The sequence below is a fragment of the Pseudoalteromonas sp. SR44-5 genome (assembly GCF_014163675.1).
Lineage (GTDB): Bacteria > Pseudomonadota > Gammaproteobacteria > Enterobacterales > Alteromonadaceae > Pseudoalteromonas > Pseudoalteromonas rhizosphaerae.
This window is the reverse complement of the sequence record NZ_JACJDT010000032.1, coordinates 1-55,319: the sequence shown is the minus strand read 5'-3', so window position 1 is coordinate 55,319 and position 55,319 is coordinate 1. Positions and strand designations below refer to the sequence as shown.

Below are 55,319 nucleotides of genomic sequence, written 5' to 3'. Positions count from 1 at the left end.
AATAGACTTGTTGTACAATAATCAACCCTGACAAAGTTATAACAAGAGTAAATGGTAGTAACACAACACCAGTTAAATTGTGCAGATCTAAATTAGCTCTGCTGAACTTACGAAATAAACGTAAATAGCAAGTTAGCAAGTTAGCAAGTTAGCAAGTTAATCAATGATAAACATCATCACCCTAATAATTGTTTAATTATTTTCAACCAAACCGATATAAATTTGTGTTGTAGGATCGACTTGCAAGCAAGTGATAAGGTTTTCTTTGATGAGCTCTAGCATAGCAATAAAGCTAACCACTACACCACTGCGGCCTTCGTCAAGAGTGAATAAGTCAGTGAAAGGAAGTTGCGTGCCGACTGTCGATAACTTTTGCAAAATTAAACTCATTCTTTCGCGAGTTGATAAAGCTTCAGCGGTTATTTGATGATGCTCAAAAGTTTTAGCTCGCGCCATCACATCACTGAGCGCAAATAGTAAATCTTTTAAATCAACATCCGGTAACAATTGAGCATGCTCGCTCTGCTCAGGCACTAATGCGTGGGCAATAAAAATATCACGGCCAACACGTGGAATATCATCAAGGTTCTGCGCAGCTAGCTTAAATTGTTCATACTCTTGTAAACGACGAACTAATTCAGCCCGTGGATCTTCTTCTTCCTCAAGCTCTTCATGTTTTGGCAGTAATAGTCGTGATTTTATTTGTGCAAGTAATGCCGCCATCACCAAATATTCACCAGCAAGCTCCAATTGAAACTCGGTCATCATTTCAACATAACGGACGTATTGTTCAGTAATGCTAAAAATCGACAATTCCAGAATATCTAACTTATGTTTTTTTATTAAATATAGTAATAAATCAAGTGGCCCTTCAAAGGTTTCTAAAATTACTTCTAGAGCGTCTGGCGGAATATACAAATCTTCCGGGGTATTCATTACTTCTTTGCCATGCAAAAAAGCCAGCGGCAACTTTTGTTGCGCCGGCTCTCGTATTTGAGCTACATCATCAGTATGTAGTTCGTTCATGGTTTATCGGCGTAGTTATTCAAATGGAGCTGTATCGCCACAGCCTACACGCAGCACCTCAACAGTATCTTCTGACAGGTCGATCACTGTGGTTGCTTGCTCAGCTAAATAGCCGCCATGAATAATTAAATCAACTTGATTACCTATGCGATCACGTATCTCGTCCGGATCAGACTCAGTAAACTGCTCACCGGGTAAAATTAATGAACACGACATCAATGGCTCACCTAACTCGGCTAACAATGCGCAGGTAATTGGATGTTCTATTACACGAATACCAATGGTTTTTTTCTTGTCGTTTAACAAACGTTTTGGTACTTCTTTAGTGCCTTTAAAGATAAACGTATAAGGCCCGGGTGTATTGTTTTTAATTAATCTAAACAGTTGGTTATCTACTCGTGCATAAGTAGAAAGCTCAGATAGATCACGACATACTAAGGTAAAGTTATGGTGTTTTTCAATACCACGGATGCGCTCAATACGCTCTTTTGCTTGTTTGTTACCTAAATTACAGCCTATTGCATAGCCTGAATCGGTTGGGTATACCACCACACCACCTTGTTTGATAATGTCGACCGCTTGATTAATTAAGCGTGGTTGTGGATTATCTGGATGAATATGAAAAAAATCACTCATTTAGTTCTCCTGTTTGCCCTTCCCAAGTTTGCCAAACGCCTTGGCAATCTTTTGGCAAATATAAGTTTTTTCCTAATTCTAGCCAACTAGTAGGAAAATGAAAATCAGATCCTTGCGAACACAGTAAATCGTATTCACGGCTCAATTCGCCTAAAAACTGTCGCTCAGTTGGTGCTTGTTGTGGTTGTGCAACTTCCATTGCATCGCCACCGGCATCTTTAAACTGACTCAATAATTTGCGCAGCCATTTATTTGACATTTGATAACGCCCAGGGTGGGCAATCACAGCAACGCCACCTGCGGCATGAATGGCGGCAATGGCGGTTTGCATATCACACCAATCGCTTGGTACGTAACCCGTTTTAGCGCGGCCAAGGTATTTTTTAAACACCCCAGGAATTGTGGTTGCAACGCCACGAGCAATAAGTGCTCTTGCATAATGTGCACGGGTAATTTGTGCATCTGCGGCAAGCTCTTGCGCTTGTTGATAAATGCCATCAAAGCCATTTTTCTCTAAACGGCGACCAATCTCGACAGCTCTATCAGCACGTTTTTGCTGTTGGATAGTCAATAAGCTGGTCAGTGTTGACTCGTTGATATCTACGTTTAATGCCACGATGTGGATCTCAAAACTTTCCCACTTAGTGGAAATTTCAACCCCTGATATCAAGGTTAATGGTAGAGATTCGCTTTCTATATATGCTTGTGCAGGTTTAACCGCAGCAGTGGTGTCGTGATCAGTGATCGCAAACACATCTATCTTTTTTTCAACTGCACGCAATAATAATTGCTCAACAGTTAATTGCCCGTCAGAATGTGTGGTATGACTGTGTAAATCGTATTTTATCAAAAGAGAAGACTGCTCTTATTAAATGTGCGAAAGTTGTTATTAAGTATAACAAAATTTTTTAATAAATTGTTTTAAATAAATACTTGACACTAACGCCGTTGATACGGTTTACTGTAGTCACTTGAGACACAAATAGAACTACAACAATGATCAATTCAATCCAAAACACTATCTGGTGGTGGCACTCGTAAATTATCGGGTGACGAATTGTCGTGTCTAACACATTCTAAACCCGCTTATTGCGGGTTTTTTTATATTTAAATTTTAGGGTAACAAACATGAATAACGTAGCAACTCTTACACATCATTGGTGGTGGCGCCTGGTATAGCGGGACGGTAATGGTCTATCTGAAACATAGGTATCGTTATTCAAACCCCGCATAGCTTAGCTTGCGGGGTTTTATTTTTTTGAGGGAATGAGGTTTGATTTTTAGTCATATAACAACAACGCCAGGTGAAGTTACTAGCATCACCGAAGTGCGAGAATATATACATAGCCCATTGGCACTATATGGATTGCTTGATAAAGATAATTCATTACTGTTAGAGTCAGCAGAAATTGATTCTAAAGACAGTGTCAAAAGTTTAATTTTGGTAGATTGTGCACTAAAAATAATCTGCACAGGTAAAACAGTCACAGTAACGGCGCAATCTAATAATGGTCAGCAATTACTGTCTTATTTACAAACTAAATTAGAAAACTGCCATACTCAATTAAACAAGCAAACTCTCAGCATCGAATATCAAGGTATCGATCATAATATTGATGAAGCCTCAAAGCTGATTGCCGATAATGCTTTTAGTGCCTTGCGCTGTTGTATAAATAGTATCAGCAGCACCACAAACAATCCATTTTCGTTATTTTTAGGCGGTGTGTTTGCTTACGACATGGTAGCCAACTTTGAACAACTGAGTGATGTACCAGATGGAGAAAATAGCTGTCCTGATTACGTATTTTATTTAGCTGAAACCTTAGTGGTAATTGATCACCAAGCTAAAACCACTGAGCTGATTGGTAACGTTTTTAATGGCCCTGATGTGCATGCAAACTGTTTTGAAGTGGGTAAAAAGCTCGAACGTTTAAATACCTTATGCGACCAAGCCGATAGCTATAGTGCGCAGCAAAGTGCTGGCAGCAGTGACGTCAGTGTTGATATTAGTGACGAGCTCTATTGCCAACAGGTCAATAGTTTGAAAAAACACATTGTCGATGGCGATATTTTTCAAGTTGTGCCATCGCGTACCTTCTCGTTAGCTTGCGCCAACCCACTACATGCCTACAGCCAACTAAAAAAACAAAATCCAAGCCCGTACATGTTTTATATGCGCGACAGTGAATTTGCGTTATTTGGTGCCTCTCCTGAGTCAGCTTTAAAGTTTTGCGCTACATCACAACAAGTTGAAGTATATCCAATTGCAGGAACTCGCCCGCGAGGAAAGTTTGCTAATGGCCAAATTAATCCAGATTTAGACAGTCGTATTGAACTGGAACTGCGCAACGACCAAAAAGAGCGTGCTGAGCATTTAATGTTGGTTGATTTAGCACGAAATGACGTAGCTCGTATCAGTGTCCCGGGAACTCGCCACGCAAAAGAGCTATTAAAGGTCGACCGTTATTCGCAAGTAATGCATTTAGTGTCACGCGTTGTTGGCACATTAAAACCTCAGCTGGATGCCCTACACGCTTACCAAGCCTGTATGAACATGGGCACTTTAGTTGGTGCGCCTAAAGTCAGCGCGGCAGAGTTGGTAAGGCAAACTGAAGGTAAGCGCCGTGGTAGTTACGGTGGTGCGGTAGGTTATTTAACCGGTGACGGCGCCATGGACAGTTGCATTGTTATTCGCTCGGCCTTTGTTAAAAATAATACCGCGTATGTACAAGCCGGTGCCGGAGTTGTGTTTGACTCAGACCCTCAATCTGAAGCCAATGAGACTCGTGCTAAAGCACAAGCGGTTATTACAGCCATTCAATCGACGTACCAAGGACACTAAAATGAGTGAAAACATCAACAACTTAACGGACTTAAAAATCTACTTTTTAGATAATTTTGATTCATTTAGTTATAACTTAGTCGATGAACTTTCTATGTTAGGCAGCGATTTAGTGGTATATCGTAACAACATAGACGCGCAGGTGATTTATGACAAAATGTGTGCGGAAACTAAACCAGTGATTTTAGTACTGTCGCCGGGCCCAGGCACCCCCACTGCGGCGGGCTGTTTAATGGCATTGATTGAACTATGCAAAGGCCGTTTTCCAATGTTGGGGATTTGCCTTGGTCAACAAGCACTAACACAAAGTTATGGCGGTATTATTGGCCATGCTGGAGAAACCGTACATGGTAAATCATCAATCATAGAGCTTGGTGAGCACCCAGTATTTGCAGGTATGGGTGAACGTATGCCTGTGGCACGTTATCATTCACTGATGGCCACGAAAGTACCCGACAGTGTTGCAGTGATAGCCCACTATGAGTCAATACCGATGGCAATTTATCATCGTGACGATAAAGCCCTTGGCTATCAATTTCATCCTGAGTCTATTTTGACGCCCAATGGCGCCGCGCTACTTCAACAAAGTATGCAATTTTTAGCCAGTGCACAGCAGTAGAGGATAGTATGTCAGTAAACCAACAATCAGCCAGTGAGGCGAGCATTGGCTCAATGATTGATGTGTTATTAACGCAAACATCATTAAGCTTTAGTCAAAGCCAACAGTTATTTGATGCCATTATGCAAGGCAAAGTAAATGACATCGAACTGGCAGCCATCTTAGTGGCACTGAAAATAAAAGGTGAAGTAAGCGACGAAATCGCAGGAGCTGCCGCATCAATGCGTGCTAATGCGATACCTTTTATTACTCACTTAACAAACCTTGTCGATAGTTGTGGCACTGGCGGCGATGGCTCAAACACTATTAATATTAGCACCACCGCCGCCATCGTTGCTGCAGCTTGCGGTATAAATATGGTCAAACACGGTAATCGCAGTGTTTCGAGCAACTCCGGCTCCGCTGATTTACTCAAAGCATTGGGCATCAATATAGACATGAAACCAGCACACGCGGCGCAGTGTTTAGAGCAAACCGGCTTTACGTTTTTGTTTGCTCCGCATTATCACAGCGGCGTACGCCATGCTATGGGTGTGCGAACGACCTTAAAAACCCGTACTATTTTTAATATTTTAGGGCCATTGGCAAATCCAGCAGCACCGGATGTGCAATTATTGGGGGTATATGATGAAAGTTTATGCTTAGCGATGGCACACACCTTAAAAACGTTAGGTACACCGCGCGCAATGGTCGTTCATGGCTCGGGTACCGATGAAATAGCCTTGCACGGTGAAACGACCGTCGCAGAGCTTAACAACGGAAAAATCAGCCAGTACACACTTACCCCTGCTGATTTTGGTCTTGCAAACTATTCACTTGAACAACTTGCCGGTGAAGGGCCAGAATATAACGCCAAGGCTAGCATGGCTATTTTAGCTGGTAACGGCACCGACGCGCACAATGCGGCCATTATTGTTAACGTTGCTGCGTTGCTTTATTTAACCAATAAAGCCGACGATTTTAAAAGTGCCGCGATGCAAGTTAAAGAGATTTTACAAAGCGGCCGTGCATTGAATACCTTAAATGCCATTGTCATAAGCAGTAATAAAGAATACGCAAACTCCGAGGTTAGTAATGGCTAATGTATTAGACAAAATAGTTACAGATAAAAAAATAGAGCTCATCGAACGCAAATCCAAGCGCCCTCTTGAGAGCTTTAAGCATCAAGCAATACCCACAAATCGTGATTTTTATAAAGCCCTTTCAGCGCCTGGCACTCAGTTTATTTTGGAATGCAAAAAGGCCTCGCCATCAAAAGGCCTTATTCGAGAGCCGTTTGATTTAGCCGAGATCACCCGTGTTTATAAAAACTACGCTAGCTGCATCAGTGTGTTAACCGATGAAAAATATTTTCAGGGTAGTTTTGATTATCTCGAATTTGTGCGCAGTCAAGTAGAGCAACCATTGATCTGTAAAGATTTCTTTATTGATGAATACCAAATTTATTTGGCCCGTATTTATGGCGGCGATGCTATTTTATTAATGTTGTCAGTACTCGATGATACGCAATATCAATCGCTTGAAAAAGTTGCAAAAAGCCTAAACATGGCAATCCTCACCGAAGTGAGTAACGAAGCTGAAGTACATAGAGCTCTTGCACTCAATGCGCAAATTATTGGTATTAATAACCGTGATTTACGTGATTTGAGCACAAACTTAGCTACCACAGAGGCACTAAGAAAGCTTATTCCTGATAACAAAGTGGTTATTTCAGAATCAGGTATTTACACACACCAAGATGTAAAACGCTTGGCCCCGTTGTGTAATGGCTTTTTAATCGGTAGTTCACTGATGGCTGAGCGTGATTTAGAGCGCGCTTGTCGAAGCGTAATTTTAGGTGAAAACAAAGTTTGTGGCTTAACCCGTAGCCAAGATGCCATTGCCGCTTATGAAAGTGGTGCCGTTTATGGGGGGCTAATTTTTGCACCTAAATCCCCTCGATTTGTTGATTTAGATTGTGCAAAACAAGTTATGCAAAGTGCCCCGCTTGCCTATGTAGGCGTATTTGTAAACGCAACAATCGCAGACGTTGTCAATCATGCTCAGAGCTTAAAGCTTGCAGCAGTGCAATTACATGGCCAAGAAGACGCAGTCTATATAAACGAACTGCGTCCTTTGCTACCAAGTAATTGCCAGATTTGGAAGGCGCAAGCTGTGAAGGATAGCTTGCCAGCACCTGTCAATGGCGTTGATCGCCACTTATACGATACTCACAGCGATACACAAGCTGGCGGTACCGGTAAGACCTTTGATTGGGCAATACTCAAAGAGACTAAGCAGCCATTTATGCTTGCTGGTGGCTTAAACCCAGAAAATATTCAAGGTGCATTATATCAAGGTGCGCATGGACTCGACCTAAATTCAGGGGTTGAGCAAAGCGCCGGTAAAAAATGCCCAAACAAATTAAATGATGCATTTATTAGCATCCGTAAATATTGAGGTCAATATGAATAATCCAGCTTATTTCGGCGAATTTGGCGGCATGTTTGTCCCAGAATTGCTAGTACCAGCACTTAAACAACTCGAAAACGAATTTAATAAATCGCAAACAGATCCGGCTTTTCAAGCTGAACTGGAAAAGTTACTTAATGAATATGCTGGCCGTCCTACGCCGCTGACATTAACGCGTAACTTAATTAAAAACCCAAAAGTAAAATTATACTTAAAGCGTGAAGACTTACTGCACGGTGGCGCGCACAAAACGAATCAGGTGTTAGGCCAAGCACTATTAACTCAACGCATGGGTAAAAAACAAGTTATTGCTGAAACAGGCGCAGGCCAACACGGCGTTGCAACGGCGCTTGCGTGTGCATTACTTGGTTTAAAATGCCGTATTTATATGGGCGCTAAAGACGTGGCACGCCAACAACCAAACGTATTTAGAATGAAACTAATGGGCGCTGAAGTGATCCCGGTTACTGCAGGCTCTGGCACATTAAAAGATGCCGTAAACGAAGCGCTTCGTGATTGGTCAGCAAATTATAAAGAAGCGCATTACTTACTTGGTACTGCTGCAGGTCCTCACCCATTCCCTACCATCGTTCGTGAGTTCCAAAAAGTGATTGGTGAAGAAGCGAAACAACAAGTATTAAAAGCTGAAGGTCGCCTCCCTGATGCGGTGCTTGCTTGTGTAGGCGGTGGCTCTAACGCCATTGGTATGTTTACAGATTTTATTGACGAGCCAAGTGTAAAACTCATTGGCGTAGAGCCCGCTGGCAAAGGGCTTGATACCCACGAGCACGGTGCAACAATCTGTAAAGGAACCAAAGGTATTTTGCACGGTACTTATACCTATATAATGCAAAATGATGATGGCCAGATTGAGGAATCATATTCTGTCTCAGCGGGTCTTGATTACCCAGCTGTTGGCCCACAACATGCGTTTTTACATGAAACTGGCCGTGCGCAATATGTGGGTATTACAGATACCGAAGCATTAGAAGCATTCCAATTACTGGCTAAAAACGAAGGGATTATTCCTGCGCTCGAATCAAGTCATGCACTAGCTTACGCACTGAAGTATGCAGAGCAGCAAACTGAAGAGTCAATTTTAGTAGTGAATCTAAGTGGTCGCGGCGACAAAGACTTATCACACGTTATGGATGTACTTTCTAAAGGGGATCAGTTATGAGCCAGACAGCAATTCAAAAAACAGACCGCTACGGTAAAATGTTCGCCCGTTTAAGCGAGCTAAATCAAGGTGCATTTGTGCCGTTTGTTACAATTGGCGATCCAAATAAAGAACTGAGCGTTGAAATAATCAAAAGCTTAATTGATGGCGGCGCTGATGGCTTAGAGCTGGGTATTCCATTTTCAGACCCAATAGCAGATGGCCCAGTTATTCAAGCTGCCAATATTCGCGCTCTTAAAGTAAATATAAATACCCAAGATTGCTTTGATATCATCAAACAAGTACGCCAGTACAATGCTGATATCCCAATTGGTTTATTGTTGTATTCGAACTTAGTTTTTAAACGCGGTTTAGAGGCTTTTTACCAAGATGCCAAAGCAGTTGGCGTTGACTCAATTCTAGTTGCAGATGTGCCGCTTCATGAATCTAAAATGTTTCGCAAAGCGGCAATGAGTAATGGCATTGACCCCATTTTTATAGCCACGCCTAACGCACCTGATGACACTTTACGCGAATGTGCCTCTTATGGCCGTGGTTATACTTATTTGCTATCTCGTGCGGGTGTAACAGGCACAGAAACTAAAGCACAAATGCCTGCGACATCAATTGTCACTAAACTAAAAGAATACCACAGCGCCCCTGCGTTATTAGGTTTTGGGATTTCAACCCCTGATGATGTAAAAGCAGCACTTAATGCCGGTGCAGCGGGTGCTATATCTGGCTCGGCGGTAGTGAAAATTATTGAAGCGAATCTCGATACCCCTCAAGCTATGCTCAGTGGTTTACAACAGTTCGTAGCGAGCATGAAAGCTGCAACTGCGCTGTAAATTCATACTTCGAAAATAAGAAAAGGGCCTGTTGCGGCCCTTTTCTGGTAATCAAACGCGTTAAAGACTCTCTTTCAACGCTTTTGCTGCTTTAAATACAGGCTTGTTAGCGCCTTCAATGTCTATTGCCTCTCCCGTTTGTGGGTTGCGTCCTGTACGTGCGGGATAATAACTTAACGCAAACGTGCCAAAGCCATTTACTTGCACTTGATCACCTTCTGATAATGATTTAGTGATGGCTGCAAGCATGCTTGATAAAGCCGCTTGAGAATCTTTTTTAGTTAATTCACTGTGTGCAGACATTGCACTAATCAGTTGTGCTTTATTCATAAAATGCTCCTAAAAATACCGCTTACTCAGTCACTGTTCAGCAGATTTTGGTAATGATTGAATACAAAGGCACGCAGGCTAAGGGTTAGTAACTACTAAGTCAACCTTGTAAACAACACAATAAGTTGATACAACCTCTGCAACTATTTTTGGTTTTAAATTTTTGGGCATTCTATGCATGCAATAATTGAGTTTATTCCGCTAATTTTATTTTTTGCGGTATTCAAGTTAGTTGATATTTACTGGGCAACGGCATTATTAATGGGCACCACTTTTCTGCAGGTCGCTTATTCTTATTTTAAAATAGGCAAAGTACCTACACGCCAATGGTTATTTTTTGCCATTGCAGTGATTTTAGGCACTCTTACGCTGGTGTTTCATGATGAACAATTTGTGAAGTGGAAAGCCACTATCATCTACGCTGTGCTCTCATTAAGCTTATTGATCAGTCGCTACTTTCTTGGTAAAAATTTAGTTAAACAAGCACTCAGTGCCATTTTAAATAATGCATCAGACTCTGAGCAAGAAATTACCGTACCTGAGTCGCTTTGGGATAAACTCAACATATTGTGGATAGCGATCACAGCGGGAATATCAGCGTTAAATATCTATATCGCTTATAACTTTTCTCTCGATTTTTGGGTTAACTTTAAAGTGTTTGGCTTAATGGGGATCACATTTGTCAGTCTTTTTGCCACTATCATCATGTTGTATAAATATTTACCCGATGAAGATGAGCCCAAAGTAGACAATAAAAAGCGCTCTTAATGTCATAAATATGTCGTCTTAGCTTGTTAGCCTAGTATACAAAATCACGCTGAGACGACCTTGAACGCCAATCAATACCGCTGGTTTGAATTTACCTTTATATTTGTATGCCTTCCTTTGCTGGGTTTTTACCTTCGTGCCTACCTTGCTAATTGGCTGATCCCCGCGTTAATCGTGTTAATGAGTGTCTGCGGTATGTTGCTGCTAGGCGATCCCCACTTTAAACGCTTTAGACTTACCAGCCTTGGTCAATTTTCCGCAGTGAAACGCCGACTGTTTAGTTTCTTTTTTATCGGCGCACTGTTTTCAGGGGTTTTTTACGGGATCATTAATCAAGGTAATTGGTTTATGCTGCCTCGAAACTCATTTAATGACTGGTTAATGTTACTCGCGTTCTATCCATTATTGTCAGTCATGCCGCAAGAGTTGATATTTCGAACTTATTTTTTTCATCGTTATAAACGCATCATGCCAAAAAAAACGGTGCGCATAATTGTTAGCGCCACAGTATTTGCTTTAGCGCATATTGTTTATGCTAATTGGGTGGCAGTACTACTGGCATTTATAGGCGGGTTATTATTTGCATTTACCTATGCTCAAAGCCGCTCCACGTTTGTCTGCGTTATCGAACACAGCTTATGGGGACTGTGGATGTTTACATTAGGAATAGGTCAGTACTTAGATTCGGCAACAATCTCTTAACTGAAAAAGCCGTGCTAATGATACTTAACACGGCTTAATTATGGGAAGCTCAATTAGTTGTATTAATTAAAAACCGAAAATGCTCATAGCAAAAAACTTAGTCGCTACGGTATTAATAAATATAACTACTAAAATTACCGGAATAAAGGTTGATAGCGAAAAATTAACGTATTTTTCAGTAAAGCTACCTGCATAGCCTGGACAACCTTGGCTTAGCTCTTCACTTAAACGTACTTTTTTCCAGCGATACATCACGAATAAACATACCATTAAACCATTCAATGGCAAGATAGTGTCGTAAAATACATCATACACAATATCAAATAAGCTTTTAGACGCTCCACCATAGTTAGTAAATGAAGTTAACCCTTCAACCATACCAAACGACATAGTACATAACACTGTCAGTACACCGATGCTACCAGTTAATATCAGTAACGCCATTTTACGACTTATGCCTTTACGGTCACTTAGCGTAGCTGTTGGCACCTCAACGATGGATACCAACGAGGTAATTGCAGCAAAAAATACCAGCAAGAAAAACACAAACGCAACAATTGATGCACCAACATAGCCAATATCAGTTTGTAGCGCGAGTAAAATCTTTGGTAAAAACTCAAAAATCATCGACACAGATGAGTCAGACAATTTAGTAGGATCAGTATCTGGGTTAAAACTAAAGATAGCTGGTAGCACCATAAGACCGGCAATAAACGCCACCAGTGAATCAGTCAGTGCAACCATTTTAGCACTGCCAACAATGTCATCCTTTTTCGAGATATATGAAGCGTAAGTCATCAATATACCCATACCCAACGACAATGAGAAAAACGCTTGCGCTAATGCACCATTCAAGACACTGGCATTCATCTTAGAAAAATCAGGGATAATATAGTACTTAACGCCAGCCATAGCATTGTCTAGCGTCAATACATACGCCACTAATGCGATTAGCAATACGAACAATGCGGGCATTAAAAACTTAGCTGCTTTTTCAATCCCTTGCTTAACACCACCGACTAAAATCAAATTAACAATTAATGCCACGGCTGCCATATACGCAAACACGCTGGAACTATTAATAAACACCCCAAAGCTTTTTGGATCAGCCAACACATCTAAGTTCCCAACCGCAACTTGGCTTAAGTAACCAAAAATCCAGACTGTAATAACCATGTAAAACACTGCAATCATAAACGGGGTTAATACTGCTAAAAAGCCAGCAAAACTCCACTTAGCATCATTACCTGATAATAACTTGTAAGAGCCTAGTGGATCTTTTTGTGCTTGGCGTCCCATTGCCATCTCTGCCATCATTACCGGCAAACAAATAAACACAACAAATAGCGCGTAAACGAGCAAAAATGCACCACCACCATTTTTTGTTGCTGAGACTGGAAAACCAACCAAGTTACCAATACCGACCGCAGAGCCAGCAGCTGCTAATATAAATCCGAGGCGGGAGCTAAAATGCTCACGAGTATCGCTCATTTAAAAACCTTATTATTATTTTGTACCATTCAAGCGACTCTACCAGTGTTGTGCTGGGCTTTTCAAGCAGATTCCACTTAAAAATATAATGATACTGTAAACCTTAGAGGTTGTTGTTCTTTTAAGATTAAAATTTGTTCAAGCTAACAGTGATTAAATCGCAGCATCAGTTTATAGCCTCGAAAGTTAACTAAAAACTGCGTAAAGCTTTCGCGCTTTAGTAAGACTCTAAACTAATCGCAATTTATTCGCCTATTAATTTTGCTGTGCTAATATCAGCATAATTCCAATAATATTGAAATCCAGAGAACACACCATGTTGTATATGATTTACTCAACTGATGTTGAAAATAGCTTAGAATTAAGAAAAGCCGCCCGCCCTGCTCATTTAGCACGCTTGCAAGAATTAGAGGAGCAAGGCCGATTACTGACAGCAGGTCCATTACCTGCCATTGATAGCGCCGAGCCAGCTGACGCTGGTTTTACTGGCTCTTTAGTGATTGCAGAATTTAGCTCATTAGAAGCGGCTCGCGAATGGGCTGCAGCAGATCCTTACGTAAACGGTGGCGTATATGAAAACTCACAAGTTAAACCGTTTAAGAAAGTTTTTCCTGGCTAAGTAAAACCAACAACCAAACTGGATTACACTGTTTAAATGAACCAGAATTTAATGCAATGGCTATAAGACTTAGAGCCAAATCACCACAATTCAGTGTTTGTTCACCGGATGTTAATTAAACTCTGTTGCATTGAATCATCAGATTTAGTGATTTTTCACTTGAATTATAGCTACTTGGTTCATTAAACTATTCAGGTCTGGTTTAGGAGTTTCTCATCATGCGTACTGTGTTAGCTCTCAGCGTCGCCATCACTGTGCTATTTTCGAGTGTTTTTTCGACTAGTAGCCAAGCTGCATCTCAAGTCAATAAAGCTGAGATCAATAAAAAACAAGCTGTTGAGCTTGCTAAAAAAGTCGAAGATGGTAAAACTCTTAAAATTACCGTACTTAACGATATTTATACTGTAAGAATATTAAAATCGGACGGCCATGTCGTCGACGTTCATGTCAATAAAAAGACCGGCGAAGTGAAGAAGGATTAAGAAATGCGAATTTTAGTAATTGAAGATGATTTACACTTAGCAGACAATCTGCGTAATGCATTAGAAAAAGAACGTTATAGTGTCGATCTCTGTCATGATGGCGAAGCTGGTTTATTTCACATCACAGAATATCCTCTTGATATGGCGGTAGTTGATTTAGGCTTACCAAAAATCGATGGTATTGAACTGATCAATAAAGCCCGTGCACAAGGGGTCACCATTCCAATCCTGATTTTAACAGCACGTGACCGTTGGCAAGATAAAGTTGAAGGACTTGATGCTGGTGCTGATGACTATTTAACTAAACCATTTCATGTTGAAGAGTTAATAGCGCGGTGTAATGCGTTAATTCGTCGTAGCGCAGGTAAAGCAAATCCTGAAATGACTGCTGGGCCTATTAAAATTCATACCCGCTCACAACAAGTGTGGGTTGATGACCGAGAACTAAGTCTCACCGCATACGAATACAAAGTGCTTGAGTATTTAATGGTTAATCCACAAAAAGTGATTTCTAAATCTGAGCTTACAGAGCACATATATGATCAAGACTTTGATTTAGATTCAAATGTAATCGAAGTATTCGTACTGCGCTTACGTAAAAAGCTTGACCCTGATGGTACTTTAAATCCAGTAGAAACACTACGCGGACGCGGTTACAGGCTTAAAAGTCAGTGGTAGCATCGCAAATACCGTTAAAAGTAAGGCAAGGATTTATCCTTGTCTTTGTTTTATTAGTCGCTTTACCTATCCTATTCTTCTCTATTGGTAAGGCGTACTACGCTTCATTAGTCGAAGCCACCGAAAAAACCCTCGAAGCCCATTTATATTCTTTAATTTCAGAAGTCGATTTTACTGAGCGCGGCATTATCATGCCCAGCACTATTTTAGCTCCTGAATTGAATCGTTTAAACTCTGATACTTATGCGATGATCTATCGTGAAGAGCAGCCTGTATGGCACTCTGAGTCGGCGGTAAATGTTAACTTTGTGCCTGACGAACTAGAAACCAAAGCAGGCGCTGCCGATTTTCGTCGTGTGGAATATAAAAATACCGTGTATTGGCAACTTAGTCTCACCGTCATTTTAAATAACATTGACCAGTCAGAGCATGCCCGCTTTATTTTATTAAAACGCAACGATGCTCTACTGCGGTTAATGGATGGTTTTAAACAAACCCTTGTAAACTGGATGTACGTCATGGGTGTAGCCATTGCAGCATTAATGGCTGTGGGCTTTGTCTGGAGCGCGCGGCCATTGCAACGCTTGGATAAAGAAATAAAAGCCATTGAGTCGGGTGATATTCAAGAAATTAAAGGACTTTATCCTGTTGAGCTGCAAACCATAAAAGCCGATTTAAATTTATTACTCGAAACTCAGCAACGCCAAAAAGAGCGCTATCGTGCGTCTTTAAGTGACTTAGCTCACGCACTTAAAACGCCACTGGCAGTATTAAAATCGAGCCCGCTTGCCAACGATGCCGATGCCCAAGAGCAGCTTGACCGTATAAATGTGATGATCGAACACCAATTAAAACGTGCTGCAACAGGTGCATCTGATACTTGGAAAAAACAAACAGCCATTAAGCCGGTGCTCGATTCAATCCTCAATGCAATGAGTAAAGTTTACCGCGATAAAGATATTATTTTTACCCATGCGGTTAAAGACAAAGATTACTTTTTAGGTGACAAAACTGATTTACTCGAACTACTCGGTAACTTAATTGATAACGCCTGTAAAGCTTGTCGTTCACAAGTCGATATCCAAGTCATTCAAAAACGCAATCTCACCATCGCTATTAGTGATGATGGGCCCGGTGTGCCGATTGATAAACGCGAATCCTTACTTACTCGAGGTACCCGCTTGGACACCTACGAAAGCGGGCATGGTGTCGGTATGGCGATTGTGTCAGATTTAGTAAAGTCGTATCACGGTACCCTGACTATTTTAGATGCTGATACCTTAGGCGGCGCGAAATTTATTTTAGAGTTTAACTATAATGATAAAAAATAGTCGGTTAACAACAATCTCAGCACTACTTTTAGCACTGAGTACAACAACGTTTGCAGCAGAAGAGCAATGTACTGTCGTTGAGCAAGCAACACCTGATGAAGCTAAAAAATATATTCAATGTTTAGATAAACAAATAGAAAGCTTAACCCGCATTCAACAAACCTGGATAAATAAAATCACTTTAGATTTAAATAAGATCCAAGAAGATAGCGGTAATACTCAGTTGCTACCAATCTTTAAACGTAGCATTATTAGTCATGATAAATACGTGGAAGACAGCTGTAAATGGCGTTATTTACACAAAGTACCTAACGCCACCCAAGCTGCTATTGTATATAAACGCTGTGAATTGCGTATGTTAGAGCAGCACATCACTTTATTAAAACAACCTATCTAACCACTACTGTGGCTATTTAGACGGTGACTCGATTTCTTCACCATTACCCAAAAGAGTCGCTAACCAACGTCCTTCATCACTGGTTTCTAGGGCAATTTTAACAATCATCGTCAGTGGCACCGATAACAACATACCTACAGTGCCAATCAGCCAGCCCCAAAAGATCAATGATAAAAATACCACTAAGGTCGACAACCCTAAACCTTTGCCCATGTACTTTGGTTCGACTATATTACCCATCACGGTATTAATAGTTAAATAACCTGCACCTACGATCCCTGCGACCAATGGGCCTTGTGTGATCAAAGCTAATAAAACAGCTGGGATAGCGGCAATAATAGAGCCAATATTAGGGATGTAATTAAACATAAATGCCATTACTCCCCATAACACGAAGTAGTCAACATTTAAGATCCACAGTAGTAGCCCGGCTAATACACCAGTACCAACACTCACCACTGTTTTGATCGCTAAATAAGAATTAATAGAATTTAAAAAACGGTCTATTTGCTGCATTTTCATATCAGGATCGTCTAATGCCATATGAATTTTATGACTAAGCATAGGCCCTTCAAAAAGCATAAATACCACAGTTAAAATAATTAAGAACAAATTTGCCATCACACCACCTAAGCCAGTCAGCATACCGGTGGCAACATCAATCATTTTTCCCGGGTCGAACATTGATATGACTTGCTCTTTATTGAGCAAAATATTGTACTTGGCAGCAACATCAACCAACCAAATAAACTCATCCTGTAACTTACTTTTATATTCAGGTAAATGCTGTGAAAAGTCAGTCAATGATTGCCCGACTAAGCTGGCAAGGCTAACCCCTAAGCCAACCACCATCAACATCACTAACATAATCGCGATGCCTTTAGGTATTTTGTAACGACCAAAAAAACTTAATAAAGGACTACAAATAATGGCAATAAATGCTGCAAGTACAAACGGAATGACAATTACACTTGCCGCTTTAATACCGGCTAAAGCAACCACCAACGCTGCAAAGATAACTAAACTTTTGTTTACCCCAGTTAAACTAGCCAAACTACAATCCTTTAAAATATAAACTGCAGCTAGTGTATGTGAAAAGTCTGTAGAATGAAATATTTGCAAAGTGATCAAAGCAGCCTACCCTACGTATAACCAATAAATAATTACTAAAAGAGTTTTATATTGCTATGCATATCTTAATAACTGGCGCAACAGGCCTGATCGGTCTTCATTTGTGCCCTGAGCTGAACAAAGACCATCAATTGACAGTACTCACCCGCAATCCTGCAAATGCGACAAAACTGTTAGGTGAGAATATTCATGCGACTGACTCCCTTGAAGAGGTTGATTTTAATAATCTCGATTGCATTATTAATTTAGCCGGTGAACCCATCGTAAATAAACGCTGGAGCGACAAACAAAAACAAATACTGCGAGACAGCCGTATTTCGCTCACTCAACAAATTAGCGCTGCAATTAACCAATGCGATACACCGCCGCATACTTTTATATCAGGCAGTGCGGTCGGATTTTACGGTCGCCAATCAACCACCGTAATTGACGAAAGCTTTGTTGATGTGACCCCTGAATTTAGTCATCAACTATGCCATGATTGGGAACAAGCCGCCCTGCAAGCAGAATCAGTCAATACTCGAGTATGTTTATTACGTACCGGTATCGTTTTAGCTAACAATGGTGGTGCATTAGCCAAAATGTTACCACCATTTAAATTAGCACTAGGTGGTCCTATTGCTGATGGCCAGCAAGGCATGTCATGGATACATATCGAGGATATGATTAATTTAATTATACATATTATCAATAACGTGCAACTCAGCGGCGCAATTAATATGACCGCTCCAACACCTGTATCAAATAGCGAATTTAGTCAAAGTTTAGGTAAGGTATTAAATCGACCAGCAAAAATAACTATGCCTGCATGGGTACTAAAATTAGTAATGGGTGAAATGGCAGATTTGCTGCTTTACGGACAATATGTACAACCAACTAAAGCACTTGATAGCAACTATTGCTTTCGTTATAAAAAATTAGACAGTGCACTTACAAACCTATTACAATAAATGCAGCAATTTAATACTACCTTGCTATTTAAATACTAATACATAATAATTATAACAACAGTGGCTAAAGCAGCTCGATTAAACAAGGCAGATTCATAATGCTACATTTACCTACTGTGATGAGCACATCATTACTTTTGAATGTCCTGATCGGCGGCTTTTTTTTACCGTTTATAATTATAAAAAACAACCCTGTTATTTATACTTAGGCGGGTCGTGTATGGTATTTGTGGCCGCGCAAATTTTAGCATGCCTGCGAATAGTGCTCGATAACCCTTTTATTACGCACTATCTGGCTGATATGTGCATCATAATTAGTCCTATACTCGCTCTTATTGGTTTGCAGAAAGTAACTAACCTCACTAAAAATACTAACCGGCACTTTTTAACCTTAGTGATTGTCAGTGCAATTGTGTTACTACCAATCTATGCTATTACAGCAGGCCAATTGGTGACAAGTATTGTTATTGCAACACTCTTTATTTACGGCGCATGTTTAGTTCATAAGATGAAATGCGTAGCACCAATGCAACAAAAAATCTTGTCCGGCTGTTTTATTAGCCATTGTTTGATCATGTATATACAAGCATTTATGTTATTAGCTCCTTTGGTTAGTAATTCTGCAACTGATTATAGTCTTTGGCTACAAATAATTTTAGTAAGCCATGTCATTCTAGCGACTGCTACAGCTTTGGTATTGCCGTTTTTATTATTTGTAAATATTGAAGAAAACCTTCAGCGACTAGTCAATCACGATGTGCTCACCCGCCTCTTAAATCGACGTGGTTTTTTTATGCAAGGTGAAAAACTCCTCAAACAAGGCGTTGCATATCAGCAATCATTTTCGATAGTTATGATCGATATTGATTACTTCAAAAGTGTTAATGATAAATATGGTCACAGCACAGGTGATACCGCTATTAAATGGATCGCGCAACATATCATGGCACAGCTAAATGATAACGATATTGCTGCGCGAATTGGTGGTGAAGAGTTTGCTTTATTACTCCCTGATCAATCTCTTAATCAAGCTCAGGTAACTGCTCAAAAACTCTGTGATGCAATTAGAGGGCATAGCTTACGTTTTAAAGGAAACACTATTAATTTATCAGTAAGTGTGGGAATTAGCAGTAGTTATGATGCCAATGCTTCAATTAAAACACTGTTAGATCAAGCCGATAAACGCTTATATATCGCTAAAGCAAAAGGCCGAGATCAAGTGGTTATTAGTGATCAACAAACCGACCATGTTGCCAACGGTGTTATGTAACCGAACTGAATTGTAATTTTTTAAGCACTGAGTCCACTGAGTATAACCACTGATTAAACTTAGCCTGGTGTCTTTGTCATATACAAACAATTAGCAAGTGGTATTGGCTCTGGGTAATCAGCAAGCACAAAGCCAAGTTTTTTATACGCTTTAATCGCACTTTTGTTATGAGCTAATACAAATAAAGAACATGTTTGCGTAGCTAAAGTTAATTGACCTAGTTCACTGAGCTGCGTAATTAGTGTTGCTACAATGCCACCACCACGATACTCAGGGTTAACCACTAACCTACCTAGATGACAACGACCAATACGTAAATAAAACTGACCAAAAGCCATTAGCGTATTATCATCAGCAAGCAATACAAATGAGTTTATTTCATCAAGTTTTAAACCCTTTTTGAAAGAATTAAAATCGTACGGGTATCTAAAATTAGGCCCAGCCCATGCATGAACTTCTTCTTCATTTAAAAACCATGACATGATTTCTTTTATGTGGGTATTTCTGACGTGAGTTAACAACATAACGACTCTTACTTAATCTCGGGAAGTACGATATATTCCATGTTAATTGATAACAAACAATACGTTATAAATATACCAACCGCAATTAGATAATAACAATAAGGTACTTTTTACTTATGCTAATTGCTACTCCATCATTCAATTAGCCTCCCGTTTAAGTTCAGTTGTTTTCATATTTATGGGCATAAAAACCATGCGAACACTCATTTACCTAATAAAGTTACAAAGATGAAAATAAAAAATAATTGACCGATAATTATATATAAAACAATAAACACCACATCCAAATAAACAAATTTAATACATTTTAGCTGCAATAAATTAAACACAGTTGTTGACGCAACATAAAAATTACACTAGCCTTTCTGGAAGCGCTTCCACAGAAATTAATACAAGCCGCTATGGAAGCGCTTCCACACACAGTGATACCGCCGCATTTTTGTGGCGAGTAAATAATAATGATAACAGTACGAGGGAAGTCTAATGTCCAAGCATATTTTAATGAAAACAAAGTTAGCCACCAGCTTATCTTTGATTTTAGGTGCCGCAACCACTATGTCTACGTTTGCCGCCGAGGTTGAACAACAAAGTGAATTAGAAGTGATTCAAGTCACCGGTTTTAAAGGCAGTATCAAAGAATCAACTCAGCTTAAGCGTTACTCTTCTGGGGTTGTTGATGCCATTTCTGCAGAAGACATTGGTAAATTTCCAGACACTAATTTAGCTGAATCGCTGCAACGCATTACCGGTGTTTCAATTGACCGCAGCAATGGTGAAGGTTCTAAAGTGACGGTGCGTGGTTTTGGTCCAGATTATAATATGGTGACATTAAACGGACGTACAATGCCTGCGGCCTCTCTTCCTGCTGGTGGTGGTGCTCCAAACTCTCGAGCCTATGATTTTGCTAATCTTGCCTCAGAAAGTGTGAAATCAGTGGAAGTATATAAAACAGGTAAAGCAAGCATCGCATCTGGTGGCATTGGTGCAACCATTAATATCAATACTGCTCGTCCGCTTGATAACCCTGGCCTAGTTGCCAATATTGGTGTTAAAGCACAGCACGATACAACTAACCGTGTCGGCGATGATGTTACTCCAGAAATTTCAGGGATCTTTAGCTGGACAGATGAAGATGCTAAATTTGGTGCTTCACTCACAGCAAGTATGCAACAGCGTGATAGTTCAGCAACCGGGGCATTTGTTGGCGAATGGCGCACCACAGAATATGATGGCACCATCCCTCAAGCAGCAGATGACATTGTATTAGAAAATGCTCCTGCGATGGGCCAGTATTATTCAATGCCATCAGACTTGCGCTACACCATTGCAGATCGTGAGCGAACTCGTACTAATGCTCAATTAACATTGCAATACAGCCCTATTGACTCGTTTACCGCAACACTTGATTATACTTACTCACAGCAAGAGTTATTTGAAGCCCGTGCAGAGCAATCAATTTGGATGGACAACTATAAAACCCATTTAACATTTGATGACAATGCTGTTAAAACACCTATTTATTACCGTGAAGAACGCCGCGACTTATCCACTCGCGACTTAGGCTTAGCATTACAAGAGCAAAATCAAGTAAACGAAAATAATTCAATCGGTTTAAACCTTCAATACTACTTTAGTGATCAACTGAACTTTACGTTTGATGCCCACAGCTCAAAAGCCACCAGCAAACCCGATGCGCCTTATGGTAGTTGGATAAATGCAGGCTTAGGTGCCAATGTCGTGGCCGCACAACAAGTTGACTTTAGCCGTGACTTACCCTCTATGGTAATAGATTTCGATGACTGTAGTCGCACAAATCTAAACTGCTCAGGAGCGCTTGATCAAGCTGATGTAGGTAGCTCAATTTTAGATGCAAACTTTGCAAGTCAAGAATCAACCGTTGATGAATTTCGACTACACGGTAGTTATCTCATAGACAACGGCAGTATCGACTTTGGTATTGAGTCACGCTCAATGGAAAGTCACTCTTTACAATCGCTAACACGTAATACAATGGGTAACTGGGGCATTGAAAACCCTGGTGAACTACCCGATGGCTATTTAGATCCAACTAATTTTTTAGCCGAATTTGATGATTACGATACCAGTGGTTCGTTTGATCAAGGCTTTACCGGTAGTGCTTCACAGATTGGTTACTGGGCGGCAGATCAATACGGGTTCAATTTTGCGGCTGATGGCGCCTTTGCAACAAATCGCACTATTGAAGAAGATATTCAAGCGGCATTTGTACAATATAATTACAGTAACGAAATCAATGGTATGGTATTTAACCTTGTGATTGGTGCGCGCTATGAAACAACCGATATTACCTCAACTGCTAATATTGATTTACCTGATGCAGTTGCATGGGAAGGTAACAACGACTTTAATGTGCGTTACGGCACCAATAAAGATGACTATTCCTTGAGCTCAAGCTATAACCATTTTTTACCTAGCTTAGATTTTAACATTAACGTTATTGAGGATGTGACTCTTCGCGCCTCTTACAGTACCACTATTGCCCGCCCTACTTACGACAATTTAAGTTCTGCGGCAACGGTAGGTGTACCTACCGGCCCTTCGATCATTCCAGGCACCACTAATGCACCAGCAGCAACTGGTAACCCTAGCCTTGTCCCACTTGAATCGAATAATTTTGATGTATCTGCTGAGTGGTACTTCACTGATCTAAGTTATGTGTCGATTGGTTACTTTAATAAAAAAGTAGATAATTTTATTGGTCTATCACCAATGACTCAAAACTACTACGGCTTACGCGATGCATCTGCGGGTCCAAGAGCACAAGCAGCCAAAGCAGAGCTTGAGGCACAAGGTCTTGCGTTTACTGATTCAAATTTATTCCAAATGGTCGCTGCAATGGAAAATGGTGTAGCATTTGACTCGATGAGCTATGAAGAATTTGAAGCCGCTTACGACGTTCTACCAAACAGTGATGACCCACTGATGGACTTTACGGCACAAGTACCAACCAACAGTAAAGATGCCAAAATTGATGGTTATGAATTTGCCGTACAACACTTCTTTGGCGACACGGGTTTTGGCTTACAAGCTAACTACACCATAGTAAATGGTGATATTGATTATAATGTAGCCGCTGATCCAACCGTCACACAATTTGCCCTTGTTGGCTTAAGCGACACAGCTAACTTTATAGCCATGTACGAAAACGATAAGTTTCAGGCGCGTATCGCCTATAACTGGCGTGATAAATTCTTAAACAGTGCTGCCCGTTACGTTAACGAACCGGGCTTTACAGAAGAGTATTACCAAATTGATTTTAATATTGCTTACAACTACAGTGAACAAATGTCGTTCTTTGTCGAAGGGCTTAACATTACTGAACAAAATATGCGCCAACATGGCCGGTATGAAGCACAGTTATGGAATTTAGAACAAAATGGTGCACGCTATAATATTGGTATGCGTTATAACTTCTAAGCAAGGGTTATTGACTCATTAACGCCATGAGTATTAAGCCGCTAGTTGTTAGCGGCTTTTTGCGTTGCAGGTTAATAGCAATTTTATTAAAACAACAGAGCACACAATGAATAATAAAATACAACACATTGTGGTATTAGGTGGTGGCGCAGCAGGTTGGCTAAGTGCAGGGCTATTAGCCGCTGAACACCCTAAACAAAAGGTTACCTTAATAGAGTCTGCAAACATTGCTATTTCAGGTGTAGGCGAAGGCACTTGGCCGTCTATGCGCAATACGCTCAAGCGAATTGGTATCGAAGAAATAGATTTTATACGTCACTGCGATGCTTCATTTAAGCAAGGTTCAAAATTCATAAACTGGCGTAACATAAATATAGGCGAAAACTACTATCATCCGTTTATGACTCCCGAAGGCTATTTAGAAACCGATTTACACGCTTACTGGCAACATCATGCAAGCACTCAAAAATATGCCGACGCCGTTAATATGCAAAGCTTTGTTTGCCAAGCAGCACTTGCACCTAAGCAGTTACACACACCAGAATACGCGGCGGTCACTAATTACGGCTATCATCTTGATGCCGGTAAGTTTGCCACATTTTTAAAACACCACTGCGTAGAAAAACTCAATGTGCATCATATTATTGATGACGTCATCGAAGTAAAAAATAGTCATGACGATTATATTCATTCACTCACCACCATAAAGCACGGTGACATAGACGGCGACTTATTCATTGATTGTACCGGTGCTCGGGCGCGTTTGATTGGTGAGCACTATGGCGCAACGCTTATCACACAAGATCATATTCTTTTTAATAATAGCGCTATCGCTGCACATCTCCCTTATAACGATAATCAACAAGAGATCGCCTCAGCCACTTTATCAACGGCGCAGCCACATGGTTGGATCTGGGATATTGGTCTACCGAGTCGTCGTGGTATCGGTTATACCTATAGCGATAAATACTGCGATGAACAAACCGCTGTGAACACGTTAAAGAGCTATGCTGCGCTATCTGTTGGTGAACAAGTCGCCGAGCAAATACAAACTCGCAAGCTGAGTTTTCTTCCTGGTTACCGCACACAGTTTTGGGTAAAAAACTGTGTTGCTGTTGGTATGTCGCAAGGTTTTATAGAGCCACTTGAAGCATCAGCACTGGCGATGGTGGAGCTTTCAATCAGCATGTTAAGCGAACAAATGCCGCAAAACCGTACTCATATGGACTTGCTGGCTAAACGATTTAATCAGCGCTTTAGTTATCGCTGGCAGCGAGTAATCGACTTTTTAAAGTTACATTACATATTAAGTGAACGTGATGATAGTCAATACTGGCGTGATATAAAAAAACCATCGAGCATTCCTACTCGTTTGAATGAATTGCTGGCACTTTGGCAATATCAACCACCAAGCAGGTTTGATTTAATTGAAAACGAAGAGGTATTCCCCTCTGCCAGCTATCAATATGTATTGTATGGAATGGGCTTTCACACGCAAAATACAACAGCAGAAAATACCTTTAATAACTCTAAAGCTGGGCAGTATTTTTATCAGCAAAACCGTGAAAAAATTGCCAAATACTTACAAGGGTTACCAACAAATCGCGCATTATTAAATCAACTTTTAAACAATAAGGCTTAACCTGACAATGACACACAACAAACCTATAAAAAATGTGGTGATCGCTGGCGGTGGTACAGCTGGTTGGATGGCTGCGGCTGCATTCAGTAAACTCGTTGGTAAAAATATCAATGTCACCCTTATCGAATCCGACGACATTGCTACGGTTGGTGTTGGTGAAGCTACTATTCCACCGATCCGCACTTTTCATAAATTACTTGGCATAAATGAGCAAGCATTTATGAAAGCTACCCAAGCAAGCTTTAAATTAGGGATCAGTTTTGAAAACTGGGGCGAAAAAAACACCGATTATATTCACTCATTTGGCATGACGGGCAAAGAATGCTGGGCAGGTGAATTTCATCATTTTTGGCTACACAGCTTAACATTAGGACTTGAATCCGAGTTTGGTGATTACTGTTATGAACTGCAAGCAGCTAAACAAGGTAAGTGTGCTTTTAATCAGCAAAATCCAATTAATTATGCATTTCATATGGATGCGAGTCGTTATGCATTATTCCTACGTGAATTTTCAGAACAACTAGGGGTTAAACGTCTAGAGGGAAAAATAATCCACGTTAATAAATGCGCCACTTCGGGCTTCATAAACAGCCTAACTCTTGCAGATGAAAGTATCGTAAATGGTGATTTTTTTATTGATTGTACCGGCTTTAATGGACTACTTATTGAACAGGCTTTGCATACCGGCTATGAAGATTGGTCACACTTACTGCCGTGCGATAGCGCAATTGCAGTACAAACTAGAGCCATTAGCGATGATATAGTGCCTTATACCCGCTCAATAGCACATGATGCAGGCTGGCAGTGGCAAATTCCTCTGCAACAGCGCGTAGGTAATGGTCTAGTGTATTGTAGCCGTTATTTAAACGATACTGATGCAAAGCAGCTTTTACTCAGTAATATTCAAGGTGAAACTCTCACTGAACCCAGAGTAATTAAATTTAAAACTGGCCGCCGCCGCAAAGGCTGGAATAAAAACTGCCTTGCTCTGGGGCTTGCCAGTGGCTTTGTTGAACCACTTGAATCTACCAGTATTCATTTAATTATGTCGGGCATTATTCGCTTTATCCGGCTATTTCCATTTGATGGTATTACCGAACAAGCAATCCACGAATACAACAAACAGCTAAAAAGTGAGATTGAAAATATTCGTGATTTTATTGTCTTGCATTATAAAGTCACTGATCGCACTGATAGCGAATTTTGGCGTCATTGTAAAAATATGGAAGTGCCTGATACCCTTGTTCATAAAATTAGTTTATTCAAAGAAACTGGGCGGGTATTTTTAGATGACGGCGATATTTTTAGAGTCGACTCATGGGTGCAAGTAATGTTGGGTCAAGGTATCAAACCCAAACAATACCATTTAATTGCAAGCCTGATGAGTGATGATGAGTTAAGCCACTTTCTGATCAGTATCAAACAGCAAATTACTCAACGCGTGGCACAATTGCCAACATATAAAGCGTTCTTACAACAATATTGTTCTGCGGAGTAATCTGAGTGAGCATAAAAAGCCCTTTAATCACGTAAAGGGCTTTGCACAACAAAACAAAATCAAAGACTAAGTTAACTATCTGGGCAGATAATTGTTGCCTGTTTTGCTCCCTCTGGCACAAAGTTGATATTCGCCACAGAAACCGAACCGTTACCCGTGCTCTGTAATGAAAATGGGCTAATCACTCTTGAAAAATCAACGCCTTGCTCAGTAAAGCAGGTTAAGTCTATGCTGAGTGTTTGCCATCTATTTAATGTAGCCTTTTTGAGTTCTGCGCTGATATCAACACGTCCACCACAACCATGCTCGCAACTCATAGCAACAAATAATGGAGCAGAAAATTCGCTATTTATCTTGTAATCAAAACTCAGCGCTGAGTTTGCTTCGATATAAGCCACTTTATCTTCAGTGAAGTTACTATTGATTTCGGCTGTAGTAAGGCCTATACCTGTAAATACAAATGCCATTGCATCTTCTTGAATATTTTTATCTTCAGTACGATAACTAATACCTGCTAATTCAACGCTATTGCTAGCTACTTGAACTTGCTGCTGTGCTGACTTTAAAAACAATCGCCATGGATCAGTCAGCACGCCATTAAAAATAGCCATATTAGGCAAACTAGCTATATCAACACCTGAGTCTTCATTTAAATTATCTGCCAGGGTATTTTTATCTGTATAGGTTAAACCAAAGCCATAAGGAAATAGTGGCGAATAGTCTATATCATCTTTATTTACTGCGGTTTGCAGTGGTGATTTTGGCCATGAAAACGACAATTTACCAGTAAAGTCATGCTGAATATCACCTCCTGCGTCAGTTAATAATACATCGGCCACACCTTGTCCTTCTGTACCCGGTAGCCATGCGGCGACAAACGCATCAGAGGCATTTAACTCAGCGTTAACCCACATTGGTCGACCTGAAATGAATACCGATACGACCGGCACGCCTTTTGATTTAAGCTGTTTTAATAACGCTAACGACTTTTTATTATTACGCTCAAACTCAAGATTATCCCTGTCACCGTGGCCTTCTGCATAAGGTTCTTCTCCAAACACCACAATCGCCACATCAGGTTTTTGTGTAAAGTGTCCATCAGGACTTAAAATGGCCTCTCCACCTGCGGCCGTGATCTGCGCTTTTAAACCCGCAAAGATTGACGTAGCACCAGGGAAATCGGTATTTTCGTTATTGGTGCCTTGCCAAGTAATACTCCAGCCCCCCGCTTGCTTAGCAATATTAACTGCGCCATCTCCGGCAATTAATACTCGTGAATTAGCCGCTATCGGCAAAGTATTGTTGTTGTTTTTTAATAACACCAGTGATCCACGCACAGCTTGTCGCGCAATATCGCGGTGCGCTTGCGCGCCAATTAACTGCGTTTTACCTGAGAACTGACGTTTTGCAGGGCTCGGTTTATCAAATAAACCCGCTCTTAGTTTGACTCTTAAAATACGCGCAACAGCATCGTCAATTCGGCTCATGGCAATTTCACCGGCTTTCACTTGCGCTATCGTATTTTCATAAAGTGGTTTCCACGCCCCCGTAGGAACCATAAAAATATCAAGCCCCGCGTTTACAGCCTGTGGGCAGCTTTCGTTACTACAACCTACAACTTGTCCGTGGCCATTCCAATCACCAACAACAAAGCCATCAAAGCCCATTTTCGTTTTCAGTACATCGGTAAGCAGGTATTTATTGCCATGATTTTTCTTACCATGCCAGCTATTAAACGACGCCATAACAGATTGACTACCAGCCGACAAACCACCAATGTAGCCTTGAGCATGAGTATCAAACAAGGTTTGCTCTGAATCGATATTGTTACCTTGATCGTCACCATCGACGGTACCGCCATCACCTAAAAAGTGTTTAACTGTGCTAATCACCCGCTTATGACTTAAAAAATCACCATCTGCATGGCCTTGCAAGCCGTTAACAATGGCAACTGAGTACCGGCGGACAATCTCTGGATCTTCAGAATACCCTTCATAAGTTCGACCCCAGCGGTCATCACGTACAACAGCAACAGTCGGCGCAAATACCCAATCAATACCAGTAACCATCACTTCGATTGCCGTCGCAGCGGCTATTTTTTCTATTAAAGCGGGATTATTTGCTGCGCCTAAGCCAATGTTATGTGGAAATAACGTTGCACCAATCACGTTATTATGACCATGTACAGCATCGGTGCCCCACATGGTAGGAATATCGATGCCATCAAGAGAATCGTCAACCGATGCTTGATACATCTGTTCAGCAAGTGCAATCCAATCTTGTGGTGTGGCATGTTTATTCGCGTTCGGAAATGAGCCTCCGCCATTTAAATACGAGCCAAAACCATATTTACGCATATCATCAGTCGTTATATCGCGGATCTCAGGTTGAATCATCTGCGCCACTTTTTGCTCTAATGTCATCGTCTGCAAGTACTGAGCAATCTTAGACTCAATTTGCGGATCAGCTCGAACCACATTATTCAGCTTTGGCCAAATAGCTAGCAATTGTTGCTGCTGCGTTTGTTCAACAGCTCTATTATTTTGAGACGTATCTTTACTTTCGCTTGCTGAACAACCAGCCAGAGTAACTAATCCAGCTAACAAACTTAGTGTAGGTAACTTAGCTGTGTGTAAGTGTGTTTTCATTTTTATATACCTATCTATTATCAACTCATTGCTGCTTAAAAGACTCTAAGTACCTGCTGTATTACAAAAGCGAGACCAAGCGGTTTATTCATCTAAGCAACGGTAGAACTATTTTTTGTCATCATTGAAATTAAAATTTAACTGTTGACCTGTTAAGAAATAGTCACTAACCTAAATATGGAAGCGCTTCCTTAAAGTCATTAAATACCATCTATTGGCATTAATCAAATTAAATATGGAAGCGCTTTCAGGTATGTTAGCTTTAAAAGCTAAAAATAACAGCATCACGGACTTTAAAAAGAAAGCAGAGGTTTTCTATTAATGAAACAATTATCTTTACCTAAACACTCGCCGCTACTGAGCAAAGACTTCACTTTTGGCGTAGCAACTGCTTCATTTCAAATTGAAGGTGGTGCAGCAGATCGTCTGCCATGTATTTGGGACACCTTTTGTGCTCAAGACGATAAAATTGCCGATAACTCAAATGGTCTAATCGCCTGTGAACACTACACTCGTTGGCCTCAAGATATTGAGTTAATAGATTCTTTGGGCGTCGATGCCTATCGTTTATCAATTTCTTGGCCACGCGTGATGCAGCAAGATGGTAGTTTAAACCCATTAGGTGTGAAATTTTATACTGATCTTCTAGATGAACTTAAACGCCGCAACATCAAGGTATTTGTCACTTTATATCACTGGGATCTACCGCAGTATTTAGAAGATCAAGGCGGCTGGTTAAATCGTAATACCGCCTATGAATTTGCTCACTACACAGATCTTATTAGCAAAGCGTTTGGTGATCGTGTTTATTCATATTCAACCTTAAATGAACCTTTTTGCAGCTCTTATTTAGGGTATGAAATTGGTGTGCATGCCCCAGGTATTGTCGGTCGGGAATTTGGCCGAAAAGCTGCCCATCACTTATTATTAGGTCATGGTTTAGCGATGCAAATGCTGGCTAAAAATAGCCCACAGACACTTAATGGTATCGTACTCAACTTTACTCCCTGTTACCCGGTAACACAAAGTGACGCAGATCTTAAAGCCACAGCCTTTGCTGATGATTATATTAACCATTGGTATATGCGCCCTGTAATGACTGGCAAATACCCAGATATTATTGAGCAACTTCCAGCAGAGCAGCGTCCAGATATTCACCCCGGTGATATGGAAATTATTGCGCAGCCATTAGATTACCTTGGCGTTAATTTTTATACGCGTTTACATTACCAAGCAAGCGCTGATGATTTTTATGACGAGCGCCCACATCAAGGCCTATTAACTGATATTGGTTGGGAAATTTACCCGCAAGCACTTACTGAATTATTAGTATCGTTAAATGAGAAATATACCCTACCACCGATTTATATTACTGAAAATGGCGCAGCAATGGCCGACAAGATGATAGATGGTAAAGTTAACGATTCAGATCGCATAGCTTACTATCAGCAACACTTAAACGCATTGCATAACGCAACTGAACAAGGTGTGGTGATCCATGGCTACTTTGCATGGAGCCTAATGGATAACTTTGAATGGGCTGAAGGCTATTCAAAGCGATTTGGTATCGTTTATGTTGATTATCAAACTCAACAACGTACTGTAAAAGCCAGTGGCCTTGCGTATAGTAGTTTAATTACTAGCCGGTAAACTTAGCTAGTGCTCCTTTAAAAACAACAATAAGAAACACACAGTGAACAAAATTCCTTTATACGAAAAAATCGGTTATGCGATGGGTGATGCCGGAGCCAACTTGGTTTGGCGAGGTGCACTTGCCTACCTAGCAGTATTTTACACTGACACATTTGGCATATCGGCTGCGGCCGCAGCTATGTTATTTTTGGTGGTTAGGTTATCCGATGGTGTAACCGATATCATTATGGGAATGATTGCAGACAGAACCACCACTCGGTTTGGTAAATTTAGACCGTGGATTTTATGGTCTGCTCCTTTTTTAGGACTGTTCATGGTGTTGTGTTTCACCACACCTGATTTCAATGACACCAACAAGTTAATTTACGCCTACATTACCTACATAGGCTTAACGTTAGCTTATACGGTGAGTAACGTGCCTTACTCTGCATTAATGGGAGTAATGAGTCCAGACGATACCGAGCGCACGAAACTATCGAGTTTTCGCTTTGCCGGAGCCTTTGCAGGCGGTTTATTAGTGATGGGCTTTTTACCTGAACTGGTTGCTTATTTTGGCGATGGCGATAACGCCAAAGGTTATCAGTTAACCATGTACTTATTTGCAGCATTACTAATTGTTTTGATGGTGATCACTTTTGTTAGCACCAAAGAGCGGGTAATACCCCACAAAACAACCAGTGGTAATTTAAAATCAGAGCTCAAAGATTTAACTAAAAACTTACCCTTTATTATTCTGCCATTATTGGCAACTACCTTGTTCTTTTATTATCGCGAAATCTACAGTGGGCTATTTTTTGCATTTATCATGACTATGATGACTGTTGTGATAAAAAAATTACTCAACAAAGATCATCAAAATCTCACCGGAACTCAACGTGATATGGTTGATTTGCTCACCAACAAGCCTTGGTTAATTTTATTAGGCATGGGCTTTTTGACCATGATGTTCAACGGTATAAAGTATGGTGTAATTGCTTATTACTTTAAATATCAGGTTGGCAGCGAACTGATGGCAGGCCAATACTTCGTTGCGTTATTAGTGGTGTCTATCCTCGGCGCTCTTGCCACTGGTAAACTTGCCGAACTAATAGGCAAACGTAATTTATTTATCATCTCTTTAATATTAAGTGGCTTATTAACCACAGCATTTTATTGGGTGCCTGCTGACAACATTGTTGCCATATTTACTTTTGGGTGTGCAGCTGAATTTTTTGCTGCCATGATGCCTACCCTGTTTTTTAGCATGTTAGGGGATGCTGCCGATTATTCTGAGTGGAAAAATAAACGCCGCGCCACGGGCTTAATTTATTCCGCAGGGACGTTTGTGCAAAAAACTGGCGGCGGTTTCGCTGGGGCATTAGTATTAGTGGTATTGGCAGGCTATGGCTATAACGGCATGAACGAAGCAACCATTACGCAATCATTACCTGGCATGCAACTATTAATGAGTTGGATCCCCGCAGCATTTGCTTTTTTAGGTGCCGCCTTGATGCTTATCTATCCGTTGACACCCGCAATGACGCAGAAAATCACGGAAGACTTGGCTTTTAGACGCAGTAATGTGTAAATTATATTTCATTATGAATACGTTTTTATAAAGTGCGAATAATCACGCTAGGAAATTAATGGCTACAATTTATCAAGTATCAGAACTTGCAGGTGTCTCTCTCTCTACGGTATCAAGGGTTCTGAACGACAATGATTATGTAAGTAAAAAAACCAAGAAAAAAGTGCTCGAAGCAATGCAGCAACTTGGCTATCAACCCAGTTCTATTGCCCGTTCTTTAGCATCGAGTCGTACCAGTAGTGTTGGTGTTTTAGTCTCTGAACTAGACGGCCCATTCTTTGGCCAAATGATGTCGGCGATAGAGCAGCAACTTCGTGCCGCAGGTAAGCATGTTATTATTACCGCAGGGCACAGTGACGAAGACAAAGAGAAAAATGGCTTTGAATTTTTAATCAGTCGTAACTGTGATGCCATAATTGCCCATGTGGAAATAGTATCGGACGAATATTTAATTGAACTTAGTAAGGGAAAAATCCCCATTTATTTAATGAGCCGTTATGTTGAGGAAATTAAAGACAACTGTATTAGTCTTGATAACGTTCTGGGCGGTTATCTTGCCACTAAAACGATGATCAATAAAGGTCACAAAAATATTGCTTATATTGCGGGTCCACAATTTAAAGTTGATGCGTCAGACCGACTCGTAGGACATAAAAAAGCGCTTGCTGAATACAATATAGCCTTTGATGAAAGCCTTTTTTACATTGGCGACTTTAAAGAAACCGGCGGCAATGATGGCTTAAAACATTTTATTGAAAATAAAGCGCAATTTAGCGCAATTGTCTGTGCCAATGATGAAATGGCCTCAGGTGCGATGAAGTTCGCCAGAGAACACGGTTTTAATTTACCGAAAGATCTCGCCATTATGGGCTACGATAACGTGATTTTCACCAATTACCTTTACCCAACTCTAACAACCATAGATAACCCAGTCCCAGAGATGGGCAGAATGGCGGCTAACCTTGTACTTAAAGACATTTACAAACGCCCTGGCATTACAATTAATCGTGTATTCCAGCCGACTCTCGTTTTAAGAGACTCCACGCCAGATATTAATTAATGCGGTAAAATCATTCGTTCACTAGGTTGAATTTTCAACTAACGAATTTGCTGATCAGCTAAACTTAGATTCAGCCCATGCAATTCATTACGTACCCATCGGCCATCTAAGTATTGTTCAAGGTGGTCTTGGGCAAATGTTAAAAAACTACGCGCAGCATGAGCAATATGCCGATCAGTGCGGATCACAAAGTACCAATGACTTGCTAAGCTTGCATCACTTACAGTTAATACTTTGAAGCCATGATCTCCTATTGGCAACACATGGCGAGACAGCACACCAATTCCCATTCCTGATGATACTGCAACGCGAATAGCCTCATTACTTGCCATTTGCACGCTGTTACTCAGTACTAAACCGCGTCTTTGCAGTTCGCTCTCAAATAACATCCGGGTTGCAGAGCCAGGCTCCCTTAATAAAAAGCGGTATTTCACTAGCTCAGAAAGTGCAACGTGTTGTTGATTAGCTAATGGATGATCAGTAGGCACAATAAACTCAAGCGGGTTTTTTAAAAACCGTGCCGCTTTTGCATGTTCAAGTGACGGTGGATGGCTAAATACATAAATATCATCTTCACCGCGTTCAAAGCGCGCTAACACCTCTGCTCTATTGCCAATCTCAAGAGGCAACTCAACATGAGGATGCAAATTACTATAGGGCCCGAGTAATTTTGGCAAAATATATTGTGCGGTATTCACCATGGCGATTTTACATCGCCCGCGCTCACCCCCTTTGAGTTCAGCTAAAAAATCGTTGTAATCATCAAAGTGGCCAAACACTCGTTGGCAAGTCCTAAATAACTCATGCCCGGCTTCTGTGACATGCAGTTTTTGTTGCTGCATAATCACCAGCGGCTCATCTACAGCCTCTTGTAAACGTTTAATTTGCAGCGACACCGTTGGCTGAGTTAAGTGTAAACGCCGTGCGGTTTCACTGATCGAGCCGGTTTTTACTACACTCATAAACACTTCAAGCAGCCGAAAAGAAATATGTCTTAAATCCATCGCTATCACATCCCCTCTGGTATTAATCAACCCATAGATAATAACCTATAACCAACTACCAATCATTTTATTATTTACAATGCATGATTTTATCTACAATAGCGCAACTTTAAATTAATAGGAGAAAGGTGTGCCAGATATTGTTGTAATGTTTTTTGTTTTGGGTTTAGTTGCGGGGATTTTACGTTCTGATCTCGTTATTCCAAAAGCAACTTACGAGACCTTAAGTTTGCTGCTGATGCTGACCATAGGCTTAAAAGGCGGCATGGTATTACACGGCAATCTTAGTTGGCAATTATTGCCAGAAATGGGCTCGGTGATGCTGCTTGGCGCATTTATACCTTTAATGCTCTACCCTATTTTAAAATATGTGATAAAACTTTCGGTAGCGAACAGCGCAAGTATCGCCGCCCATTATGGCTCCGTAAGCGCGGGGACATTTGCAGTCGCCCTCGCTTATGCTGAATCGGCGCAGCTAGCAGTAGGTGCTGAAGTAACCCTGTATTTAGTGATGCTAGAGCTTCCCGCGATTATCGTAGGGCTGTTAATTTATCGACGACTTGATAAACAACATAGTGCCGATAATACCTTATCGCTTAAAGCACTCTGGCATGAAACCTTAACCAATAAGAGCGTTATTCTCCTCGTAGGCGGTGTTGTTATTGGTATGATGTATGGCACACAGCAAGGCAGCCAAGTAACTGGATTATTAACCAATAGTTTTAAAGTCGTGCTTGCATTATTTTTACTCGAAATGGGTTTAACGGCAGCGCAAACATTACGCCCTATACCTTGGCATCACTGGAAACTGACACTATTTGCTATAATCAGTCCATTAATATTAGGCGCGATTGGAGTCAGTGTCGGCACTTTATTAGCGCTTGAGTTAGGCTCAATCGTTATCTTGGGGAGTTTAGTGGCCAGCGCATCTTATATTGCAGCGCCTGCCGCTATAAAAGCCGCAATCCCCAAAGCCGATATAGGTCTGGCTATGCTCAGTTCACTAGGCATCACTTTCCCATTTAACGTACTTATCGGTATCGGTTTGTATCATCAACTTGCTGTTGCGATGCAATAAATTAAACAATAGATAAGGGCTATTTAGCCCTTATCTATCTATAGGTTAAGCAAGCTCGGGCCATTGAATTGACTTACTGTCTTTGCCATTTTTACAGCTAAGTGGATCATTACCTTTATAATTTTTGCATCCCCAAAACTGCCCTTTTGCACTATTGCGTAATACCATTTCAGCACCGCATTTATCACACGTTGGCACTAGATGGTTACAGGCTGTATTTATACATAATTTAAACCCTGTATAGCGACTGCGAGTCATTGGGCTTTGGCACTGCTCGCACGATTTTTCTTTATGCCCACAACGCGGAAATAACGAACAGCCGTAGAATGGCCCAAAACGACCACTGTGTTTTTTTAATACCCCGCTATCACAGCGCATACAGTTTATATCTGCGATATGTAATTGATCAACATCACTAGTAAATTCATCCAGTTCTATGTCATGTTCAGCAATTAACTCCGAGACAAAACAACTGCTATTGGTCATATCAGCAATGATGTAGGCGCGGTGTTTTGCGCGCGTTAGTGCAACGTAAAATAACCGTCGCTCTTGTGCGTAAGCGAAGTTTTCTGGCGCTGGTAATAAAGCTTCGATAATTGCGGGCGCAACTTTTTCAGATGGAAAACCATGTTTACCCTTTTGTAATCCGATAATAATAACATGATCGGCTTCTTTACCTTTTGAGGCGTGAAAAGACTGCGACTGAATTTTTAACAACGGGTATTTAACACTCATGGTTTTAATATCCGTATTTGTTGGTAGCTGAAACCAAAATCGCGCTAAAAAATACACGGTTGTGGGTTTACATGCCTTGCTGTGTATTGTGCAGAGTATGTCATCAATCGCACCATTTAATAGTTCAGGAATGTCACTGTAATAACTATTTTTATAACCAATAGACGCATTACTACTGCGCCTTAATAACGACACACTAGGATGTGAAACCTGAGTTAAAGAAGTAATCGTTTTATCAAGCTGCGCGGGATTTTTACTAATAAATGCTGAGGCAACTTCACCAATTTTATTATTGAAACGAAACGTAAGACCCAGCGCCGTTTGCGTAGTAAAGCCAAAATACGTTGCAAACTCAGTGGTCAACTTAATATCAGCGCCGCTAAATCGGTAAATTGCTTGCCAATCGTCACCCACTGCAAATACTGAACTACCTTTGTTGCTATCGCGAAGTGCTTTAACCAATCGTGCTCTTGGCTGTGATATATCTTGAAATTCATCAACCATAATATAACGCCAAGGCGATTTAAACTTGCCCGACTCAACATACTCGATTGCCTTGATAATCATATCATCAAAGTCAATTTCACCGCGCTGCTGCAAGTGAGCGTTGTAGTTAGATAAAATTGGTTTTAATAGCGCCAACGCTTGGGTTGTTTGTTTGGCGTCAAGGGAGCGTTTAATGACATCAACTTCATCAGCATCAGTTAAATAAGCCGCCTTATATAAACTCAGCAATTGACTAAATAACGCAGCTAATACGGTGATCCTGCCAGTTTCTTTTAAGCTTTCGAGCAGTGATTCTAAGGGCAATATCTGTGTTTTCACGCTCGCACTTAAAAGCGCTTGTTCAAGTTCGTTTAACAGCTTACCTTGTTTATGTTGCCCATAAGTCAAAGCTATACAGTGAGTGTTATTACTGGCATGAGTGGTATTTTTCCAATCAATTTCGCTATGGTATTGCGCTTTATCAATGTAAGGCGCAGTATTGCCAGCGTCATCGATGCCGTAATATTCAATGTAAATATCGTACTCAGGTAAATAAAAATCAGGCTTGTACTGTCTGCGTTCAATGGTTTTTACGTCAACTTTATAAGGCGCTTCGTATTGATAATCTATGCCGTGATAAAACAGCCAATTAGCTATATATAACTCACCAAAGCTTTTTACCTTGTCGCCTTTTAGGCTACGGATATCGTTATCATTTAAGTAGCTGTAATAATCACCCAATGTTTTAAAATCAAATTCATTTTTTTCAACATAATAGTATTTACTAAAATATTCTAAAACCAGATGACGATACTCGGCACTGTTTTCAATCAATGATTCAAAGCACTGCTGCACCCATTTTGCTTTCGCTTTTTCGTCTTCTGCAAATACACTCATAGTCGGTTTAGCACGTTCAACTTGTGAGATAATCGCCAGTCCGACACTATGAAAAGTAGCGGCTTTTATTTTATCGGTGGCGAGCTTATTTTCGATCCGTTGATCCATTTCATCAGCAGCTTTGCGACCATAGGCCAGCAATAAAATATCACTGTAACTTGCCTGCTGACTTTGCACTAAAAACCCAGCCCTGCCAATCATAACACTGGTTTTACCGGTGCCTGCGCCAGCCAATAACAAGTTATTATCGTCATCAATCACACAAGCACGTCTTTGACTTAGTGTTAATGGATTTGCTTCAACACGGTCAAAAAAAGCGTGGTGTAGGTTAAGTTGCTTAGTAACGTATTTTTGTTGTAGATACTGGGTAAGTGCAGCATCCCAGTTTGCATATTGCTCTAATACGTTTATTTTTTTATCCACTAAAACAAATGCGGGGCTGATTTTTATCCACGGCAACCAACGATCATGCTCTTGCTGTGCCAACCGCTGAATACGACTAACATAAGACTGGCGTAAATATCGCTGCTTGACCAGTTTTGTTATTTTATTAAGAAAAGTGTCAAGCTTAGCTTCATTAGCGTTCACCCAATAGCGTTCAAATTCAGCTTTAAATTTACGGTGAGCACCATATGCCAGCAGCGAAAATGTATGATTTTGTTGTGCCGTAACAAAAGAAATCGTTTGACCAAACAAGCCGAAAGCAAACGACGGCGGTGCCTCCAAATCACTCCAACTTATTTGTCTCGTTGAGTTACCTTGGCAAATAGTCAACATATGGTGATCAAACGCCAACATGGCTTTATTAGAAAACATCCTGCCAAACAGGCTAACTGCAATAGAATTCATTACTGCTGAATTCCTAAATAAAAAGAGTGAATTACCGGTATTTTAAGTTAATCAGCTGGATAAGTGTGAAAATAACGGCAATTATTTTAGCGTAGTTTTTCATCTGGATTTAAAAAGAACATTTTCTTCCAGCCTTGGCTTTGCGCGGTCATTAACCATGGGTACGGTAGTAACGATAAAATAGAGTAATGTACGTGAGGTTGTTTACCTGCCGCATTCCCCGTGTCTCCTAAGCTACCAATCAGCTCACTGACTGCAACATAGTCTCCTGCACTTACCGAATAACTTTCTAAGTGGGCAAAGTAATGCAGTCGCCACTTAGGCCCAAGTAATGCCACCACTTTACCACCGCGCTTTAGCTCACCTGAATACAGCACCACACCACTTACCGAAGCAACCACTGCCGTGTGTTTTTTGCCAAAAATATCTATCCCTTTGTGTACACCTGATTTACCCCAAGGGCCATACCAAAAGGTATTATGATGCCAATCATTTGCTGTTGCACCTTTGACTGGGATCACTATTTTTTCAGGTATGAGCAGCCCAATAACAAGGACTGTCAAGAATGTTAGTCCCATGTACTTCATCACTTTCATTACAGCTTCCTTGAAATAGTTTAACAGTGAAATAGTTCATTATTGTTTGATACGTGTGCAACCAGCCACTCACACAACTCATGTGTTAAACTATCTTTTTTAAGCTGTAATTGGTCTACCTGCTGCGTTGTAACCGCCGTTAGCCATGCCTCTAGCATTGACTCAAAGCCCCGTTTATATAGTGTTGCTTGCCAATCATTTTGCATCGCGCTCTGCTGTATTCCATTGACCATAGAGGTCATATTGGTTAGCGATTCAAACCGCCACTTTTCATTCAAACCGGTTATTTCAACCACTTCTTCATTACAGCCACTTAATCTATCCATAGCGCCTTGAAATAACCGCCCCTGAAACTCAAAACTAACATGTATTGCTGCCAATAAGCCTTGTGGATCTAGCTGTGAAAACACCTGTAACTGGTTAAGTTGATCAAAACGCTCTACATTTGCAAAATGGCATAAACTATCAACCACATGGATGAAGTCATCAAAAATAAAAGTGCGCGGCTGTGCTGGTAAATTTAAGCGGTTTTTTTGCCATTTAAGATGGCGTATTTGTGGCTTTGCAATATCGGCCATAATTGGTAAAAAGCGACGATTAAAACCTAAAAATAATGGCGTGTTATGTTTAGTTGCTAACGCAATAAGTTCACTTACCTCACTAAAACTATACGCTAATGGCTTATCCACAAACGTAGCGATTTTTTGTTCAAGTGCCTGCTTCGCAAACGTAAAATGAGACTCAGTATTAGTGTGGATCATCACCCCATCGGGCTTACACGCCAGTACCGCTTGGTAATCTGTAAAGCACTTTTGAACCCGATACTGCTTCGCTAACTGCGTTAATGTTGTCAGGTTTCGTGTACAAAAAATAGGATCGATCTGTGCATGTTGCGTGGCAATAGGTAAATATGCTTTTTGTGCTATATCCCCAAGCCCGACTAAAGCGATTGTTAGCTGGTTCATTTTTACTACTGCCTCTTGATGAAAAATAAAAACACAGCATACCAAGTTATTATTTAGATTGATAAAACAACTACAAATTTTAAACAATTTCGCTAAAAAAATGATACCAAAATGACGTAAATAACCGGTTTATTTACCTAACTAAGTGTTCTAAATAAAATGTTGAGTAAATATTCAAATATAACTTTACTTGTGTTCAAAATCGGATTAAATTCGCCGCAAAATTAACCAACCAAAAATAATTGCCAGCTATTAAAACACTCCAACGCAATTATTTATGCCCTTTAAATCGGATTCTTTAATGGTTGAGCTCGCTGCCGGTCATAAACCAAATAACCCACTTGCACCTGTTATTGGTTTGTCTTTTTTTGCTATTGCCTCAGGCTTTTTAATGAGTCTAATTCCTTTATCATTGAGCGCCTTTGGGCTTGATAATGAACTTGCCTCTTGGTTAGCTAGTGTCTTTTATCTTGGCTTATTAATTGGTGCTTTTTTTATTGAGCGTATTGTTGCAAGAGTAGGCCACCGTCATGCTTTTCTGGCATTTCTGGGGTTATTAATTTTCAGTGTTGCAGCACAGCTTATTTTACCTAATGCCAACGTGTGGCTTTTAGCCCGCTTTGTAGCTGGTATCGCCGTAGCTGGGGTATTTGTGGTGGTTGAATCTTGGTTACTAATGACTGACACTGCCAAAGCACGAGCTAAACGATTAGGCCTGTATATGACATCCCTGTACGGTGGCAGCGCCGTTGGCCAACTAGCTATCGATCCGCTTGGCACCAGTGGCCCACTCCCCTATTTGTTTGTTATTGCTCTATTATTTTTAGCGATGTTAGCACCGCTGCTGATTAAATCAGGGCAACCGCAAAGTCAGCACTCGCAAAAGCTACAATTAACTGAGTTAAAAAAGCTCAGTCGCCCAGCAATTTTAGGCTGTTTGGTATCAGGATTAGTACTTGGCCCAATATACGGTTTAATGCCAGTATATATCGCTGCCCAAAGTGAGCAGGCCGCTTTTACTGGCACCTTGATGGCGGTGATTATTTTAGGCGGTATGTTAGTACAGCCGTTGGTGAGTTATTTATCAACACGAATGGCAAAAAGCTTATTAATGGCATTATTTTGTTTATTTGGCGCGATGGGTGTAGTTGGTATTATGCAAGCTGTACACTTCAACGTATTGATGGCCAGTTACTTTATTTTAGGGGCTGCAAGTTTTGCACTCTACCCCATTGCCATCACCTTAGCCTGTGACGCATTGCCAATCGAAAAAATAGTCTCAGCAACGGAAATTATGTTACTGAGTTACAGCTTTGGCTCGGTCTTTGGGCCTTTGCTTGCTGCCAACTTATTTGCTTCAGCTAACGGCATTATGTTGTATTTAGGCGGTTGTTTATTCACCACCTGTATTTATATGCTGATCAAAAGCCTTAAAGGCATCTCCACTGACAATACCCCTGTGGCAGGATAAGCCATAGCCTAATAACGCAAAAACCCCATGCTGAGTTAACAGTATGGGGCTTTAATTCAAGTAATAAGGCCTAATTTATAACGATAGGTATTCTTTAGCACGAGTAAGGTTATGCGATACCATCGCGCTATCAGCCATTTGTGCAGCTTCATATAAATCTGAAAGACCAGCGGTATCATTTTTAGCCATCATACGTGATACACCGCGATTACTTAATGCAAACGATGTTAATTCACGTAATTTCATTTTTGGGCCTTCGCTTTGTTTTAGCAACGCAATCGCTTTAGTACAAATAGTTTCTGCTTGCGCGTAATTTTTTGATTTAACGTTTAGTGCGCAATTATTAAATGATTGTTCAACTGGCTGTGGCGCTGTTGCTGTCTCAATAACCATTAATTTGTAATCACTTTGATCAGCCAGAGCAACAGCTGAACATGTTAATAGTGAGCTAAGAGCAATAGTTTTGATAAGTGTACGTTTCATGATTATATTCCTATTTGATTATTTGCCTAAATCGTGTCGTATCTGGTGCCGACAATTGAACTTTAGAGTGTTAGCTCAATTTCAACAAACGATAAAAATAAACCTAATAGGTGAAGAAAATTAACTTATAGACTTTAGTCTAATAAAACAGCTTCCTCGCTCTGTTAATATTAATTGCATTAAATTATTGACCTTATAGCTTCACGAAAATAACTCAATAACAGGGCAAAAATTATGACGTATAGTTGTTCTCTGCAATTGCTCTTGCATTGCTCTACCTTTTGCCTCCATGAATTTACTTTAACGCAATTAGTGAGCTATTTGATCAGCAAGAATGCCCATATTTTTAATAGATATACTATAGCTGCTTGAATAGCTAAATCGCGCAATTTTGTTCAAGTTTTTATATTTCAATCTGCTTATACTCAAGCAATAGGTGATTAGCGAAGAGTGCGAAGCAAATGAATCAATTTCAGTACATCAACGATAAAACATTAAACCAGTTTACTTTGCTTGATGCGAAGATGACCGACTTTAGCTACTCAAAACATGCCCATGAAGAGTACTCACTGGGTGTTACCTTAAAAGGTCGGCAAGATTTTTTTAGTCAAAGAGCCTTTCACAAAAGTCCAACTGGCGGAGTAATAGTATTTAACCCAGAAGACGTTCACGATGGTCACTCAGGTTTAACAGAACATCTTGAATACGTTATGCTCTATGTACACCCAAATGAATTTGAACCAATGTTTAAAGCATTGGGTTACACCAAACATGCAACGCCAAGAGTCGCTACACCTTTGCTGGCAGACCCACAATTAGCACAGCAGATTTTAGCGCTCAAACAACTTATCAGTGGTAACAATTACACAACCATTGATACCGAAAACACGCTGTTTAATATTGCTCATTCAATCATCAAACAGACAGGCTGCGCCATAGAGCCGCTGGGGCTCAGTTCAAGAAAAGACACTTTATTACTTAAAGCAAAAGACTACATTATGGCGAACTTAGGTCATGACATCTCAATTGATGATATCGCTGGTGTCGCTACTATGTCGAAATATCATTTCATTAGGCTGTTTAATAAGCAGTTTGGCCTAACGCCTTATCAATATGTGGTGAACTGTCGGATAAATATGGCCCGAAAATATATCGAATCAGGCGCACGAGCATCTCAGGTCGCATTAGATTCGGGCTTTGCCGATAACAGCCATTTAAATCGCCATTTCAAGCGTATTTATGGTTTAACTCCTAAACAATACCAATTACAACTTTCGCTCTAAACAATAAGGGATCAAAATGTTAGAAATATTCGCTTATGCAATAGGTATAATGTACACCCCTGGACCCATCAATCTGCTCGGTTTACAAAGTGGCATCAATAATAAAACCACGGCACATTTAGGCTTTTTCTCAGGTGTAGCCACCGCGATGCTAATCTTATTTATATTACTAGGCTATGTGGGTATAGAGTTGATCCCGGCGAAAATATTACCAGTTTTAAGCTTTGCAGGTTGTTTATATATACTATATATCGCGGTTAGAATTGCTAAAACACAGGTCAATTTTAACAATCAAAAAACCACTACAAAATCGCTGTCATTTAGTAACGGCTTATGGATGCAGCTACTTAATCCCAAAGCACTGGCTGCGACATTACCCATCACCACCATTCAATTTCCAGCAGCGGATATATCAGGCATGGCAGTCATCGTTTGGTCATGTATCCTCGCATTACTAGCGTTTGGCGCTCCTGCGAGTTACTCATTAGCTGGCCATGCTATTGGTAAACATATGACAAACTCAAAATACTTTAAAATAATTAACTTAGTCATGGCTGTTTTGCTGGTCGTGGTTGCCATTGATATAGCCCTCACACACGTATTAGTACAGTAATTATGATTATTACTTCACTCAGTATGAGTGAAGTAAACAGTTAACTATCCTGCTTGAATCTCTACCTGCTTAATCTAAACCTTTTGATGAACGCACCACTGAATTCTAGCTGTTAAAAATAACATCTTGAAGATTACTTTCTGATAATTTCACATTTTTAACACTACAACCTTGCAACTACACCTTTAAGAGTAAGCATAACGGTTATTAAAAACTATATAAATGTAATATAATACTATATGATTACTTTAGCTCCTCTGCTAATCTACAAAGGAAATTAGTTTTTCTATATCAACCTAAACTCTGGTTAACATTTTAACTAACAGTTTGTTCTTATTTTATAAACTTATATTTCACCTTTCCATCCATAGACTTCCAGTGATAATAAAACGAATTTAAGATATAAGTATTTGATTATTAAATAAATCGAACGCTGGAAATAGCTGCTGGAAATAGATTTATTATCCACAGTTCAAATTATATTAATGGTTCATATTGTGTTCTTAACAGCGTCCCAGTCTTCACTGTTAAGAATATAATATGCTTAACCCCAACTAGAAGGTGTGATTATCAATGTTCAAAAATTTAAACTTAGGGAAAAAAATAGGTGTTGGCTTTGCAACTGTACTTTGTTTGTTGTTAGTCGTCGTTGGCATCAGCATGGCAGCATTACAAAAAGCCAGTTCAGAAACAGGTGAATACCAAAAAATAACGCAAGTCACTACTCTAGCAGGTAGAATTCAGGCCAATATGCTGATGATGCGAATGTCAGCCTCTAAATTTCTGCGCAATAAGGATTCCGAGTCAGTAAAAAGCTTTAAAGAGCGCTTTAATGCCACAATGCAATTTACTACAGATAGTAAAAACGATATCAGCGACCCCAAAATGAATGCTGTAATTGACCAAATATTACAGTTGATAAAAGAATATAATCAGGCGTTTGAGAGCGTTGTAGTATTAATGGATGATATACAAAAAAAACGTATACCTGCCCTCAGTCAATACGGTGAAGATGTGCGCCGTGAATTAGATTCAATTACCGACACGGCGTTTACTGATAACAGCCTGACCTCTTCGTATCAGGGCGCAAGTGCACTAAGTTCAATGCTAACTGGCCGTATTTTTGTACTTAAGTTTATTGGGTCGGTTAACAACAAAGACTACCAAGCTGCAATGAACTTTTTAGTCAACGATCTAAAAGGCGAGTTAGACACGCTCGATAGCAATCTACAAAATCCGCAAAGAAGAGCATCTCTTAAAAAAGCGATGCAAAGCTATAACTCATATATTAATCACCTTAAAGAACTTAATGAGCAGTTAATTAAGCAGAACGATATTTCACAAAATACCTTAGATATGATTGGCCCAAAAGTCGCGAATCTAATTGAAGACATTAAGTTGGAAATGCTGAGTAAGCAAACCGCTCTTGGCACTGAATTAAAAGAGGCGATTAGTTATAGCTTCTATTTTTTATTATCAATATCGATGCTTGCTATCGTTATCGGTATTGCGGCTGCAATGATGTTATCCCGTATTATTACCAAGCCAATTCATGAAGCAGTAGCAGCTGCAAATCAGCTAGCAAAAGGTCAACTTAATATAAATATACAAAACACTGCAAACGACGAAACAGGCCTGTTACTTAATGCTATTAGCAATACAGCAAATAATTTAAAAACAATGATCTCTACGATTACAAATGCAAGTAAAGAGCTTGAGTCTGCTTCACAAGAGCTTGCAGCGGTAACAGATCAAACTTTACAAGGGATCCGTAATCAAGAGTCTGAAACGGATATGGTTGCAACCGCTATGAATGAGATGACCATAACTGTGCGTGATGTAGCCAATAATGCAGCCCAAGCAGCTGATACGGCAAATACTGCAAGTAACGAAGCCGTATTGGGTTACCAAGTTGTCAAAGAAACTATCTCATCAATAAATAAACTTTCAAGTAATATTAATGACTCTGCGGCAGAGTTAAGCGGTGTACAACAATCTGTAGAAAGCATTAGTACGATATTAGATGTGATCAAAGCGATTGCCGAACAAACCAACTTATTAGCTTTAAATGCTGCTATTGAAGCTGCCAGAGCTGGTGAGCAAGGTAGAGGCTTTGCAGTTGTTGCCGATGAAGTTCGTTCACTAGCATCTAGAACGCAAAATTCAACGGGTGAAATACATAATATAATCAAACAACTACAAACTGGCACAAATAGCACAGTGGCAACAATGGGTATAGGTAAAGAAAATGCCTTAGTATGTGTTACTCAATCTGAAAAAGCCAGTGCAGCACTTGAGTCAATTACAAATAGTATTTCAATCATAAACGACATGAATATACAAATAGCCAGCGCCGCAGAGCAACAAAGCTCTGTCGCCGAAAGCATTAATCAAAATGTTGTCAATGTGAAAACTATTTCTCAAGAAAACTCAGTTGCAGCAAGTCAAACTAAGAGTTCGAGTGAGGATATCGCCCGTTTAGCAACGCAATTAAATCAATTGATCGTTAAATTTACTGTTTAATGTCATTTTTATATGTAACTGTCTGGTGAAGATTAATTACCGCACAGTTACAGTGCCAGCCAAAATGACTTGTAGAGCTCCACAACCCTTTACCAAATATATAGTTAGCTTGAGCTTTGGTTTAAATATTTAATAACATGTTGATTAAAAATCAATATTCGTTTTACTCTCCAGCCAGAGATAGATCTATTATCAGCAGATCAGAATAATTAATGCTTGCTGTGGCCATACTGAATAAGCTAGATTACGCGCTTTTTAAACTATACTTGAGGGACTATTAAGCAGTGAAGAACTTTATGTCGGTATTCAACTGGTACAATGCGTCAATAAAGCAAAAAATTGGTGGATTATTTGTTTTTTTATTAACGTTTTTGTTTTGTGTTATTGTTTTTTCGGCCTATAAAGTAAATCAAATAGAACGTGAAATGCGCGTAGTGGCTTTTCTGGATATTCCGTTAAGTCAGTTAATGCAACAAGTGGAATTCATAGAGCTTGAACAACACCTGCAATTTGAGCAATTTCAACTAAAAAACAAAATTGATGATAAGCCGCTCAACCCACATCAACAATTTGCTTTTGAAAAACAAAAAATAAAACAATTGCTCGATAAAGCGGTAGCAATGATTAATCACTCATTAGCATTAAAAGAAGTCATATTACAGCCTGAAGCACATCAAAAAGTGGCCACCACAATTGAAAACTATACGCAAAAAAGTGACGAGTTCGAAAACTATTTAGAAAATGTTTACCAACAAAATCAACTTACTGAGCAAGCGCGGTTGCAAGTCGAAACAATGGCAACTGAGCTAGAAAGTGCAGAAAAGCAAATAATAGCGCAATTAAATAAATTAACCTCTGATGATGCGTATTACACAGATCAGCACGAAAAAGACTTTCTATTTGTCAGCAGCTTACTCGGTATATGCGCCATCATCCTAGGCTTGCTGTTAACGACCTTTATTATTCAAATTATTTTACGTCGTATTCAACGCATCCAATCTAATATCGAAACGTTAAACTCTTCTGTTGAACACCATGAGTTACCCTTGGAACTTCAAAAAAAGATCAAAACTAAAGATGAGCTTGCAGCATTAGAACACGATATAAAAATTGTTATATCACGTTTGAATCAGGAAATGACTAGCCGTGAGGAAATTGAAAAACAATTAATAATATTAGCAACCCAAGATCGCTTAACCGGTGTATTTAACCGACACAAGTGGGAAGAACAAATAGAAAACCAGATCAATATGGCAGCACGAAGCGAATATCTATTTGCTTTAATAATATTGGATATTGATCACTTTAAACAAGTTAACGACCAATATGGCCATCAAATAGGTGATAAGTTATTAAAACATCTTGCGACACAATTACAGCCACAAATACGCACCATGGATATGCTGTTTCGTATCGGTGGCGAAGAGTTTGCAATTATTTCCCCCACACAAGATAAGCAACAAGCCCATCAACTTGCAGAGCGATTACGAATGTATATTAGCGAATTAGATGAAGTGAGCTTACCTAAAGTGACCGCAAGCTTTGGGGTAACATGTTACCAGGCAGATGACTCGAGTTCAGTTATTTTTAATCGCGCAGATAAAGCACTCTATGAAGCAAAAGCACAAGGTCGTAATTGTATCGTAGTCGCTTAACTTGTATTGGCTGTATTAGTTCAGATGAAATTTATATATGTAGGTTTTACGCACACGTAAATACCTGTGGTGATAGGTGATACAGTTAACTGGCAAACTCAATACAATATTCTGCTGGCTCTATTTGTACTTGAGTTACATACAAATCATTGGGTAGCTGCACATTATTAGCCATGTCAGCTGAATTAAGCGCGTTGAGGTTAGCCATTAACGCTTGCCGCTTTTCGATCCACTCACTAGGAAAGCACGGATTATCAATAAAATGTGATACTGCTCTGAACTCAAAGTAGATCGTTCTACGTATAGCTGAACCTTTCTGTCTTCCTGATGCATGAACCGTGTTTACATGGTGAATTACCACATCACCTGCATTGGCCGTAATATCCACCCCCTGTAATTGTGCATTGGATAGCTGGCGCTTTAAATCACACACACTTGCTTGGCTACAATGAGACTGCGGGATCACTGTTAACGCCCCTTGCTGCGCTATTGCATCATCTAAATATACCCCCACGGTAAAAATAGGCTCTTGAGTTCTCACCGCCATATCGCGGTGCCAATCAAACCCGCGTGCATCTAATGAATTTTTTATCACAAGTGACTCATAGCTAGGTAAAACAGCTTCGCCGATAATCGCTTCAACGTAACTCATTAGTTCAGTTTGCGCTAGCAGCTGAGCAAATTGTGGCTGAAATTGAAAAAGCTCATTAACGCGATAAACAAAAGGCTCATCTGCAGTTTGCATAACAGCAATATTATCAAATGGTAAACCGGCTACATAGTGTGACTGTGCTTGAGCAACCAACTCATCACAAAAGTGCTGCAGCTTTGTGATTATACTTGGTTTAAGTACTTGTTTAATTTGTACAAACCCCTGCTGCTTAAACTGTTCAACCACTAAATCGGTTTGCATATTTAATATCTCCTTTTAATATACAGGTACTTAAATTTGTAGTCCGGCGCTATCAATAACCAAACAGGCTGTATTTTACTTGCCCAACAATTCAAAAAAGTAATAGAAAAAGCATACTAACCTTGCTCAAATCTAGCTAGCACATATTCGATGAATAATCTGACGCGCAATGGTAAATGGTCTCGATCCCGATATAACATAAATAAAGTACGTGCCTTACTTTGCCAATCAGGTAAAACATGCTGAAGCTCACCTTGAGCTATCATTGGTAATGCATAATAGTCAGGAATATAACCAATCCCCAAGCCTTTTTTAACCGCGTGTGTGAGCATTTGAATTTCATCAAGCTCTAAACGAATGCCCTTACTGGGTTGAAAATCATAAGCGTCATCATTTTGTTTATTTACTAATTGCCAAATAGACATCGGCTGGCAAATCACAGCGCTTTTTGCACATAAATCAGTGGGATGCTTAACACTTTGGGCCACCGTCTGCGAATTACTGCACAAAATAAAGTGAATATCTTTTAGTGGCCTCGCAATCCAATTATCAACCACCGTATTACCCACCCTAAACACCACATCCATTGCTTGCGCTTCAATATCAATTAAAGTATTCGAGAGCCTAATATCTAGTTGGATCTCAGGATATTGCAGTAAAAAATCATAAAAAATATCCCTTAAAAATTGCGAGCCGGCATTAATAGGTGCACTGATTATGATCTTACCTTTCGGTTGATTCTTCTCGATATGAAGATCATCATTAATGCCATCTAACTCAGCAAACAATGCACTCGAACGTTGGTAATACAGCTCCCCCATATGGGTCAGCGATACGCGATGAGCATCACGGTTTAACAATCTAAGCTGTAAATCATCTTCAAGTTGTCGAATACGACGGCTCAATGTTGATAAAGGCACTGATAAAGCCAGTGCAGCATCTTTAAAACTTTTTAAATGGGCAACAATACAAAAATAGCGTAAATCGTCTAGTGAATATCTACATTTCATTTTTGGAATCTACTCTCTTATTTTTGCTTGTTTATCCACATTATGGAAAGTAATACACTTGCCGCAACTTTTCAACATCTCTGGATTGCTGATGAACTTCTCAGCCAACACAAAAGCTATTTTACTCCTGTTATTATGTGCATTTTTTTGGGGAAGTTGTTTTCCTATTGGTAAACATGCATTAAATCAAGTACACGCACTGACTTTAGTATTTTGGCGCTTTAGTATTGCCGCAATCTGCTTGGCTATCTACTTAAAAATAATTAACAGTACAAAACCAAGTTTAACGTTCAACCAATGGGCTTGGGTGATTATTGTTAGTGCTGTTGGCGTAGGTGGCTTAAACCTAGGTTTATTTACCGGGCTGGAACATACCAGTGCCGCAAACGGCTCGTTAATAATGGCGCTGAGCCCACTTGCAACCTCATTAATAAGCTCAGTTGCAAAGCGCTCAATGCCTACTGCAGCACAATGTTTTAGCTTAATCGTTAGCCTATCAGGTGTATTATTAGTTATCACCAATGGCGACTTAGCCGTGCTTTTGAATATGCAAATCAATGCCGGCGACAAAATGATCTTTTTAGGTATGTTAGCTTGGAGTTCATACACTTACTTTAGCCAAGGTATCAATCAGTACATGCCTGTATTGCCTTATACTTTTGTTAGTATGCTAAGTGGTGCAACAATCATTGGCTTAATGTGTTTAGTGACCGCCAATGTACACCCGCTTAGCGAACTCAGTAATAGCTCAATGGTAGGTATTATCGATGTTATTTATATTGGCTTATTTGGAACTGTTGCCGGCTATCTTCTGTGGCTTAATGGCATACGCCAACTTGGCTCAGCGAATGCGTCGTTATTTTTTAACTTCGTTCCGGTATTTGCCATGTTAACAGCATTTTTGATGGGCCAACCAATTACAGAACTACAATTAATTGGCATTATTGTTGTGATCATCGGCTTATTAATGCCACGAATTGTTACCCCAAAACGCATTCCTGAACCTTGTAAATAACAAGTAATACAGCACCAGCTCATGATATCGCGATGGGTTAACTGCAACTCTATCGCTATTTAACCGCGTATTATTTTAGGATAAACAGGTAAGTGTGGCAGTTACTCTTTAAATAGAAAGAGTTACAATAATGCATTAGCAGCACACATAAACACCAAAGAGCAAAAAAAATGAAAAATAACGACACCTTTAAAACTATCGCCACCTTAATTTTTAAGCAGCTTTATAAGCAGTTTCCAACACCAGTCAATTTAGATCCGAAAGCTATTATAGAAAGTGCATCAGCAGAGCAAATCGAATCAGTTAAAGGCACAATTGCGTTTCTTAACTACGAGGGCTATATTTTTGCTACCCCAAGCGCGACTTTTTTATTAACTGAAAAAGGCTTTGATCACGCTTTATGTCCAAAGTTTTAAATATTAAATCAATACGTTAGCCTATAGTTCACTAAGGCTAATCACATAAAAAAGCCCTAGTTGACTAGGGCTATTAAATACAATTGACTGTTCTACTTTGTTTTTTTATCTTTATCTAAACGCTTTTGTAAGCTCAATGCTGCATCCGCTGCAAGTATGCGCATAAACTCAGAGCCATTGCTTTGCTCGCCCTGCCCGGCACCTATTACAATTTCAGGCACTAAACGACTATTACCTAAACTGGTGAATAAAGCAGTTTGAATTTTAACTTCAGCTTTTAGTGTTTCATCAAACACATACTTAGGATCAAGGGCTGCCGATTTAGCCCGTTGACGCGCTTCGGCAAGTACATCCATCCCCATCGCTTCTAAGCGCTGCTGTTTTAAGATCTCTGCTTGCTCTTTAGCCAATTCAGCTTTCACCGCTACGCGTTGCTGCGCAGAAATAATTGCATTCGCTTTTACTCGTTCAGCATCAATTTGTTCTTTGATTTTTAACTTTTCTGATTCTGCGCGCTGTTTAGCAATCGCTTGTTCACCTAGAGCAACTTCAGTACGGGCTTGTTGTTCAGCTTTTTTTAAATTCTGTCTTGCTAAAGCTTCATCAGCAGCCGCTTGCTTTTGTGCCTCAAGTCTTGCATTAACCTTACTTTCATAGTCAATATCAATAATACTGGCGTCAACCACTGTAATACCATACGCACCTAAAATAGGCGCATTACGTAATGCATTACCTTCTGAATCCTTTTTGATATTGATCGTGACACGTTGCTGTTTACTCAAATTATTTAGCTCATCCGTTTTATCACGTTCACCGCTACTAATAATTTGTTCAGTCACAAAAATACCATTAGTAAGTTGATCTGCAAAATCTTGGCTTAATTGACCATTACCACCAGAATAATGCTGCTCTACAGACATCATCCGCGCAGATGCCTTTACATTTTCAGTGGTAGCGCGCATTAATAAGTTTGAGATCAAGGTTTCTTGCGAACCAAACTCTTCATGGATCTTAAGTAATCCACGTAAAGAACCAGATTCACCAGCAGGCACATTACCAGGTAACCTAAATCGCGACACCCCTCTTGCACCGCCTGTTGTTGTATCTAAAAATCGAATCGGAATTAGCGGCACAATGGCGCTTGCTGTAGCACTACTGTCGCCAGTAAAGTTAATTGAAATAACTTTTTTATAAGCAGATGTAGAACCAAAAGCTTTTAAATAAGGTCCAGCCTGATCGATAACAGTTAAGTTACCCGTAAATGCCGATTGATGAACTAAACGTTCATCAGCTTCATTCCATGAAATAACTTGCGACATAAGCGTAGCAATTACAGCTAATACTATAAAAATAGCACTCACTAAAATAACATTACGACGACCAAATCGACTTATAAAAGAACTTTTATTGCCTTGAGGGGTTACAGCTTGCTGACTATCCATTTTTATTACTCTCCATATCTAATTTTTTCTTAACAAAGTAAATAATTTCTTGCTCACTTAGTTGCCCGCAAAAACTACCAGAGCGATGCAACTCGATGAAAGTTGTTAAAATATCTTCTTTGCTTTTAAGCACTTCATTTTCGGTTTCTTGGGTTTTATTCTTTTCTGTTAGCTGGGTAATTAACTCATCTACAATCGTGTCTTTATCAAATAACACATTGTATTCTTTAGATTTATTAATCCTATTTTTATGCATGTTACTGTAAATTATATACAAAGCAGCGCACAAAATAATGATGAGTATCGTTATCCCAATAAGGTAAAAAATCATAAAATCTACTTATATTGTTTTAATATTGGGGGGGTTGGTAATAAGTGTAAAAATGGTTTACACCTGTTAAGCCGAGTATTATACAAGGTAACAGGAACAAAATGCAGGTTTTAAAATACCAAGAAGAAATATAATTTCTCTAATTGTATAAGTAATAACATATAAGTGAGTTTTACGGTTGGCTCAGAAGAGAAACACTTTAAAAAACAAAAAACCACGTTGGCTTAGCCTAACGTGGTTTTGTCTTTAATCGTTTATAAAAACAATTATAAAGAAAGGTATTCTTTAGCGCGCGTCAGGTTATGAGACACCATTTCGCTATCCGCGATTTGTGCGGCTTCGTATAAATCAGAAAGACCAGCCGTATCATTTTTTGCCAACATGCGGGACACGCCACGGTTGCTTAAAGCAAATGATGTTAGCGCGCGAACTTTCATACGTGGACCATTACTTTGCTTTAGCAATGCAATTGCTTTGGTACAAATTTCATCTGCTTGTGCATAATTTTTTGATTTCACATTTAATGCGCAGTTATTAAATGATTGTTCAACTGGCTGAGACGCTGCCGCATTATCAATAATCATTAATTTGTAATCACTTTGATCAGCCATAACAGCCGCTGAGCAAGTAAATAATGAGCCAAGTGCGATGGTTTTGATTAGTGAACGTTTAATGATTATATTCCTATTTGGTTTGAGTCGTGTCATATCGTCTGGGTTGCCGACAACTGAACTTTAGAGTGTTGGCTCAATTTCGACAAACGATAAAACTAAACCCGACAGGTGAAGAAAATTAACTTATAGACTTTAGTCTAATAAACGAACTGATATTCTATTTATTAACGGCATTAAATTGTTCATATACGCCTGACAATGAAATATTACTGGACTTGTACGTAATCGCTATTAGTATTGAATATAAGATAAGTTGTGGACTTTATATTTAGTTTCAGCAACTTAATTATAAAAATAATAATTCTCTTGTTATTTTCAAAGTTGAAATCCTCAACTTGGCTAAACGAGCCTCTGATTGCCGAGTCCCAATTATATAAATTAGCTGCAAACATGCTTTTAAGCTCTTTCTAGTCGTAACAATCTGAAAATAAGCAATTGATGATGAATTCCATCTGAGCAATAGGAAAGCTTTAAAGTATAGAACATGATAAAAAGGTAAAAAACATTCGTGGCTAAAGCACACTCCTACTTATAGGGCCAAAAAGCTCAACAACAATTTAAATATTGCTTTTAATTTAGAGCACTGATTTATAAAAGCTTTAACGCTGATACTCGCCCTTGCTTTCTCGACCAAAAAATACGCCAGCAAGCTTAACGCCTACGATAATGCTCTTGTAGCTCGCAGTAAAATTTTTTCGGGCTAAAACTCAACCTACAATTGAATGTATTCATAGTTATGAGTTTTTAAGCAGGCTTTTCTTTTAATGATTAATTAGGTTTCGCAACACTTAAGCCAAGCTACCCGAGAATAGTATGATTACCATCATTTCATCATCCAAACCTATAAACTCCCTCGCCTGTATGCCATAATCTAAATAATTCATGAATTTAGTAACTTGGCGGTATTACAACCGCTTCAAGCTAACTTAAAGGGTTTTTAAATGGCTTATCAAGAGCAAAATCAAGCAACTATTTATTGGCACGATTATAATCAAAACTAGATAAGCACCTGTTTAAATTAAACTTATATAAATAAAAAATATAATTTATACACACATTTATACACACTACTCAGGCTGCAACAGAATAAAAAGGGGCATTT

48 protein-coding genes are annotated in these 55,319 nt (G+C 39.8%); 29 read left to right on the top strand and 19 right to left on the bottom strand.

Features of this window, described 5'->3' with window-relative positions; translation table 11 throughout:
• From H5154_RS15840 to rnm, 4 genes are all read right to left on the bottom strand, one after another.
• A partial coding sequence (locus H5154_RS15840) for a PepSY domain-containing protein (RefSeq protein WP_259398527.1) occupies positions 1-139 on the bottom strand: 139 nt, incomplete at its 3' end.
• 53 nt (positions 140-192) lie between these two features.
• Positions 193-1,026 (bottom strand): ScpA family protein, encoded by an 834-nt coding sequence (locus tag H5154_RS15835; RefSeq protein ID WP_182718908.1) that lies wholly within the window; start codon positions 1,024-1,026, stop codon positions 193-195.
• Positions 1,027-1,041: 15 nt separating this feature from the next.
• Positions 1,042-1,662: an L-threonylcarbamoyladenylate synthase gene (locus H5154_RS15830; RefSeq protein WP_145233655.1), complete on the bottom strand. Its 621-nt coding sequence runs from the start codon at positions 1,660-1,662 to the stop codon at positions 1,042-1,044.
• Entirely contained in the window at positions 1,655-2,512 is an 858-nt protein-coding gene (rnm, locus tag H5154_RS15825; protein WP_182718907.1) for an RNase RNM, read from the bottom strand. The genes H5154_RS15830 and rnm overlap by 8 nt, the downstream gene beginning before the upstream one ends.
• A gap of 423 nt (positions 2,513-2,935) precedes the next feature.
• Here rnm and H5154_RS15820 point away from each other — a divergent pair, with 423 nt between their 5' ends.
• Genes H5154_RS15820 through trpA form a run of 6 tightly spaced genes read left to right on the top strand, consistent with a single transcriptional unit; the run spans position 2,936 to position 9,581 of the window.
• Positions 2,936-4,504: an anthranilate synthase component 1 gene (locus tag H5154_RS15820; RefSeq protein ID WP_182718906.1), complete on the top strand. Its 1,569-nt coding sequence runs from the start codon at positions 2,936-2,938 to the stop codon at positions 4,502-4,504.
• A 1-nt stretch (position 4,505) separates the two neighbouring features.
• A complete protein-coding gene (locus H5154_RS15815) occupies positions 4,506-5,123 on the top strand; it encodes an aminodeoxychorismate/anthranilate synthase component II (protein ID WP_182718905.1) in 618 nt (205 codons plus the stop codon).
• A gap of 53 nt (positions 5,124-5,176) precedes the next feature.
• Positions 5,177-6,205: an anthranilate phosphoribosyltransferase gene (gene trpD, locus H5154_RS15810; RefSeq protein ID WP_259398526.1), complete on the top strand. Its 1,029-nt coding sequence runs from the start codon at positions 5,177-5,179 to the stop codon at positions 6,203-6,205.
• Complete coding sequence (trpCF, locus tag H5154_RS15805; protein ID WP_182718903.1) at positions 6,198-7,562, top strand: bifunctional indole-3-glycerol-phosphate synthase TrpC/phosphoribosylanthranilate isomerase TrpF; 1,365 nt, start codon at positions 6,198-6,200, stop codon at positions 7,560-7,562. The genes trpD and trpCF overlap by 8 nt, the downstream gene beginning before the upstream one ends.
• A 7-nt stretch (positions 7,563-7,569) precedes the next feature.
• Positions 7,570-8,754: a tryptophan synthase subunit beta gene (gene trpB, locus H5154_RS15800; protein WP_145233645.1), complete on the top strand. Its 1,185-nt coding sequence runs from the start codon at positions 7,570-7,572 to the stop codon at positions 8,752-8,754.
• Entirely contained in the window at positions 8,751-9,581 is an 831-nt protein-coding gene (gene trpA / locus H5154_RS15795) for a tryptophan synthase subunit alpha (protein WP_149980999.1), read from the top strand. Before trpB ends, trpA begins: the two co-directional genes overlap by 4 nt.
• A 60-nt stretch (positions 9,582-9,641) precedes the next feature.
• On the opposite strand, the gene H5154_RS15790 is transcribed toward trpA, so the two are convergent.
• Positions 9,642-9,911, bottom strand: coding sequence for an HU family DNA-binding protein (locus tag H5154_RS15790; protein ID WP_145233641.1), 270 nt, complete (start codon positions 9,909-9,911; stop codon positions 9,642-9,644).
• A 174-nt stretch (positions 9,912-10,085) separates the two neighbouring features.
• On the opposite strand from H5154_RS15790, the gene H5154_RS15785 reads away from it, so the two are divergent.
• Positions 10,086-10,679, top strand: coding sequence for an inner membrane-spanning protein YciB (locus H5154_RS15785; protein ID WP_145233638.1), 594 nt, complete (start codon positions 10,086-10,088; stop codon positions 10,677-10,679).
• 60 nt (positions 10,680-10,739) lie between these two features.
• Positions 10,740-11,381, top strand: coding sequence for a CPBP family intramembrane glutamic endopeptidase (locus tag H5154_RS15780; protein ID WP_145233636.1), 642 nt, complete (start codon positions 10,740-10,742; stop codon positions 11,379-11,381).
• 66 nt (positions 11,382-11,447) lie between these two features.
• On the opposite strand, the gene H5154_RS15775 is transcribed toward H5154_RS15780, so the two are convergent.
• Positions 11,448-12,872 carry a sodium-dependent transporter gene (locus H5154_RS15775; protein WP_182718902.1) on the bottom strand — a complete coding sequence of 475 codons (1,425 nt, stop codon included), beginning with the start codon at positions 12,870-12,872 and terminating at the stop codon, positions 11,448-11,450.
• Between the two features lie 316 nt (positions 12,873-13,188).
• Here H5154_RS15775 and H5154_RS15770 point away from each other — a divergent pair, with 316 nt between their 5' ends.
• From H5154_RS15770 to H5154_RS15750, 5 genes are all read left to right on the top strand, one after another.
• Positions 13,189-13,491: a YciI family protein gene (locus H5154_RS15770; protein WP_182718901.1), complete on the top strand. Its 303-nt coding sequence runs from the start codon at positions 13,189-13,191 to the stop codon at positions 13,489-13,491.
• A gap of 218 nt (positions 13,492-13,709) precedes the next feature.
• Positions 13,710-13,973, top strand: a complete 264-nt coding sequence (locus H5154_RS15765; RefSeq protein ID WP_145233630.1) for a PepSY domain-containing protein — start codon at positions 13,710-13,712, stop codon at positions 13,971-13,973.
• Between the two features lie 3 nt (positions 13,974-13,976).
• Positions 13,977-14,651, top strand: a complete 675-nt coding sequence (locus H5154_RS15760; protein WP_058558569.1) for a response regulator transcription factor — start codon at positions 13,977-13,979, stop codon at positions 14,649-14,651.
• On the top strand, positions 14,645-15,982 hold the full coding sequence (locus H5154_RS15755) for an ATP-binding protein (RefSeq protein WP_149980994.1): 1,338 nt from the start codon (positions 14,645-14,647) through the stop codon (positions 15,980-15,982). The genes H5154_RS15760 and H5154_RS15755 overlap by 7 nt, the downstream gene beginning before the upstream one ends.
• Positions 15,969-16,379, top strand: coding sequence for a hypothetical protein (locus H5154_RS15750; RefSeq protein ID WP_182718900.1), 411 nt, complete (start codon positions 15,969-15,971; stop codon positions 16,377-16,379). The genes H5154_RS15755 and H5154_RS15750 overlap by 14 nt, the downstream gene beginning before the upstream one ends.
• A gap of 12 nt (positions 16,380-16,391) precedes the next feature.
• On the opposite strand, the gene H5154_RS15745 is transcribed toward H5154_RS15750, so the two are convergent.
• A complete protein-coding gene (locus tag H5154_RS15745; protein WP_149980992.1) occupies positions 16,392-17,432 on the bottom strand; it encodes an AI-2E family transporter in 1,041 nt (346 codons plus the stop codon).
• 134 nt (positions 17,433-17,566) lie between these two features.
• Here H5154_RS15745 and H5154_RS15740 point away from each other — a divergent pair, with 134 nt between their 5' ends.
• On the top strand, positions 17,567-18,460 hold the full coding sequence (locus tag H5154_RS15740) for a TIGR01777 family oxidoreductase (RefSeq protein WP_182718899.1): 894 nt from the start codon (positions 17,567-17,569) through the stop codon (positions 18,458-18,460).
• A 220-nt stretch (positions 18,461-18,680) separates the two neighbouring features.
• Positions 18,681-19,730, top strand: coding sequence for a GGDEF domain-containing protein (locus H5154_RS15735; RefSeq protein WP_182718898.1), 1,050 nt, complete (start codon positions 18,681-18,683; stop codon positions 19,728-19,730).
• 59 nt (positions 19,731-19,789) lie between these two features.
• On the opposite strand, the gene H5154_RS15730 is transcribed toward H5154_RS15735, so the two are convergent.
• Entirely contained in the window at positions 19,790-20,254 is a 465-nt protein-coding gene (locus H5154_RS15730; RefSeq protein WP_259398525.1) for an N-acetyltransferase, read from the bottom strand.
• A gap of 483 nt (positions 20,255-20,737) precedes the next feature.
• Between H5154_RS15730 and H5154_RS15725 the strand changes: the two genes are divergently transcribed.
• The 3 genes from H5154_RS15725 to H5154_RS15715 all read left to right on the top strand — a co-directional run bounded on the left by H5154_RS15725 (position 20,738) and on the right by H5154_RS15715 (position 26,850).
• Positions 20,738-23,710 carry a TonB-dependent receptor gene (locus tag H5154_RS15725; RefSeq protein WP_149980989.1) on the top strand — a complete coding sequence of 991 codons (2,973 nt, stop codon included), beginning with the start codon at positions 20,738-20,740 and terminating at the stop codon, positions 23,708-23,710.
• 106 nt (positions 23,711-23,816) lie between these two features.
• Positions 23,817-25,352, top strand: a complete 1,536-nt coding sequence (locus tag H5154_RS15720) for a tryptophan halogenase family protein (protein WP_182718897.1) — start codon at positions 23,817-23,819, stop codon at positions 25,350-25,352.
• Between the two features lie 7 nt (positions 25,353-25,359).
• Complete coding sequence (locus tag H5154_RS15715) at positions 25,360-26,850, top strand: tryptophan halogenase family protein (RefSeq protein ID WP_182718896.1); 1,491 nt, start codon at positions 25,360-25,362, stop codon at positions 26,848-26,850.
• Between the two features lie 71 nt (positions 26,851-26,921).
• Here the strand turns inward: H5154_RS15715 and H5154_RS15710 are convergent, their stop codons facing one another.
• The gene (locus H5154_RS15710) at positions 26,922-29,498 is read right to left on the bottom strand and encodes an exo 1,3/1,4-beta-D-glucan glucohydrolase (RefSeq protein ID WP_182718895.1); all 2,577 of its coding nucleotides are present in this window, start codon (positions 29,496-29,498) and stop codon (positions 26,922-26,924) included.
• Positions 29,499-29,819: 321 nt separating this feature from the next.
• Here H5154_RS15710 and H5154_RS15705 point away from each other — a divergent pair, with 321 nt between their 5' ends.
• From H5154_RS15705 to H5154_RS15695, 3 genes are read left to right on the top strand one after another with little or no spacing between them, the layout of a single operon-like run.
• The gene (locus H5154_RS15705) at positions 29,820-31,148 is read left to right on the top strand and encodes a GH1 family beta-glucosidase (RefSeq protein WP_182718894.1); all 1,329 of its coding nucleotides are present in this window, start codon (positions 29,820-29,822) and stop codon (positions 31,146-31,148) included.
• Between the two features lie 43 nt (positions 31,149-31,191).
• The gene (locus H5154_RS15700) at positions 31,192-32,718 is read left to right on the top strand and encodes an MFS transporter (RefSeq protein WP_182718893.1); all 1,527 of its coding nucleotides are present in this window, start codon (positions 31,192-31,194) and stop codon (positions 32,716-32,718) included.
• 58 nt (positions 32,719-32,776) lie between these two features.
• Positions 32,777-33,778, top strand: a complete 1,002-nt coding sequence (locus H5154_RS15695; RefSeq protein ID WP_145233053.1) for a LacI family DNA-binding transcriptional regulator — start codon at positions 32,777-32,779, stop codon at positions 33,776-33,778.
• A 38-nt stretch (positions 33,779-33,816) separates the two neighbouring features.
• Here H5154_RS15695 and H5154_RS15690 read toward each other — a convergent pair whose 3' ends face one another.
• Positions 33,817-34,782, bottom strand: a complete 966-nt coding sequence (locus tag H5154_RS15690; RefSeq protein WP_182718892.1) for a LysR family transcriptional regulator — start codon at positions 34,780-34,782, stop codon at positions 33,817-33,819.
• 130 nt (positions 34,783-34,912) lie between these two features.
• On the opposite strand from H5154_RS15690, the gene H5154_RS15685 reads away from it, so the two are divergent.
• Entirely contained in the window at positions 34,913-35,860 is a 948-nt protein-coding gene (locus tag H5154_RS15685) for a sodium-dependent bicarbonate transport family permease (protein WP_182718891.1), read from the top strand.
• 45 nt (positions 35,861-35,905) lie between these two features.
• On the opposite strand, the gene H5154_RS15680 is transcribed toward H5154_RS15685, so the two are convergent.
• From H5154_RS15680 to H5154_RS15670, 3 genes are all read right to left on the bottom strand, one after another.
• The gene (locus H5154_RS15680) at positions 35,906-38,827 is read right to left on the bottom strand and encodes a UvrD-helicase domain-containing protein (RefSeq protein ID WP_182718890.1); all 2,922 of its coding nucleotides are present in this window, start codon (positions 38,825-38,827) and stop codon (positions 35,906-35,908) included.
• Between the two features lie 86 nt (positions 38,828-38,913).
• Positions 38,914-39,423 carry a M23 family metallopeptidase gene (locus tag H5154_RS15675; RefSeq protein ID WP_182718889.1) on the bottom strand — a complete coding sequence of 170 codons (510 nt, stop codon included), beginning with the start codon at positions 39,421-39,423 and terminating at the stop codon, positions 38,914-38,916.
• A 20-nt stretch (positions 39,424-39,443) separates the two neighbouring features.
• Complete coding sequence (locus H5154_RS15670; protein ID WP_182718888.1) at positions 39,444-40,388, bottom strand: Gfo/Idh/MocA family protein; 945 nt, start codon at positions 40,386-40,388, stop codon at positions 39,444-39,446.
• Positions 40,389-40,689: 301 nt separating this feature from the next.
• On the opposite strand from H5154_RS15670, the gene H5154_RS15665 reads away from it, so the two are divergent.
• On the top strand, positions 40,690-41,859 hold the full coding sequence (locus H5154_RS15665; RefSeq protein WP_149980981.1) for an MFS transporter: 1,170 nt from the start codon (positions 40,690-40,692) through the stop codon (positions 41,857-41,859).
• Between the two features lie 75 nt (positions 41,860-41,934).
• Here H5154_RS15665 and H5154_RS15660 read toward each other — a convergent pair whose 3' ends face one another.
• A complete protein-coding gene (locus H5154_RS15660; protein ID WP_182718887.1) occupies positions 41,935-42,342 on the bottom strand; it encodes a hypothetical protein in 408 nt (135 codons plus the stop codon).
• Positions 42,343-42,803: 461 nt separating this feature from the next.
• On the opposite strand from H5154_RS15660, the gene H5154_RS15655 reads away from it, so the two are divergent.
• The 4 genes from H5154_RS15655 (at position 42,804) to H5154_RS15640 (ending at position 48,416) form a co-directional block, all read left to right on the top strand.
• Complete coding sequence (locus H5154_RS15655) at positions 42,804-43,625, top strand: AraC family transcriptional regulator (protein ID WP_182718886.1); 822 nt, start codon at positions 42,804-42,806, stop codon at positions 43,623-43,625.
• A 16-nt stretch (positions 43,626-43,641) separates the two neighbouring features.
• Positions 43,642-44,238 (top strand): LysE family translocator, encoded by a 597-nt coding sequence (locus H5154_RS15650; protein WP_182718885.1) that lies wholly within the window; start codon positions 43,642-43,644, stop codon positions 44,236-44,238.
• A gap of 573 nt (positions 44,239-44,811) precedes the next feature.
• Positions 44,812-46,761: a methyl-accepting chemotaxis protein gene (locus H5154_RS15645; protein WP_182718884.1), complete on the top strand. Its 1,950-nt coding sequence runs from the start codon at positions 44,812-44,814 to the stop codon at positions 46,759-46,761.
• Positions 46,762-47,057: 296 nt separating this feature from the next.
• Positions 47,058-48,416 carry a GGDEF domain-containing protein gene (locus tag H5154_RS15640; RefSeq protein WP_182718883.1) on the top strand — a complete coding sequence of 453 codons (1,359 nt, stop codon included), beginning with the start codon at positions 47,058-47,060 and terminating at the stop codon, positions 48,414-48,416.
• 85 nt (positions 48,417-48,501) lie between these two features.
• Here H5154_RS15640 and H5154_RS15635 read toward each other — a convergent pair whose 3' ends face one another.
• Complete coding sequence (locus H5154_RS15635) at positions 48,502-49,329, bottom strand: phytanoyl-CoA dioxygenase family protein (RefSeq protein WP_182718882.1); 828 nt, start codon at positions 49,327-49,329, stop codon at positions 48,502-48,504.
• Positions 49,330-49,445: 116 nt separating this feature from the next.
• Entirely contained in the window at positions 49,446-50,339 is an 894-nt protein-coding gene (locus H5154_RS15630) for a LysR family transcriptional regulator (protein WP_182718881.1), read from the bottom strand.
• 91 nt (positions 50,340-50,430) lie between these two features.
• Between H5154_RS15630 and H5154_RS15625 the strand changes: the two genes are divergently transcribed.
• Complete coding sequence (locus H5154_RS15625; RefSeq protein ID WP_145233037.1) at positions 50,431-51,354, top strand: DMT family transporter; 924 nt, start codon at positions 50,431-50,433, stop codon at positions 51,352-51,354.
• 170 nt (positions 51,355-51,524) lie between these two features.
• Positions 51,525-51,770 carry a hypothetical protein gene (locus H5154_RS15620; RefSeq protein ID WP_182718880.1) on the top strand — a complete coding sequence of 82 codons (246 nt, stop codon included), beginning with the start codon at positions 51,525-51,527 and terminating at the stop codon, positions 51,768-51,770.
• A gap of 92 nt (positions 51,771-51,862) precedes the next feature.
• Here H5154_RS15620 and H5154_RS15615 read toward each other — a convergent pair whose 3' ends face one another.
• The 3 genes from H5154_RS15615 to H5154_RS15605 form a co-directional block, all read right to left on the bottom strand.
• Positions 51,863-53,212: an SPFH domain-containing protein gene (locus H5154_RS15615; RefSeq protein WP_149980966.1), complete on the bottom strand. Its 1,350-nt coding sequence runs from the start codon at positions 53,210-53,212 to the stop codon at positions 51,863-51,865.
• On the bottom strand, positions 53,205-53,543 hold the full coding sequence (locus H5154_RS15610; protein ID WP_145233034.1) for a methanolan biosynthesis protein EpsI: 339 nt from the start codon (positions 53,541-53,543) through the stop codon (positions 53,205-53,207). The genes H5154_RS15615 and H5154_RS15610 overlap by 8 nt, the downstream gene beginning before the upstream one ends.
• 266 nt (positions 53,544-53,809) lie before the next feature.
• Positions 53,810-54,217: a hypothetical protein gene (locus H5154_RS15605; protein WP_182718909.1), complete on the bottom strand. Its 408-nt coding sequence runs from the start codon at positions 54,215-54,217 to the stop codon at positions 53,810-53,812.
• Positions 54,218-55,319: the final 1,102 nt, after the last annotated feature.

Excerpts from the sequence above, each read along its gene's own strand:
- H5154_RS15835 (WP_182718908.1), bottom strand. The coding sequence starts at position 1,026 with ATGAACGAACTACATACTGATGATGTAGCTCAAATACGAGAGCCGGCG.
- H5154_RS15830 (WP_145233655.1), bottom strand. The coding sequence starts at position 1,662 with ATGAGTGATTTTTTTCATATTCATCCAGATAATCCACAACCACGCTTA.
- H5154_RS15815 (WP_182718905.1), top strand. The coding sequence starts at position 4,506 with ATGAGTGAAAACATCAACAACTTAACGGACTTAAAAATCTACTTTTTA.
- trpD (WP_259398526.1), top strand. The coding sequence starts at position 5,177 with ATGATTGATGTGTTATTAACGCAAACATCATTAAGCTTTAGTCAAAGC.
- trpCF (WP_182718903.1), top strand. The coding sequence starts at position 6,198 with ATGGCTAATGTATTAGACAAAATAGTTACAGATAAAAAAATAGAGCTC.
- trpB (WP_145233645.1), top strand. The coding sequence starts at position 7,570 with ATGAATAATCCAGCTTATTTCGGCGAATTTGGCGGCATGTTTGTCCCA.
- trpA (WP_149980999.1), top strand. The coding sequence starts at position 8,751 with ATGAGCCAGACAGCAATTCAAAAAACAGACCGCTACGGTAAAATGTTC.
- H5154_RS15790 (WP_145233641.1), bottom strand. The coding sequence starts at position 9,911 with ATGAATAAAGCACAACTGATTAGTGCAATGTCTGCACACAGTGAATTA.
- H5154_RS15785 (WP_145233638.1), top strand. The coding sequence starts at position 10,086 with ATGCATGCAATAATTGAGTTTATTCCGCTAATTTTATTTTTTGCGGTA.
- H5154_RS15775 (WP_182718902.1), bottom strand. The coding sequence starts at position 12,872 with ATGAGCGATACTCGTGAGCATTTTAGCTCCCGCCTCGGATTTATATTA.
- H5154_RS15770 (WP_182718901.1), top strand. The coding sequence starts at position 13,189 with ATGTTGTATATGATTTACTCAACTGATGTTGAAAATAGCTTAGAATTA.
- H5154_RS15765 (WP_145233630.1), top strand. The coding sequence starts at position 13,710 with ATGCGTACTGTGTTAGCTCTCAGCGTCGCCATCACTGTGCTATTTTCG.
- H5154_RS15760 (WP_058558569.1), top strand. The coding sequence starts at position 13,977 with ATGCGAATTTTAGTAATTGAAGATGATTTACACTTAGCAGACAATCTG.
- H5154_RS15750 (WP_182718900.1), top strand. The coding sequence starts at position 15,969 with ATGATAAAAAATAGTCGGTTAACAACAATCTCAGCACTACTTTTAGCA.
- H5154_RS15740 (WP_182718899.1), top strand. The coding sequence starts at position 17,567 with ATGCATATCTTAATAACTGGCGCAACAGGCCTGATCGGTCTTCATTTG.
- H5154_RS15735 (WP_182718898.1), top strand. The coding sequence starts at position 18,681 with ATGGTATTTGTGGCCGCGCAAATTTTAGCATGCCTGCGAATAGTGCTC.
- H5154_RS15730 (WP_259398525.1), bottom strand. The coding sequence starts at position 20,254 with ATGTTGTTAACTCACGTCAGAAATACCCACATAAAAGAAATCATGTCA.
- H5154_RS15725 (WP_149980989.1), top strand. The coding sequence starts at position 20,738 with ATGTCCAAGCATATTTTAATGAAAACAAAGTTAGCCACCAGCTTATCT.
- H5154_RS15720 (WP_182718897.1), top strand. The coding sequence starts at position 23,817 with ATGAATAATAAAATACAACACATTGTGGTATTAGGTGGTGGCGCAGCA.
- H5154_RS15715 (WP_182718896.1), top strand. The coding sequence starts at position 25,360 with ATGACACACAACAAACCTATAAAAAATGTGGTGATCGCTGGCGGTGGT.
- H5154_RS15710 (WP_182718895.1), bottom strand. The coding sequence starts at position 29,498 with ATGAAAACACACTTACACACAGCTAAGTTACCTACACTAAGTTTGTTA.
- H5154_RS15705 (WP_182718894.1), top strand. The coding sequence starts at position 29,820 with ATGAAACAATTATCTTTACCTAAACACTCGCCGCTACTGAGCAAAGAC.
- H5154_RS15695 (WP_145233053.1), top strand. The coding sequence starts at position 32,777 with ATGGCTACAATTTATCAAGTATCAGAACTTGCAGGTGTCTCTCTCTCT.
- H5154_RS15690 (WP_182718892.1), bottom strand. The coding sequence starts at position 34,782 with ATGGATTTAAGACATATTTCTTTTCGGCTGCTTGAAGTGTTTATGAGT.
- H5154_RS15680 (WP_182718890.1), bottom strand. The coding sequence starts at position 38,827 with ATGAATTCTATTGCAGTTAGCCTGTTTGGCAGGATGTTTTCTAATAAA.
- H5154_RS15675 (WP_182718889.1), bottom strand. The coding sequence starts at position 39,423 with ATGAAAGTGATGAAGTACATGGGACTAACATTCTTGACAGTCCTTGTT.
- H5154_RS15670 (WP_182718888.1), bottom strand. The coding sequence starts at position 40,388 with ATGAACCAGCTAACAATCGCTTTAGTCGGGCTTGGGGATATAGCACAA.
- H5154_RS15665 (WP_149980981.1), top strand. The coding sequence starts at position 40,690 with ATGGTTGAGCTCGCTGCCGGTCATAAACCAAATAACCCACTTGCACCT.
- H5154_RS15660 (WP_182718887.1), bottom strand. The coding sequence starts at position 42,342 with ATGAAACGTACACTTATCAAAACTATTGCTCTTAGCTCACTATTAACA.
- H5154_RS15655 (WP_182718886.1), top strand. The coding sequence starts at position 42,804 with ATGAATCAATTTCAGTACATCAACGATAAAACATTAAACCAGTTTACT.
- H5154_RS15650 (WP_182718885.1), top strand. The coding sequence starts at position 43,642 with ATGTTAGAAATATTCGCTTATGCAATAGGTATAATGTACACCCCTGGA.
- H5154_RS15645 (WP_182718884.1), top strand. The coding sequence starts at position 44,812 with ATGTTCAAAAATTTAAACTTAGGGAAAAAAATAGGTGTTGGCTTTGCA.
- H5154_RS15640 (WP_182718883.1), top strand. The coding sequence starts at position 47,058 with ATGTCGGTATTCAACTGGTACAATGCGTCAATAAAGCAAAAAATTGGT.
- H5154_RS15635 (WP_182718882.1), bottom strand. The coding sequence starts at position 49,329 with ATGCAAACCGATTTAGTGGTTGAACAGTTTAAGCAGCAGGGGTTTGTA.
- H5154_RS15630 (WP_182718881.1), bottom strand. The coding sequence starts at position 50,339 with ATGAAATGTAGATATTCACTAGACGATTTACGCTATTTTTGTATTGTT.
- H5154_RS15625 (WP_145233037.1), top strand. The coding sequence starts at position 50,431 with ATGAACTTCTCAGCCAACACAAAAGCTATTTTACTCCTGTTATTATGT.
- H5154_RS15620 (WP_182718880.1), top strand. The coding sequence starts at position 51,525 with ATGAAAAATAACGACACCTTTAAAACTATCGCCACCTTAATTTTTAAG.
- H5154_RS15615 (WP_149980966.1), bottom strand. The coding sequence starts at position 53,212 with ATGGATAGTCAGCAAGCTGTAACCCCTCAAGGCAATAAAAGTTCTTTT.
- H5154_RS15610 (WP_145233034.1), bottom strand. The coding sequence starts at position 53,543 with ATGATTTTTTACCTTATTGGGATAACGATACTCATCATTATTTTGTGC.